Below are 46316 nucleotides of genomic sequence, written 5' to 3'. Positions count from 1 at the left end.
GCCTCGGATCGCGGCGTTGCGGCCGGTGCCGTCCTCGACCACCGCGACCATCAGCTCCTGCATCCGCAGCGCCGTGGGGGGGGGGGGGGGGGGGGCCGCCCCGCCCCCCCCCCCCCCCCCCCCCCCCCCCCCCGGCGAGGGTGAACGGACGACGGGCCGACGGGGGTGGCGGACCGTCGGGGCGGTGAGGTCAGGCCGAATCCCTGATCCACGCCGCCAGTTGCTCCGGAGTGGTCGACGGGTCCGCCACCAGAGTGGCGAGTTCGTCCTCCCGGAACGTGGCCGTGGTGACGGCCGGGCAGCGGTGGCACGCGTCCACACCCGTCTGCTGCCACCACTGGCACCGGTTGCGGAGGTGGCACCGTGGGACCGCACGGGTGTCCGCGCCGGCCGCGGGCAGGGCCAGGACGCGCTCCACCAGCGCACAGTCGTCGCCCCGCCGGTTGACGCAGGCGGAGACGCAGTGCGAGGCGAAGCGCAGGACCCGGGTCGGCTCGATCCCGTCCGGGAGGGTCGAGAGGACTTCCGGCGCCGGGACCGGGTCGGCGAGGTACACCACCCGGCCGTCGGCCGCCGAACGGACGCCGAGGACGACGGACTCGGGAGCCCCGGCCTCGCCGCTCGGACACCAGGTCGGCGCGGTGGCCGAGGTCTGCTCGCTACCCACGGTGCTCACCGTCCCGTCAGCCTTCGACCGCGTCGTACGAAGCGAGCACCTCACGGCCGACGGGGCCGCCGATGGTGCCCTGGAGCCCCAGGGCCTGCTCGTGCGCCACCGCCTGGGCGAGGTTCTCGTGCAGTTGCTCCACGGACGTGATCCGCGCGCTGCCGGACGAGGTGCCGCCGGCCGCGTTCGCCGCCCCGACCGCGGTGATCGCGATCCCCGCGGCCATCACGACCGCGGCGCCGCCGGCCGCCAGTTTGTTCTTCTTCATCTCCATCGAGCCCTTTCCTGGTCCGGGGCGGCGCGCTGTCCCGCCGCCGAGGCCCGAGACTAGGAGCGGATCGCGGACCGGAGGGGCAGTTCGCGGGGCAGTTCGCCGCCCGCCGGAGTTCGCTCCGCCGCCCGCCCCGCGGCCCGCCCGCCGGTCGTTCAGCGCGCGCGGACCGTCGCCGGGACCGGTCCAACCGGCTGGAGGGTGAGCCCCGGGAACACCTTCGCCGGTTCCGGCCCCGTGTCGAGGTGGAAGCGCTGACCCGGCACCGCCGGCACGAGCGCCGCCTCGGCCGGCGCGAACCGCGCCCCCGGACAGGGGGTCCTGAGAGGCGCGGGTCCCGAGGGGTCCGCGTAACCGCCCGGCCGGGCGTGCGTCGGCCGGCGCCCGCGTCAGGCCGCGTCGCGGGCGGCCCCGTGTGCGGTCAGCCAGTCGTGGGCCGCGTCCGCGCTGAACTGGGCCTGGCCGCCCGCGAAGAGCAGACCCGAGGCCGCGAAGGCCGGGTCGGACGCGGTGTCCGCCACGTACGGGACCGCCACGCAGGCCATGCCGGCCGCGCGGGCGGCCTCGGCGCCGGGCGCCGCGTCCTCGACCACCACGCAGTCGGCGGGAGAGGCGCCGAGCCGGCGGGCCGCCTCCAGGAACACGTCGGGGGCGGGCTTGCCGTGCGCCACTTCCTCGGCGGAGACAACCGTCGTCAGCAGCGCGTCCAATCCGGTACCCACCAGGACGGCGTCGATGGCCTCGCGGGAGGAGCCCGAGGCGACGGCCATCGGGACGCCCCGCGCGTGCAGCAGCTCCACGAACCGGCGCATCTCGGGGAAGGCCTCGGTCCGGGTGCGGGCCAGCTCCAGGTAGGCGGCGTTCTGCTCCGCGAGGAGCTGCTCGACGGGCGCCGGCAGGCCGTAGCGCTCCTTGAGGATCTCCAGCGTCTCCAGGGTGCCGATGCCGATGAAGCGGGAGTGCTGCTCCCACGTGAAATCGGGGACGCCGTGCCGCTCCAGGGTGAGGCGGCCCGATTCGTAGTAGTTCGGTTCGCTGTCCACGAGGGTGCCGTCGAGATCGAATATGACGGAAATCATCCGTTGCGCCCGTCCTGCCGGTCGTGTGCCTGTCCACACCATCCTGTCAGGGTTTGCGCGCTGTCCTGCCCACGGCTTCGACCAGGGGCAGCAGCCGGTGCGCGACCCGTTCGCGCAACGCCACCTCCGTCCGGGTGCGGACCACGCCCGGAAGCCGGATCAGCTGCTGGATCACGTCCTCCAGGTGCGCGTTGTCCCGGGCCGCGACGCGGGTCAGCAGGTCCCCGCCACCCGTGATGGAGAATGCCTCGATGATCTCGGGCACGGCGGCCAGGGCGTCGCCGACCTCGTCCAGATGCCCCTGGGTCACCTCGATGTGCACGAAGGCCAGTACGGGATGCCCGAGCGCGGCGGGGGAGAGCACCGGACCGGTTCCGGTGATCACCCCGGTCCGCTCCAGGCGGTCCATCCGGGCCTGGAGCGTTCCCCGCGCCACCCCGAGGATCCGGGCGTACTCCCGGACGCTGGTGCGCGGCTGCTCGATCAGCAGGCGCAGGATCCGGGTGTCGAGCTCGTCCACGGCCATGCCGCGACTGTACCAATGGCCTGGTTCATCCGGATTGCCCACGGCCCTTCCCGGCCGGTGGCCGGGGAAGGAAGCCGCTGGTCCGCGCCACGTACTCGGCGTATCCCGGTCGCCCCTCCATGTGCCGCTCCAGCAGGCGTTTGCCGCTGCCCGCGATCAGCAGGTACGACATCACCAGCGGGGCGACGACGGACACGGCGGCCGCCTGCACCGACCCGGCCGCGACCAGGAAGATGCCCCACCACACGCAGAAGTCCCCGAAGTAGTTCGGATGCCGGGTCCACGACCACAGGCCCCGGTCCATGATCTTCCCCCGATTCGCCGGATCCGCCTTGAACCGGGCCAGCTGGTGGTCGCCCACCGCCTCGAAGGCGACACCGGTCGCCCACAGCGCCGTCCCCACGACGGCGAGGGCGAGCGCGGGCCCACCCGTTCCGCCGGTCGCGTACGAACCCGCCTGCACCGGCAGCGAGATCAGCCAGACCAGCGCCGCCTGGAGCAGATAGACCTTGCGCAGCGCGTACAGGCTCCGGTTGCCCGGGGCCCTGGCCAGCATCCGCTCGTACCGCGGGTCCTCGCCGTGACCCCGGCCCCGCCACGCGATGTGCGTCGCCAGACGCAGGCCCCAGACCACGGTGAGCACCGTCAGGAGCAGACCGCGCCCGACGCCCCCGCCCGACATCCCGTACGTGGCGAGCGCGACGGCCGCGAAGGCCGCGCCCCACGCCACGTCGACCACCCGGTGCAGCCCCGTGCGGACGCCCACCGCGAAGGCCACGAGCATCACCGCGAGCGCCGCGCCCGCCGACACGGCCAGATTGACCCCGAAAGCGCCCCAGTTCATCGCGTCCCTCCCGCGCCGCCCACCGACATCCCCGCCTGCGGGACGTGCGGCGGCCGCGGCCGCACGGCCGCCCCGCGCAGCAACAGCCGGACCCCGTGGAAGCGGATGCCGACCGCGACGGCCGCCGTCGACCAGGGGTGACGCAGCACGGCGCGCAGCACGCCCCGAACGCCCGCCGGACGGCGACTGCCGCGCACGGTCGCCGTCAGGCCCGCCCCGTCCGCCCCGCCCGCCAGCCGCACGCTCAGCGCGAGCTCCGCTCCCGGCTCGGGCAAGCGCATCCGGTAGTCGCCGTCCATCCCGAGGAAGGGGGAGACGTAGAACTCCTTGGGGATCGCGGCCGTCTCCCGCGCCGCCTCCGGGCCGAGCAGGTAGCAGTGCCGCTCGCCGTACGTGTTGTGCACCTCCGCGACCACGTGCAGGAGCGCGCCGTCCGGGGCGCGGCACCAGTACACGGACAGCGGGTTGAAGACGAAGCCGAGCACCCGGGCGTGCGCCAGCATCGACACCCGTGCCCCCTGCGGCAGCACGACCCCGCGCGCGGCCAGGAAACGGTCCAGCCCCGCACGGATGCTGGGCTCCGAGCCGCCGAAGTGGTCACGGGCGTCGAAGCCGGCCAGCACGCGCACCGGCCACGGCAGCCGCGGCGGCTCCGCCGGGTCCACCAGCCACAGGTAGGTGCGGTGCCGCATTCCGTACGCCGGCCCGCCGGCCCGCACGTGCCGGATGTCCGCCTCGTACAGCGCGGCCCTCACCAGCCCACCCCCAGCGCGGCCGCCGCCTCGACGCCCGAGCGGCAGCCGTCCTCGTGGAACCCCCACCCGTGGTAGGCCCCGGCGAAGGCCGTCACCGGTCCGGACAGCCCGGGCAGCAGGCGCTGCGCCGCGACCGACTCCGGGGTGTAGACCGGATGCTCGTAGACCATCTCGGCCAGGACCAAATCCGGCCGCACCCGCTCGTCGGCCCCCAGCGTGACCACGTACGGCTCCGGCGCGTCCAGCCCCTGGAGGCGGTTCATGTCGTAGCTGACCTGCACCGGCACCTCCTCGTCCGGGCGGCACGCCGACAGCCGGTAGTTCCAGCAGGCCCGGGCGCCCGCCGTGCGCGGCAGCACCGACGCGTCGGTGTGCAGGACGGTCCGGTTGCGGGAGTAACCGAATGCGCCGAGCACCTCGCGCTCGGCGTCCGTCGGATCGGCCAGCATCCGCAGCGCCTGGTCGGCGTGGACGGCGACGACCACCGAGTCGTACCGGGTCCGCGTCCCGTCGGCGGTGGTGACCACCACCCCCTCCGGGGTCCGGGCGAGCTCCCGCACCGCGTCGGCCACCCGTACGGCGCCCGCGCCCAGCTCCTCCCGCACCCGCTCCACGTACCGCGCCGAACCGCCCTCGACCGTGCGCCAGCTCGGCGAGCCCCCCACCGACAGCAGCCCGTGGTGGGCCAGGAAGCGGAACAGGTAGCGGGCCGGGTAGCGCAGCGCGGTGCCCGGGGGACAGGACCACACCGAAGCCACGAGCGGAATCGCGAAGTGGCCGGTGAAGTACGGGCCGAAGCCGCCGCGCTCCAGGAACTCGCCCAGGGTGGGTTCACGGGCCCCCTCGGGCGCGGTCAGCAGCCGCCGGGCCTGCCGGTGGAAGACCGGGACCTGCGCCAGCATCCGCAGGTAGGCGGGCCGCAGCGAACCCCCCGGCCGGGCGAACAGCCCCCGTGGCCCGCGCGCTCCCGCGTACTCCAACCCGCAGCCCTCGCAGTGCACCGACAGGCTCATCGTCGTCGGCCGGGTGGCCACGCCCAGCTCGCGGAAGAGCCGCAGCAGGTACGGGTACGTCCGGTCGTTGTGCACGATGAAACCCGAGTCCACGGACCGGACCTGCCCGTCGGGGCCCTTCACCTCGTGGGTGTGGGCGTGCCCGCCCAACCGGTCGTCGGCCTCGTGGAGCGTCACCTCGTGGCGGCGGGCCAGTACGTACGCCGCAGTCAGCCCCGATACGCCCCCGCCGATCACGGCGGTGCGCGGTCGTCCTCGTTCGGTCATCCCGCTCCCTCCTTCGCCTTCGCCGGTACTTCGGAGCCGGAGGGGGCTCCGGATGTGTCCCGGGCGAAACATCCTGGATGTGCCCGTGCGCGGCGGCCCCCGGAGGTGCCCGGAGCCGGGCCCTCGGACGTGCCCGGAGCCGCCCTCGGACGTGCCCGCTGCGGCACCGCGCATCCGGCGGACCCGCTCCGCCCGAAACCCTTACGGAAGGCGCGGGCGCCGGGTGGGCCGACCGCCCGTCACGACGGGCGCGCCGGCCCGGGACCGGCGACGATGAACCGGCCACGACGGAGGGAAGACGACCATGACCGGATCGCACTGCCTGGTCACCGGGGCCACCGGCTACATCGGCGGCCGCCTGGTGCCCGAACTCCTCGACTCCGGCCACCGCGTCCGCTGCCTGGCCCGTTCCCCGGAACGACTGCGCGACCACCCCTGGGCGGGCCGCGCCGAGGTCGTGCGCGGCGACGTCACCGACGCCGGATCGATCGCGTCGGCCCTGCGGGGCATCGACGTCGCCTACTACCTCGTCCACGCCCTCGGTACCGGGCGTGACTTCGAGGACCGCGACCGCGACGCCGCCCGGATCTTCGCCGAACAGGCCCGCGCCGCCGGAGTCCGCCGCATCGTCTACCTCGGCGGGCTCACCCCCACCGGGATCCCGCCCCGCGACCTCTCCCCGCACCTGCGCTCCCGCGCCGAGGTCGGCGACATCCTCCTGGCCTCCGGGGTGCCCACCACCGTCCTGCGCGCCGCCGTGATCATCGGTTCCGGCTCGGCCTCCTTCGAGATGCTGCGCTACCTCACCGAACGACTGCCCGTCATGGTCACCCCCAGCTGGGTCGGCACCCGCGTCCAGCCCATCGCCGTCCGCGACGTCCTGCGCTACCTCGTCGGGAGCGCCGCGATGCCGCCCGAGGTCAGCCGGACCTTCGACATCGGCGGCCCCGACGTGGTGACGTACGAGGAGATGATGCGCCGCTACGCCACCGTCGCGGAGCTCCCCAAACGGCTCATCCTGCGCGTCCCGATGCTGACCCCGCGGCTGTCCAGCCACTGGATCGGCCTGGTCACCCCGGTACCGAGGGCGCTGGCCCGGCCGCTCGCCGAATCGCTGCGCCACGAGGTGGTCTGCGACGAGCACGACATCGCCGCGTACGTCCCCGACCCGCCCGGCACTCCCATCGGCTTCGACCTGGCCCTCGACCTGGCCCTCAAGAAGGTCCGGGAGGCCGACGTGACCACCCGCTGGTCCTCGGCGTCCCTGCCCGGCGCCCCCAGCGACCCGCTGCCCACCGACCCCGACTGGGCGGGCGGCAGCCTCTACACCGACCGGCGCGAGATCGCCGTCGAGGCCTCGCCCACCGCCCTGTGGAAGGTGGTGGAGGGCATCGGCGGGGACAACGGCTGGTACTCCTTCCCCCTGGCCTGGGCCGTACGGGGCTGGCTGGACCGGCTCGTCGGCGGCGTCGGCATCCGACGCGGCCGACGCGACGCGGCCCGGCTGCGGGTCGGCGACTCCCTCGACTTCTGGCGGGTCGAGGAGATCGAACCCGGCCGCCTGCTCCGCCTGCGCGCGGAGATGCGGCTGCCGGGCCTGGCCTGGCTGGAGATGTACGCGGACCCGGCTCCCGACAAGGAGACCGACCGGCGGACCGACGCGGAAACCGGCGCCGGCCGGCGCACGCTCTACCGCCAACGGGCCCTGTTCCACCCCCACGGCCTGCTCGGACACATGTACTGGTGGAGCGTCTCCCCCTTCCACTCGATCGTCTTCGGCGGCATGGCCCGCAACATCGCCCGCGCCGCCGAACGCCTCGACGAGGGCTGACCCGCCCGATCGGTGGCGGCCCGCCCCGTGCGCGGCCCGGGCCGCCACCGCGCCGGCGCGTCGCACCCCGTGCATCCGGGAAGCCCCCGGCCGCCGAAGAACCGCACGACAAGCCCCACCCCCAGCCCGACGCGGAGCCGAGACCCATGAACATCGCCGTGGTCCTCTACACCTCCGACCTGCGCCTGCACGACCACCCCCCGCTGCGGGCCGCCCTCTCCTCCTGCGACCGGGTCGTCCCCCTCTTCGTCCGCGACCGGGCCATCGAGGCCTCCGGCTTCCCCGCCCCCAACCGGCGGGCCTTCCTCGCCGACTGCCTCGCCGACCTCGACGCCGGACTGCGCGAACGCGGAGGCCGCCTGGTCATCCGCTCCGGGGACGCCGTGGCCGTGGTGTGCGCCCTCGTCCAGGAGGCCGACGCCGACGAAGTGCACATGGCGGCCGGTGTGAGCGCCTACGCCCACGCCCGCGAGGAGCGGCTGCGCACCGCCCTCGAAGCACAGGGCCGGCGGCTCTACGTCCACGACACGGTGGTCACCGCCGTCGCGCCCGGCGCCGTGCTCCCGGCCGGCTCCGACCACTTCGCCGTCTTCACCCCGTACCTGCGCCGCTGGTCGGACCTCCCGCTGCGGGCCCCCGCCCCCGCCCCGCGCGCCGTGCCCGTCCCGCCGGACATCGGATCCGAACCCCTGCCCGTCCGCGGCGACGTCACCGGCACCTCCCCGGGCCTCGCCCGCGGCGGCGAACGCGAGGCCCGCCGGCTGCTGACGCACTGGCTGCGCGCAGGCGTCACCCGCTACGAGGACGTCCACGACGACCTCGCGGGCGACGCCACCTCCCGCCTCTCCCCGCACCTGCACTTCGGCACCCTGTCGGCCGTCGAGGCCGTCCACCGCTCCCGCGCCGCCGAAGGCCCCGGCGCCGAGGCCTTCGTACGCCAGCTGTGCTGGCGCGACTTCCACCACCAGGTCCTCGCGGCCCGCCCCGCCGCCGCCACCGAGGACTACCGGCCCCGCCAGGACCGTTGGCGCACCGGGGCCGCCGCCGAGGAAGAGGTCCTGGCCTGGAAGGAGGGCCGGACCGGCTATCCCGTCGTCGACGCCGCGATGCGCCAGCTGTCCCACGAGGGCTGGATGCACAACAGGGGCCGGTTGCTGGCCGCGAGCTTCCTCGCCAAGACCCTGTACGTGGACTGGCGCACCGGAGCCCGCCATTTCCTGGAGCTGCTCGTCGACGGCGACCTCGCCAACAACCAGCTCAACTGGCAGTGGGTGGCGGGCACGGGCACCGACACCCGGCCCAACCGGGTCCTCAACCCCGTCCGCCAGGGCCTGCGTTACGACCCCGAAGGTCGCTACGTGCACCGCTGGGTGCCCGAACTCGCCGGCCTGGCCGCCCCCCGCGTCCACGAACCGTGGCGGCTGGCCGGCCCGGAAAGGGCCCGGTACGACTACCCGGAGCCGGTGGTGGAGCTCGCCGACGGCCTCGACCGCTTCCGGCGCGGACGGGACGGGGAGTGAGGGCGCCCCGCGCCGGCCCCGCGTCGTATCGTGAGCCGGTGGACCCCCTGCCCCCGCCCCCGGGACCCCCGCAGGACCTTCCCGCCGCGGCCCTCAGCACCGGCGCCGTAGCCCGCCGCCTCGGGGTCTCCCCGACCACGCTCCGCTCCTGGGAGCGCCGCTACGCCATCGGTCCCGCCCGGCGGGAGGACGGTCGCCACCGCCGCTGGACCCCCGAGGACATCGCCCGCCTCGACCTGATGTGCCGCCTCACCGCGCGGGGCGTGCCTCCGTCCGAGGCGGCCCGGGCCGCGCTCGGCGGAGCCCCCGACGCCTCCGCCGGGACCCGGACCGCGGCCGCCACCCCGGGCGGGCGCGGCGCCCTCCCCCTCGGGGAGGTGCGGCCGGAGGGCCGGGGGCTCGCGCGGGCCGCCGTACGGCTGGACGCGCCGGCCGTGGCCGAACTGTTGGACGCCGCCCTGGCGGAGCACGGGCTCGTCACCGCCTGGGAGGACATCATCGCCCCGACCCTGCACGCCGTCGGCCGCAAGTGGGCCTCGGCGGGGGAGCGTTACATCGAGGTCGAGCACCTGCTGTCCTGGCACGTCTCCGCCGCGCTGCACCGGATCAGGCCCGCCCCCGGACGGCCGGGGGCCGCACCGGTGCTGCTCGCGTGCACCCCCGGAGAACTGCACAGCCTGCCGATCGAGGCCCTCGCCGCCGCCCTCGGCGAACGGGGCGTGCCGGTACGGATGTTCGGCGCGGCCCTGCCCGCCGAGGCCCTGCACGACGCGGTGCGGCGTACGGGCCCCCGCGCCGCCGTGCTCTGGGCGCAGTCCCGGACCACCGCCGACCGGGGCCTGGCCCAATCGGTGGCCGGCATCGAATGGGGGCTGCGCGGCGCGCGCGGCCGCTCGACGCTGCTCCTCGCGGGACCGGGATGGGGCGGTACGCCGACCCCGCGGGGCGAGCGGCTGTTCGGGCTGCGGTCGGGCCTGGACGTCATCTCGGCGCTGGCAGCGGGCCCGGCTCCAGCGACCGGCGCAGCAGGTGCAGAGCCCGCCGCATGTGGCTCTTGACCGTGCCCAGCGGAAGCCCCGTGCGGGCGGCGATCTGGGTCTGGCTCAGGTCGGCGTAGAAGGCGAGGCACAGTACGCGCCGCTGCGCCGAGGGCAGTCGGGCCAGCTCGCTCAGGATCAGGACCCGGTCCAACACCTGCTCCGGCTCGGGCCGCCCGGGGTCACCGGGGTACGGGGCCTGCTCGTGGACCGTGACCGTGGCGGCCGCAACCGCCCGGGCCCGCCGGGTCCGCGCCTCCAGCGCGTCGGCGATCTTGTGGCGGGTGATGCCGGTGAGCCAGGCCCCGAGGCCGCCGGGCCCGGGACGGTATCCGCCCCGGCCGCGCCAGGCGGCGAGGAAGACCTGCTGGGTCACGTCCTCGGCCTCGCGCTCGTCGCCGAGCGAACGCCGGGCGAGGGAGTGCACCAGGGGCCGCCAGCGCCGGTACACCTCCTCCATGCAGCGCTCGTCGCCCGCCGCGAATCCGGCGGCGACGGCGGTGTCGGGATCCGCGGTCCGGTCCGCGGTCCGGTCCGCGGTCCTGTCCCCGTCCCCTGCCGGGGACAGGGTGGCGAGGGCCCCCGCGGGGCCGGCGATCCGGGTGCCGTCCCGCAGGCCGGGGTCCATCGGGTGGTGGTCGTCCATGGCCCGAGCCTCGCCAACCCGGCCGCCCCGACCAACTTGCATCGTTTCCGCATCGAATCGGGTGTCGGCTGCGGCGGCGGGGGCCTCAGCGCGTGCCGCCGGTGAGCAGCGAAGGCCGCGCAAGGTGCACCGAGGCCACCACGAACACCACCACGGCGGCGGGCAGGAGCAGCCAGTTCACGGTGCAACCGGCCCGCAACAGCAGGGCTCCCGTCAAGCCGCCCGTGAACATCGCGGCGACCGCCCAGGCCCGCCGCGCCCAAGACCCGGTGCCGTACCCGAGGGCCATGTCGTGGCCGAGGGCGGAGCCGGCGAGGAGGGAGGTCATCGACCGGGTCACCAGGGTCGTCGGCAACCCGGGGACGTTGACCCGCATGCTGGTGACCGTACGCAGCCCCATGGCCACCGCCAGGACGGCGGTGGCGGTGAGGTGCCGGGCGCCCGGATGCCCGTACTGCGGATCCAGGCCCCAGCCGATGCCCGCGGCGGCCAGGATCAGCGTGCCCTCGACCACCAGCCCGGTGACGAACCAGCGCTGCCCCCGGACCTCCACGGCCGCCTCCAGCCGCGCCCCGAACACCGCGCCGACCGCGAAGGACACCAGCGACAGCGCCGATGCCAGGGCCGGCAGGTTCCCCTCGTGCGCCAGCCCGAAGGCGAGGAACAGCACGTTGCCGGTCTGCATCGCCGTGAAGGCCGGGCCCAGGGCCAGCAGACTGGCCGCCTCGATCATGCCGGTCACCCAGGTCAGGACCATCATCAGGACGATCAGCGGAGCGGGTCGGACCGGTCGCGCACCCGTGTTCATGACTGCCGAGGGTGACACGCCGACCCCGGGGCGACCGTCACCGACATGCGGCCGTAAGGTCCGGCACATGAGTGATCTGTTGTTGGTGAGGCACGGGGAGACGGCCTGGAGCGCCGACGGACGGCACACGGGGCTGACGGACGTACCGCTGACGGCGCGCGGGGTCGAGGAGGCCATCTCGTTGGCCCCCTTCTTCCTCGGCGGCAAACCCGCCCTGGTCCTGACCAGCCCGCTGAGCCGAGCCGTGGCCACCGCCCAGCTCGCCGGACTGAGCGACGGCATTCCCGAGCCGGACCTCCACGAGTGGGACTACGGCGGCTACGAGGGCATCACCACCGTGGAGATCCAACGCACCCGACCCCACTGGTCGCTGTGGACCGACGGCGTCCCGGCGGGCGACGCCCACCACCCGGGCGAGAGCGCGGCCCAGGTCGGCGCCCGCGCGGACCGGGTACTGGCGCGGGCCGCCAAGGTCCTGCGGGAGGAACGCGGCGACGTCGTACTGGTGGCCCACGGCCACTTCCTGCGCGTCCTGACCGCCCGCTACCTCGGACTGCCCCCGACGGACGGCCGGCTCTTCCTGCTGCGCACGGGCACGGTCAGCACCCTGTCCACGGAACACGGCCTGCCGGTCATCGCCGGCTGGAACACCAGGGCCTGACGCCGCCCCCGCCGCGGGTCGGGACGGTTCCAGGGACGCCGGTCGGGACACCTCCCGGGACGACGTCGGTCAGGAGACCTCCCGCGACGCCGGTTCCGGCAGCGACAGCAGCAGCGCGTCCACGGCCGCCGGGAAGGCGTGCTCGGGCGGGGTGCCGTAGCCGAGCACGAGTCCGTCGCGCGGCGGCATGGCGCTGTCGGGATGCCGGTACGCCCGCAGCCCGTCCAGGGCCAGGCCCTGCCGGCGGGCCGCGCGCAGGGCCGCCTCCTCGGTGTCCGGCGGCAGTTCCAGGACGGCGTGCAGCCCGGCGGCGATCCCGCCGACCCGCACGTGCGGGGCCTCGGCCGCGAGGCGGGCCGCGAGCAGGTCGCGCCGGCGCCGGTAGACCTGCCGCATCCGCCGCAGGTGGCGGTCGTAGGCACCCGAGGCGATGAACTCGGCCAGGACGAGCTGGTCCGTCACGCCCGCCCACATCTCGCGGGGTCCCTTGACGGCCAGCACCTCGTCCACGAGCCGTCCGGGCAGCACCATCCAGCCCAGGCGCAGCGCGGGCGACAGGCTCTTGCTGACCGAGCCGATGTGGACGACCCGCTCGGGGTCGAGGCCCTGGACGGACCCGACCGGCCGGCGGTCGTAGCGGAACTCCCCGTCGTAGTCGTCCTCGACGACCAGCCCTCCGGTCGCCCGGGCCCAGTCCACCACCTCCGCGCGCCGGGCGGGGTGCAGCGGCCCCCCGGTCGGGAACTGGTGGGCGGGAGTGAGCAGGACGGCCTCCGCGCCGGTCCCGGACAGTTCGCCGACGCGGGCGCCGCCGCCGTCCACGGTGATCGGGAGCGTCGTCAGGCCCGCCCGCGCCAGTACCTCGCGGTGGAACGGGAGCCCGTACGACTCGACGGCCACGGGCCCGGTCAGCACCCGGCCCAGCAGCTCCAGCCCGTGCGCGAACCCCGAGCAGACGACGATCCGTTCGGGTGTGGTCCGAACGCCCCGCACCCGCGCGAGGTACTCCGTGAGCGTGCGGCGCAGTTCGGGCCGGCCGCGCGGGTCGCCGACCCCGAACGCGTCGTGCGGTGCGACGGCGAGCGCCCGCCGGGCGGCGCCGAGCCAAGCCGTACGGGGGAACGCGGACGCGTCGGGGGAGCTGGGCAGCAGGTCGTGGACGGTACGCGGGCGGGACGGGCGGGACGGACCGCCCGGCCCGTCCGGCCGCAGCGGGGCGGCCCGCCGGGCCACCCGGGTGCCGGAACCCTGACGGGCGGCCAACCAGCCCTCCTCGACGAGTTCGGCGTAGGCGCCGGCGACGGTGTTGCGGGCGATGCCCAGATCGGCGGCGAGGGCCCGGTACGGAGGCAGCCCGGTGCCGGGCGCGAGCCGGCCCGAACGGATCGCCTCGCGCAGGGCGTTCATGAGCCGGACCCGCACGCTGCCCCCGCCGGTCAGTTCGAGGTGCAGGTCACTGCCGGTGCCCGGCCCCGGCGCACCGGCCTCTCCGGCCGGACCCTCAGCGGAATTGACCCAAGATCTCTGCATGGAAATGAACCCTACTGGGGGCCGATTTCCCTTCTAGGTTCTTCACATGACAACTTTTCAGGTTCCTGAGCGCATGAACTTCACCGCCGTCGCCCCCAAGGTCTTCAAGGCGGTCCTGGCACTCGATTCCGCCGCCCGCCGGGGGCTGGACCCGGTCCTGCTGGAGCTCGTCCAGATCCGCGCCTCGCAGATCAACCGCTGCGCCTACTGCATCGACCACCACACCACCGACGCCCGCAAGGGCGGCGAGTCGGAGGCGCGGATCCACGCGCTCAGCGCCTGGCACGAGTCGAGCCTGTTCACCGTCGCCGAGCGGGCCGCGCTCGCCCTGACCGAGGAGATCACCCTCCTGCCCGGAGGCGTCTCCGACGCCGTCTACGAAGAGGCCGCCCGGCACTTCGACGAGGAACCGCTCGCCCAGCTGATCGCCCTGATCTGCACCGTGAACGTCTGGAACCGGATGAACGTCAGCACCCGCAAGACCCCCGGAACGGAGTAGGACGCCGGCCCGCGCGTCACGCACCCGGCCCCGGTCCGCCTCGCGCGCCGGGGCCGGGTGCGTGACGATGCGTGTATGGGTGATGGTGACGCCGGTGGACCGGGCGGGGCGATCCAGGACGCGGGTCCCGACGAGAGACTCAAGGCCAACGCGATCGGCTTCCTCGACGCGCTCGTCATCGGCCTGAACTCCACCTCGCCCGCGTACTCGCTGGCTGCCGTCATCGGCCCGATCGTGGCGCTGGTGGGGATCTACGCGCCGGGCGTGATGCTGGCGTCCTTCGTCCCGATGCTGCTGATCGCCGCCGCCTTCTACTACCTCAACAAGGTCGACCAGGACTGCGGGACCACCTTCTCCTGGGTGACCCGGGCCATGGGCCCCTGGGCGGGCTGGCTCGGCGGCTGGGCCATCGCCATGACCGGCGTCCTCGTCATCGGCTCGCTCGCCGACGTGGCCGTGCACTTCGGGCTGCTCGCCGCCGGCCTCGACAGCTGGGCGGCGAACGAGTTCATCCGCCAGTCCCTCGCCGTCCTGGTGATCCTGGTGATGACCGCGATCTGCGTGATCGGCACGGAGATGTCCGCCAAGCTGCAGAACGTGCTGATCCTCGCCCAGGTCTTCTTCCTCCTGGTCTTCGCGGTCGTCGCGCTCTACCGCGTCTACGCCGGCACCAGCAGCCTCGACGGCACCCGCCCCTCCCTCGCCTGGCTCAACCCCTTCGGAGCGGGCGGCGCCGCCCTGACCGGCGGCCTGCTGCTCGGCGTCTTCATCTACTGGGGCTGGGAGTCCGCCGTCAACCTCACCGAGGAGGTGGAGGACTCCGCGACCGCCCCCGGCAAGGCGGGCATCTGGTCGACCGTGGTGCTGCTCGTCACCTACCTGTCCGTCGGCTTCGCCGTCGTCGCCTACGCGGGCACGCGGTTCCTCGCGGAGAACGCCGGCGAGGAGGAGGCCGTCTTCGCGGTCCTCGCCCACGAGGTGCTCGGCGGCTGGGACTGGCTGGTGCTCCTCGCCGTGTCCACCTCCGCGCTCGCCTCCACCCAGACCACGATCATTCCCGCCTCCCGCACAGCGCTGTCCATGGCCCGCAGGCACGCACTGCCGCACCGGCTCGCCCACATCCACCACCGTTTCCGGACCCCGGACGTGAGCACCTGGTGGGTGGCCGGCATCGCCATCGGCTGGTACATCGTCGTCAACCGGATCAGCGAGAACGCGCTCCTGGACTCGTTGACCGCGCTCTCCCTGCTCATCGCCTTCTACTACGCCCTCACGGGCCTGGCCTGCGCCATCTACTACCGGCGCCACCTGCTGGAGAACCTGCACAACTTCGTGCTCATCGGCCTGGGCCCGCTGGTCGGCGCCGGGCTGCTGGCCTGGCTGCTGGTCGAATCCATCGGCGACATGTCCAATCCGGAGAACTCCGCCGGCGGAGTGTCCTGGTTCGGGCTCGGGCCGCCGCTGGTCATCGGGATCGCCATCGCCGTCGTCGGCGTCCTCGTCATGTGCTTCTGGCGGCTGCGGGACGGCACGTTCTGGCTGGAGCGGCGCGGCGTGGCCGACCCCGCCCTCGTCCACGCGGGCAAGCAGGACGCCCGCGAGTAGCCCGCCCGGCAGCGGCCCGCGCCGAGCGGCCCGCCCGGTCGCACGGAGCGCGCCCGGCCGCACCGCACCCCGCAGCCCCGTAAGGAAGGCAGGAGGGACCCCCGATGTCCGTGGTCCTCGGATACGACGAGTCGCCCGGTGCGGAACGAGCCCTGCACGTGGCCCTGGAAGTCGCCACCGCCTTCGGCGAGCCCCTGGTCCTCGTCTACGGCGCGAACGCCCCCGGCGCGACCGGCGAGGAGTACCGCGCGCACCGGGAAGCCGTCCGCCAGGCCGGCCGCAGCGCCCTCGCCCGGGCCGTCGAGGCCGCCGACGAGGCGGGCGTCCCCTCGACCGTGGAGATCGTCGACGACAAGCCGGCCCAGGCCCTGCTCGCGGCCGCCGAACGCCACCGGGCGCGGGTCATCATCGTCGGGAGCTGGGGCGACAGCCCCATGCGCGGCGCCCTGCTCGGCTCCACCCCGCACAAGCTCCTGCACCTCTCGCCGATCCCGGTGCTGTGCGTCCCGACGGAGGGCCTGCCCTGATGGCCGGCCGCGCGGGAGCGGGCCCGAAGCGCGGCCTGTTCTCCCCCCGGGACCGCGCGGTGATCGCCGCGGCGTCCATCTCCATGCTGCTCGTGCAGATGGACTGGTTCGCCCTGAACCTCATGCTCCCCGCCATCGGCCGGGACTTCGACACCCCTTCCACCGACCTCCAGTGGCTGGTCAGCGGCTACATGCTGACCCTGGGCGCCCTGATGATCACCGGCGGGCGCACCGCCGACCTGCTGGGCCGCCGTCGCGTCCTGGTCACCGGCCTGACCGGCTTCGCCGTCGTCTCCGTCGTGTGCGCCGCCGCCCAGAACACCGCCTGGCTCACCGCCGCCCGCGCGGTCCAGGGCTGCACCGCCGCGCTCGTCCTGCCCGTGTCCGTCGCCGTGGTCACCGCCTACTTCCGCGACGACCGCCAGGGCCGCGCCGTGGGCACCGTGCTCGCCTTCAGCGCCGTCGGCACCGCCCTCGGCCCGTTCGTCGGCGGCGTCTTCGCCGAACACCTCAGCTGGCGCGCCGTGTTCCTGCTGAACGTGCCGTTCGCCGCGGCCGCCGCCCTGCTCCTGCTGCGCCACGTCCCCGAGACCCGCGACGAGGACGCCCGCCACGGGCTGGACGTCCCGGGCGTGCTCACCCTCGCGGGCGGCCTCAGCGCGGTCATGATCGGGGTCGACCAGGGCGGGAACTGGGGCTGGGCCGCCCCGCCGACCCTCGCCTTCCTCACCGCCGGGTGCGCCCTGTTGGCGGTGTTCGCCGTCGTCGAGCGGCGCTCCCGCGAACCCCTGCTGGACCTGGCCCTCCTGCGCAACGGGCCCTTCGTCACCGTGACCCTCGCCGGCTCCCTGTCCAACATCGTGTACTGCCTGGTCGCCGTCTTCTCGGCGCTCTACCTCCAACAGGCGCGCGGGCTCTCGCCGCTCGACTCCGGGCTGATCTTCCTCGCCCTGTCCGTCGGGGCCGGTGCCGCCAGCTACTGGTCGGGGCACCTCGCCCTGCGCGTGCGCCCCGAGACGTTGATGGCCGGCGGCATGCTGCTCAGCGGGGTCAGCCTGTTCGTGCTGACCCGGGTCACCTCGCTCGTCGCCTACACCGCCGTCTTCGCCGTCGTCGGGATCGGCGTGGGCCTCGGCTGGGCCCTGACGAACGTGGCCACCCAGTCCTACGTCGAGGCCGGCCGGCTCGCCGCGGCGTCCGGCCTCGTCCTCACCTCACTGGTGCTGCTCGGGGCGGTCGCCGTCGCCGTGGCCTCCACCGTGCTGGAGGCCCTCAGCGGCTCCGCCGCCCGCGCCGCCGCGGACGGCCCCGCCATCGAGTCCGTCCTGCGCGCGGCCGCCCTGCTGTCGGTGCTCGGCGCCGCCGCGCTGGCCGTCGTCGTGCGCCGCAATCCCCGCGACCGGGCTAGCTCGAACCGGCCCCCCGGGAGAACTTCTCCCACTGTGCTGTGACGATCTCCCGCGGCACCCCGCCGAAGTCCTTCGTGTCGATGATGTCCGAGGAGAAGGACAGCGTCACCGGCCCGGAGCGCACCACGGTCAGGTACTGGTACAGGGAGATGGCCTCGTCCTTCACGTCCTGCGTCACGATCCGGTAGGCCAGCGCCTCGTCACCGATCGCGGGCGCCGCGACCGGCTCCACCCGCAGCACCTTCGCGTCGATCACCGCGCGTTCCTCCGTGTAGCCGCCGGCGCACCGCTTCCCCGCCTCGGCGAGCGACTTCAGGGCCGCGCCGGCGGCGTTCGCGTCCCGGTAGGACCGCAGGAGGATGTCCGTGTCGACCTCCAAGGGCTTGCCGGGGAGCCCAGCGGACGCGTACGCCTGGGCCGTGTGGCCCGCCGCGGCGAGCGTGGTCAGCGGCAGGCACACCGCCGGTTCGGCCTCGTAGATCTCGCTGAACGGCTCGTCGAGCAACGGCTCGTCGACCTCGTACGGCCCCGCCTTCGCGCCCGCCGCCAGGACGAGGGCCTTCAGCGCGGCGGCGTCCGGTCCGGGCGGACCGACCGGGGCGGCGCTCGGGCTCGCGTTCGCCGCCGTACCGGTGGGGGAGGCCGCCGCGGACGGCTTGCCGTCGCTCACCGACGCCGCGGATCCGCCGCCGCAGCCCGCCGTGGCCGCCAGCAGCGCCGCACCCGCCGCCCAGGCCGCCGCCGCCCGTGCCCCCCGGCCGTTCCGAGCGTCGCCTCTTCGGCCGTTCCCCACTCCGCGCATGCTTGTGCCGCCCCCGTGATCGTGTGTGAAGCCCCGATTGTGCAGCACGGTCACGACCGGTCCGCCGGCGGTACCCGTTCCGGCCGCGCCCGTCGCCCGGGCCGCTCCGCCGCTCCGGTCGCGCCGCCCGCCCCGGTCAGTCCCGGAAGATCCCGGCCAGGTACGCGGCCACTCCCTCGGCCGTCGGCGGCTCGATCCGGGCCCCGAGGTAGCCGTCGGGGCGCACCACGAACGCCGTCGGCCTCCGGACCCCGTAGAGCCGGCCGAACTCGCCCCGCCCGTCGCGGTAGACGGGCAGGGCGGCGGCCCCGGCGGGCGCGGTCCCGCCCTCGGTGAGGACCGCGTACGCCGCAAGCCGTCCCCGGGGCAGCCCGTCGATCAGCTCGGCGAGCTCGGGGACGCCGGGGTCCTGCGCGCCGTCGGCGTACAGCAGGAGCACGTGCTCGCGCTCCCGGAGCAGGTCGAACAGCCGCAGGGGTTGGGTGGCGACCTCCCCGAGGAGCCCGCCGCAGTCGGGCGCCCGGTCACCGGCCCGCAGCCCGTCGCCGTCCGCCGGGGCGGGCCCGGCGAGCGGGCCGTCGCGGTAGCCGACGAGGAGCTGGGCCTCGCGCATCATCAGCGTCGCGGGGTCCTCCGGGTCGGCCTGGACGCCCTCGGCGGCGTGCCGGACGGTACGGCCGACGACCTCCTCGCCGACCGGCCGGCGCTCGCCGTCGTAGCTGGCCGTCAGCGCGGGGTGGGCGCGGCCCCCGACGGCCGCGGCCAGCTTCCACACCAGGTTCCAGGCGTCCTGGATACCGGTGTTCATGCCCTGCGCCCCGGTCGGAGGATGGATGTGGGCGGCGTCCCCGGCGACGAAGACCCGCCCCTCGCCGTACCGGTCCACGATCCGGTGACTGATCCGGAACACCGACGACCAGCGCATGTTCGTGGCGGTCACCGGCCGCGGTGACAGCCGGTCCAGGACCGCCTGGATGTGGTGGAGCTCCGGGGCGCGACCACCCCCCAACCCGTGCGCCACCCCGTCCCCGCCCTGCGGCGCGGGCCCGGCGACGAGCTCGGGCGGCACGACCATGGACATGCGGTAGCGGCCCGGTCCGGGCAGCGGGATGCACACCAGCACGTCGTCGACGCGGCCCGCGGCGTCACGGTGCATCGACCGCACCCCGTACCCGTACGGCAGGTCCCAACCGACCTCCACGTCCGCGAGCATGTACTCCTCGGGGAAGGCCCCGCCCTCGAAGGCCAGCCCCAGCCCCTTGCGGACCGTGCTGTGCGCCCCGTCGCAGCCCACCATGTACCGGACGCGCAGTTCCTCGTCGCCGTCCGGGCCGGTCAGCCGGGCCGTCACCCCCTCGGCGTCCTGGGTGAAGGACACCAGCTCGGTCTCCCGCTCGATCCGGGTCCCGAAGCGCGCCAGGTGCTCCTCCAGGATCCGCTCCGTCTCGTACTGCGGGAGCGCCGCGAAGCCGTAGGGCACCTCGGGCGGCAGGAACAGGTCGATGCGCTCCCGCTCCTCCCCGTCGACCCAGATCAGCTGCCCCCGCATCGGGACGGCGACGTCGAGCACGTCACGCACCATCCCCATCCGGTCCCAGACCTCCAGGGTGCGCGGCTGGATGCCCACGGCCTTCGCGTACGGCAGCCGCGCCGGCAGCCGGTCCACGATGCGACAGTCCACCCCGCGTCTGCGCAGTTCCGCCGCCGCCGTGAGTCCCACCGGACCCGCGCCCACGACCAGTACGTCCGTCCCGTGAGGGTTCATCCCTCCATGGTCGGCGGAGGACCCTGCTCCGGCCACCGCGGGGACGACCGGGCCGACGGGGGTCCGATGGTCCGAACCCGGCCGAAGATCACGGCGCCGGACCGGGCCAATGGCCCACAGATCGCGGCCTCACTTGAGCCATTGCCCTTCCGGATGGTTATCTGTGGGGTATCCATGTACTTACGGCGCCACGCAGCGCCGGACGGCAACGAGGCCGGTCCGGACCGTGGCGCCTTCGCCGTGCCTCCACGCAGCCCACCACCCCCGGGCCGCGGGCGGACCGGCGTGCTCCATCGCAAGGGGGGCGGCACACCGCCGTGAAGAGGATGTTCGTGGCTCCGGACCCGGGGCGTACCAGACTCAGGAACTCGACCCGCGCCGTCGTCGGCGTGGCGCTCGCCGTCACCGTGGCCGAACTGGCCGGCCTCTCCCTGACCGCCTCCATCACGGGCGGGCTCGCGGCCCTGCTCGCCCTGTTCACCGTCCTCGACGCGAACGTGCGCGCCCAGCGCGTCACCACCGCCCTGCTGCCGGTGGCCGGTTTCCCGGTCCTGGCGCTCGCCACCACCCTCCACGGCGTACCGGCCGCCCGCGACGCGGCCTTCCTGGCCGTCGTCTTCGCCGGGGTGTACGCCCGCCGCTGGGGGCCCCGGGGCCACGCCCTCGGCATCTTCGGCTTCATGATGTTCTTCGTCACCCAGTTCCTGCACGCCGTGCCCGCGCAGCTGCCCGAACTCTTCGCCGCCGTCACGCTGGCGTTGCTGTCCGCGGGCGCCGTGCGGTTCCTGCTGTGGCCCATCGAACGCCGCACCCCACCCGCCGCCGCCCCGCCCGGACTGCCGGGCACCGGCCTGGCCCGTCCCACCACCCGGCAGGCCTTCCAGGCCACCGCCGCCTGCGCCTTCGCCCTGGCCATCGGCCAGGTGCTGTCCGAGGACCGCTGGTACTGGGCCGTCGGCACCGCCTGGTGGATCTTCGTCAACACCGCGTCTCGCGGTGAGACCCTCGTCCGCGGATTCCGTCGGGTGCTCGGCACCGTGATCGGCATCGCCGCCGGGCTGCTGATCGCCGTACCCCTGCACGGAGCACCCGCGCCCACCGCGGCCCTCGTCGCCGTCTGCGTCTTCGGCATCTTCTACACGGCGGCGCCCTCGTACTCCTGGATGATGTTCTTCGTCACCGTCATGGCCGGACTCCTGTACGGGCTCCTCGGCGTGCTGCACCCCGGTCTGCTGCTCCTGCGCTTCGAGGAGACCGCCGTCGGCGCCCTCGGCGCGGCCCTGGCCGTCGTCCTCATCCTTCCGGTGACCACCCACGGCGCCAACGACGCCTGGATCCAGCGCGCCCTGCACTGCGTACGGGCCGCCACCGGCGCGGCCCTGGACCGCCTCGCCGGGGACCCGGCCGCCGATCCCGCCCCGCACGCCGCCGAACTGGAGCTGCTGCTCGCCCGCGTGCGGATGGCGCTCGCGCCCCTCGTCCACCCGCTGAGCCCGCTGCGCGCCCGCAAGGCCCGTGCCCGGCAGGTCCTGGCCCTGCTCGACGACTGCGCCCGCGAGGTGCGCGGCCTCGTGGTGGTCGCCGCCGACCCGCAGGCCTCCCACGACGCCCGGCTGGCCACCGCCTGCTGGCGGGTCGAGGCGGCCGTCGAAGCGCTCACCGCCCCGTCGGGTTCCGCCGGTCCCGCCACGCCCGCCGAGCCGTCCCGGCCCGCCGGGGTCGAACCCGCCCTGGCCCACCTGCACGGGCTGGAGCAGGCCCTGACGGCCCTGGCCACCCCGCTGCGAAGCGACCCGAGGGCCCCGCTCGTCACCGCGTAGCGGTCGCCGGCCTCAGGGGCCGGCCGAGGGGGACGCCGGGCCGGTCGACTCCGTGCCCGGCAGCTTCTTCGAGGTGCCCCCGTCGCACTGGAGACCGACGGAGACCGATGTCGTCGGCTCGCCGGCGACCGGGGCGATCGACGCGGCGTGCGCGGTCCAGTTGGCCTTGCGGAGGCTGCGCCCGCCGGGCAGTGCGGGCGGAACGGTGCGCCAGCCCCGCGCCTTCGCCTTCTCGAACGCGTCCTGCGCGGCGGCGTCGGCGGTGTCCGTCGCGTGCTCGGCGGAAAGGTACTCGTGGCACTCGATCACGAGGTATTCCTGGGGCATCCGCCGCACCTGGATCCCGGCCTCGGCCAGGGCGGACGTCAGGTCGGCGACCGCCGCGTCCGCGGTCATCGGAGGGCCCGAGTACCTCTCCTCCAGGGGGCCGAGGTCCGCGAGCGGGTTCACACAGCCGCTCACCGCCGTCATCGACACCAACGCCAAGGCCACGGCGACCGCTGTCAGTCCCACCCGCATGTGCCACTTCCTCCCCGAGTACCGCAGAAGTCTCGCACGACAAGATCACTACCAGGATCACGGCCCGGATCACGACCGATCGTCCCCGGGGGCTCGGGCGGGACGCGGCCGTCTCGCGCACCCGCGGGGCCGGGGCCAGGCTGGTAGGGGGCGCTCGGACGCGGACGGAGGACGGCCGGTGGACACGGGAGCGAGCGAACCGGCCCGGGCCGCGGCCGGTGGATTCCTGGACAACCCGGTGGTCGGGATGTCCCCCTGGATCGTCTTCGCGCTCCTGGTGGGCCCCGGCCGGTTCGAGATCGCGGTCGCGCTCGCCCTCGGCGTCGCCCTCGTGCTGGTGATCGGTGGCCGGATCGTCCGCCGGGGCAGCTCCTGGAAACTCCTCGAACTCGCCGACGTGATCTTCTTCGCGGTCCTCTCGGTTGTCGGCCTGATGGCGGACGACGGCACCCGCCGCTGGCTGGAGACGTACGCCGGTGAGGTGTCCAACATCGCGCTCGTCGTCGTCGCCTTCGGCTCGATGGCGCTGCGGAACCCCTTCACCCTCCAGTACGCCCGCGAACAGGTCGACCGGGCGCACTGGAACGCCCCGGAGTTCCTGCGCGCCAACTACGTGATCACCGGCGTGTGGGGGCTGGCCTTCCTGGTGTCCGCGCTCGCCGGCGCCTACGGCGATCTGGTGCTGCGCAACCCGAACAACCTCTGGACGGGCTGGATCATCCAGATCGCCGCCATCGTCGCGGCGGTCCGGTTCACGGTCTGGTACCCGAAGGTGGTGCGCGCCCGCGCGCGGGGCCGCGAGCGCGGCCCGCTGTCCCCGGCCGCCCTGTTGTTGCCGGTCGCCGGGGTGCTCGTACCGGCCGGCATCGCCGTCCTGATCTTCGACGGCGACCTCTGGTGGTTGGGCGTCGCCCTGATCGTCGTCGGCGGCGCCCTCACACGGGCCCTGCACCGGAAGGCCTCCGAAGCTCCCACCGATGACGTTCCGGCCTGAGGCGCACGCGGGCGGGCCCGGAGCCCGCGACTCCCGGGCTCGGGCGGATGATACGCCCGTACGGTCCGCCTCCGCAGGCACACGCTCGAAGATCACTCGGAGGGGTGTTCCGGGTGTTCCCGGGCCACTTCGTTGACCTGCCGCGTGTACAAACGGTGAGGGTTGATTGCGCGTTCATCCGGCACGTACACAGTGGATCTGGTCGTACAGGGGGTTACCGCCGGAATGGAAATACTGCAGCGGCAGTCGAGCACCGCCCAGGTCTGGGAGGAAGCCGAGGAGTTCATCCGGCTCTTCCACCGGGAGAATCCGCAGACCGGTGATCCGCGCGTCCGGCTCGCCGCGGTACGGGCCGAGCTGGCGGAGACCGGCACCTACCGGCACACCGCGCAAGAGCTGGTCCACGGTGCCCGCGTGGCCTGGCGCAACAGCAACCGCTGCATAGGCAGGCTCTACTGGAACTCGCTGCGGGTGCGCGACCGGCGGGGGCTGACCGACTCCAAGGAGATCGCCGACGAGTGCTTCGAGCACCTGCGGGAGGCGACCAACCGGGGCCGGGTCCGGCCCACCATCACCGTCTTCGCCCCGGACGCCCCCGACCGGCCGGGCCCGCTGATCTGGAGCGAGCAACTGGTGCGGTACGCCGGGTACGGGGACCACCCGTCCGTCACCGTCGGCGACGCCCGCAACGGCCCCCTCACCGAAGCCCTGTTGGAGCTCGGCTGGGCCGGCGGCCCGGGCACCCCCTTCGACCTGCTGCCGCTGGTGGTGCAGGGCGTCGACGACAAGCCCCGCTGGTTCGACACCCCCGCGGACGCCGTGCTGGAGGTGCCGATCCGCCACCCCGACGAGCGCGACGACTGGTCCGACTGGGGACTGCGCTGGCACGCCGTACCGGCCATCTCCAACATGTGCCTGGAGATCGGCGGCATCCACTACCCGGCCGCCCCCTTCAACGGCTGGTACATGGGTACCGAGATCGGCGCCCGCAACCTCGCCGACACCGACCGGTACAACCTGCTCCCGGCCGTTGCCCGCCGGCTCGGCCTGGACACCTCCACCGACCGCTCGCTGTGGAAGGACCGGGCCCTGGTGGAACTCAACCGCGCGGTACTGGACTCCTTCGACCGGGCCGGGGTCACCATCGCCGACCACCACTCGGAGTCGCGACGGTTCCTCTCCCACCTGGAACGGGAGGAACGCAAGGGGCGGGACGTGGGGGCCGACTGGTCCTGGATCGTCCCGCCGATCTCCGGCTCCGCCACCCCGGTGTTCCACCGCACGTTCGAGGACCGGCCCAGCACCACGGCCTACGTGCACCATTCCGGTGCGCACGACCGGGCCAAGGGGCGGGACTTGGTCTAGACCTTCTGTTACCGTCGGCTCCGAACGGATCCGGAGCGGCGGAGAGGGGCACCAGTGAACGGCGCGGACAGTACGGACCACGGCGGCGGGCACCGGGCCTACATCGGCTCGTTCACCTCGGGGGGCGGCCGCGGCATCACCGTCGCGGCCGTGGATCCGTCGACCGGAGCGCTGACCCCGCTCTCGGTCACCCGGTCCCTCCCGGACCCCTCGTACCTGACGGTCTCCCGGTCAACCGGCATCGTCTACGCGGTGAGCGAGGCCGAGCAGGGCGCGGCGGGCGCCTTCCGGCCCACCGCCGAAGGGCTCGTCCCGGCAGGGCCCGCGGTCGGCGTGGGCGGCTCCGGCCCCACCCACCTCGGCCTGGCCGGAGGTCGCCTGCTCACCGCCAACTACACCTCCGGCAGCGTCAGTAGCCTTCCCGTGGCCGCCGACGGCAGCCTCGCCGGACCGGCCTCGGTGCTCACGCACCGGGGTGCGGGACCCGACGGGGATCGGCAGGAGGCGCCCCACGCGCACCAGGTGCTGCCCGACCCGTCCGGCCGCTGGGTGCTCGGCGTGGACCTCGGCACCGATTCGGTGCGGGTCTGCGCGCTCGACGCGGCCGGCGGGGCGCTGCGCGTGCACTCCGAGACGCGTCTGCGCGCCGGAAGCGGGCCGCGGCACCTCGTCTTCCACCCGACCGAACCCGTGGTCCACGTCCTGCACGAACTGGAGCCGCAGCTGACCGTCTGCCGCTGGAACGCGGCGTCCGGGCGACTGGAACCGGTCTCCGAGGTTCCGGTCGCTTCCGGGGGTACCTCAGGGGCCGTGCGGGCCTATCCGTCGGCGGTCGTCGCCTCGCCGGACGGGCGCTTCTTGTGGGCGGCGGTGCGGGGCGCCGATGTCATAGTCACGTTCTCGCTGGCCGGCGGCGCGGAGAAGCCGCAGCTCACGGGCACCGTCGGGTGCGGCGGCAGCTGGCCGCGCGATCTCGCCGCGGACCCCTCGGGGCGTCACCTGTACGCGGCCAACGAGCGGTCCGGGGACGTCACCTGGTTCGACGTCGACCCGCTGGACGGGCAGCTCCGCCGGGCCGGCTCGGTCGCGGTCCCGGCCGCCACCTGCGTGGCCTTCGGCTGACACCGCGTGCCCGACGTACCCGGGCACGCGAAGGGCCCGCCCCCGGCATCCCGGGGGCGGGCCCTTCGCGGTTTCGGGCCTTACTGCGAGACGGCGCCCAGGGTGATCCCGAGCGCGGCGCTGTACTGGGTGACGGCGAGCTTGCCGAGCGCGGGGTAGGCGCCGAGCACCTCGGCGGCGGCGCAGTCCGCCTCCTTGCAGGCCGAGTCGAGCAGGCCCTCGGCCGCCTCGGGGCCGATCAGGTAGGGGGCCAGCGCGAGCTGCGCCGAACCGGAACCGCGCAGCTCGGCGGCCACGGTCGCCACCGAACCCTCCTGGTCCAGGGCGGCGGCCATGACCGGCACCGCGAGGCGGGCGGCCAGCAGCATCCCGGTGATCCCGGCGGCCTGGACGGCCTCCTCGCCGCCGGTGGTGGCCAGGATGATGCCGTCGGCGGCCGTGGCCACGGTGAACAGGCGCGCCCGGTCGGCGCGGGCGAGGCCGGCCTCGGAGAGGCGCACGTGCAGACCCTCGGCGAGCAGCGGGTGCGGGCCGAGCACGTCGGCCAGCTCGGCGGCGGCCGGCGAGTCCATCAGGGCCTGGCGCACCCGGCGCAGCAGACCGCCGTCGGGACCGGCCAGCAGGGGCACGACCACGGCGTCCGGGCCGGTGGGCGCGGGCACCTCGTGACCGGCGGCGCGGGCGAACTCCGCGCGCGCGGCACGCTCGTGCGCGACGGCGGTCAGTACGCCGGACAGCGAGGGGAACTCGGCGCCCGCGGCGTCCTCGCCGTCGGTGCCCTCCAGGTAACCGATCCGGGCGTCCAGGCCGGGCAGCTCGGAGCGGCCGATGCTGATGATCTCTTCCGCGAGGCCCCGCGAGGCGGCCGAGGGGGCACCGGGCACGGCGAGCACCAGCGCGGGTGCGCCCTCGGGCGCCACCGCGGGCTCGGGCCGGCGGTGCCGTCCGGTCTGGCGGGGTCGCGGCATTCGTACGGGCAGGCCATTTGCGGGCCCAGTGGGGGAGCTCATGGCGCCGCATGCTACTGGTTTATCGGAACGGGGTGTTCGGGCAGGGCCCGGGCGGGCGGCATCTGTCCGTATTTATCCGTTGAATGTCATATAAGGTTCAACTGACTGTGGGCAAGCGCCAGTCGACGGGCTGTGCTCCCTGACGGACCAACAGGTCATTGGTGCGGCTGAAGGGCCGCGAGCCGAAGAACCCGTTGGCCGCGGACATGGGGGAGGGGTGGACGGACTCCACCGCCGGCAGCTCGCCCAGCAGCGGCCGCAGGTTGCGGGCGTCGCGCCCCCACAGCACCGACACCAGGGGCTTGCCGCGCGCCGCGAGGGCCCGGATCGCCTGCTCGGTGACCGCCTCCCAGCCCTTGCCGCGATGCCCGCCCGTCTTGCGCGGGGCCGTGGTGAGGGCGCGGTTCAGCAGGAGCACGCCCTGCCGCGTCCACGGCGTCAGGTCGCCGTTGGCCGGGCGGGGCATGCCGAGGTCCGTGTGCAGCTCCCGGAAGATGTTGTCCAGGCTGGGCGGCACCGGCTGGACGTCGGGCGCCACCGAGAAGGACAGGCCCATCGCGTGCCCCGGGGTGGGGTACGGGTCCTGCCCGACGATGAGCACCCTGACCTCGTCGAAGGGCTGCTGGAACGCGCGCAGCACGTTCGCGCCGGACGGGAGGTAGGTTCTGCCCGCCGCGATCTCGGCGCGCAGGAAGTCGCCCATCGCGGCGACCTGCGCCGCCACCGGCTCCAGAGCCCGGGCCCAGCCCGGTTCGACGATCTCGTTCAAAGGTCTCGCTGCCACGGTTGATCACTCTAGTGGCTCAACGCGGCAACGCCTCAACCGAGCACGGAGGCCCGCACGCACAGCACGTCCGGCAGGTGCTCGGCGAGCAACTGCCAGCTGTCGCCGTCGTCGTGACTGGCGTAGAGCTCGCCGTTGCGGTTGCCGAAGTAGATGCCCGCCGGGTCGGCGTCGTCCGTGCACAGGGCGTCGCGCAGCACCGTGCCGTAGTGGTCGCCGGCCGGCAGGCCCTTCGAGAGCGGCTCCCACGTGGCGCCCGCGTCCCGGGTGCGGAAGACCCGGCAGCGGTGCTCCGCCGGGACCCGGTCGGAGTCGGCGTTGAGCGGAAAGACGTAGGCGGTGTCGGGCAGGTGCGGGTGGGCGGCCACGGCGAAGCCGAAGTCGGAGGGCAGCCCGCCGCCGATGTCGGTCCACTCCGCGCCCGCGTCGTCACTCCGGTACACGCCCCAGTGGTTCTGGAGGTACAGCCGGTCCGTGTTCCCGGCGTCCTGGGCGATCTTGTGGACGCACTGGCCGAACTCGGGATCCGGGTCGGGCAGGAACACCGCCGAGACCCCGTGGTTGGACGGGGACCAGCTCGCCCCGCCGTCGCGGGTGCGGAACACCCCCGCGGTGGAGACGGCGACGGTCACCGCCAAGGGGTCGGCCGGGTCGGTGACCACGGTGTGCAGTCCCTCGCCGCCGCCCCCCGGCTCCCAGGCGGAGCGGCTCGGGTGCTCCCACAGGGGTCGCACCAGCTCGAACGACTCGCCGCGGTCGGTGGAGCGGAACAGGGCGGCCGGTTCGGTCCCCGCGTAGACCACGTCCGGGGCCTCCGGACCGGCCGGGTGCAGTTGCCAGACGCGCTCCAGGGACGCGCCCGTGTCCTGCGGGAACTTCACGGCGGCCGAGGCCGGTTCGCGCCAGTTCGCCCCGAGGTCGTCGGAGCTGAAGACGGAGGGGCCCCAGTGGGTGCTGTCGCCGCCGACCAACAGCCGGGGCGAGGGCCCCCGGCGGTCGATCGCGACCGCGGACACGGCCTGGGCGTTGAAATGGGGCCCGTCGAACTCCCAGGGGCCGGCGCCCGCGCGCCGTCCGATGAAGAGCCCCTTGCGGGTGCCCACGAGCAGTAGCACGTCGGTCATGGCCGACACCTCCGGACGTCCTTGTCCTTCACGACAGCTTTCCAGCCAGTCTGCACCCGCCCACCGACAGCGGCCGGGCGGCACGCGCGGCACTCCGACCCCGTTGTACGGGAACTCTCGTACTACGAGAGATTTCGTAGTACGGTAGTTCTCGTACTTAGCGCCGACCCCCGGTGCGCGTCCGGTGACATCTGGAGAGCCCCATGAGTGCTGCCCCCGCCGCTTTCACCGCCCTGTTCCAGCCCTACGCGCTGCGTTCGGTGACCGTCCCGAACCGCGTATGGATGGCCGCCATGTGCCAATACAGCGCCGAGCCCACCGGCCCGGGCGCGGGCGTCGCCACGGACTGGCACTTCGCGCACTACGCGGCCCGCGCCACCGGTGGCACCGGCCTGATCATCCAGGAGGCCACCGCCGTTTCCCCCGGTGGCCGGATCTCCCCCTACGACCTGGGCATCTGGAACGACACCCAGGTCGAGGCGCTCCGCCGGATCACCGCCTTCCTCAAGGCGCGGGGAACCGTCCCGGGCATCCAGATCGCACATGCCGGGCGGAAGGCGTCCACCGACCGTCCCTGGAAGGGCGGCCGGCCGGTCGGCCCGGAAGCCCACGGCTGGCAACCCGACGCCCCCAGCGCGGTCCCGTTCGCCGAGGACCACCCGGTGCCGCACGAGCTCACCCCCGACGAGATCCGTACGATCACCGGCGAGTTCGCGGCCGCCACCCGTCGCGCCCTCGCCGCGGGCTACCAGGTCGTCGAGATCCACGGCGCCCACGGCTACCTCATCGGGGAGTTCCTCTCCCCGCACAGCAACCGGCGCGCCGACTCCTACGGCGGCTCCTTCGAGAACCGCACCCGCTTCGCCCTCGAAGTCGTCGAGGCCGTCCGCGCCGAATGGCCCGAGGAACTCCCACTGTTCTTCCGCATCTCCGCCACCGACTGGCTGGAACGCGACGGTTGGACCGCCGACGACACCGTCCGGCTGGCCGGACTCCTCCAGGAGCGCGGCGTCGACCTGCTCGACGTGTCCACCGGCGGCCTCGCCCCCGGTGTGACGATCCCGCTCGGCCCCGGCTACCAGGTCCCGTTCGCCGCCCGCGTCAAGGCGGAGACGAGCCTGCCGGTCGCCGCGGTCGGCCTGATCACCGAACCGGAGCACGCCGAGAAGATCCTGGCCAACGGTGAGGCGGACGCCGTCCTGCTCGGCCGGGAACTGCTCCGCGACCCGCACTGGGCCCGCCGGGCCGCCGTCGAACTCGGCGCGGAGATCCCCACGCCGGAGGCCTACCACCGCGCCTGGTGAACCGGTGCGGCGCGGCGGCCCCCACGCGCCCCGCGCCGCACCCCGACCCGTCCTACGGCGGTTCTCGTACGATGGGCCCGCGGAGGGTCCGGCGCCCCCGACCGAACGAGCGGAGCAGGACATGACGGAACGTGACGCGGCCCGTGTCCTCGAACACCCCGAGCCGGCCGCGATCCGGCTGGAAGGCGTGCTGCACGCGCTCTCCGACCCGCTCCGGCTGTCCATCGTCCGGGACCTCGCGGCCTCGGACGCCGAACTGGCCTGCTCCCACTTCGACCTGCCGGTCACCAAGTCGACGACGACCCACCACTTCCGGGTCCTGCGCGAGAGCGGCGTCGTGCGCCAGACCTACCGCGGCACGGCCAAGATGAACGGCCTGCGCCGCGCGGAACTCCAGACCCTCTTCCCGGGCCTGTTGGACAGCGTCCTCGCGGCGGCCGACGCCGAGGCGTCCCGCCTGGCCGGGGCCGTGGTCTAGGGCCGGGCGTCCATGCGGTGGATGAGCCTGCCTTCGGGGCCGAAGACGTCGATGTAGTAGCCGTTCTTGAAGGACGCCCCCTCCTTGTTCATCAGGTGGGCGGTGACCGAGGTGTTCTGCCGGCGGAAGATCGCGTCCCCCTCATCCGCGTTGCGGGTCCGCACGACCACCCGTGGCACGCCTTCCGGTCCGTCCTGGACCTGGATCCCGTACACGTCCGGGTCCCCGCCGCCCGCCCGGTAGCGCTCGGCCAGGGCCGTCGCCTCCTGGGGAGCGGCCGTCGTGGTGGAGGTCGGGCCGGGCATGACCTGCCTGGGGGGTTCCTCCGCGCAGCCCACCAGCAGCGCGGCTCCCGCCGCCGCCGTCAGTGCCGCGTACGCACCCCGACGCAATGTGTGCCCCATCGCCAACTCCCCTGATCGGTAAGGAATCAGCGACCCTACGCGACGCCCGCCGCGCCCCGGAGGCCGGCCCAGTCGGGGATCTTCACCGAGCGGCGTCCCAGCGAGCGGCCGAGTTCCGCCTCGGCCGCCTCGATGGCCAGCCACCCCGGCCACTCCACCGGCCGCAGCCCCGCGGCGCGCAGCGCGTCGAGCGGGTCCCGGGGAAGATCGCGGCGCGCGAGTGCGCCCGCGTCCTGGAGCAGCGAGGACACCGTCTCCTTGGCGCACGGCCGGTTCGTGCCGATCACCCCGGTCGGCCCGCGCTTGATCCAGCCCGCCACGTACTCGCCGACCGAGGCCCGGCCCGCGCGCAGCACCCGACCCGCCGCGTGCGGCACGGTCCCCCGCGCCGCGTCGAACGGCAGCCCGGGCAGCGGCACGCCCAGGTACCCCACCGAACGCAGCACCAGCTCGGCCGGGAGGTCCTCGTACGCGCCCGTACCCGTGACGCCGCCCCGGCCGTCGGGGGCGGTCCGCTCGAAGCGCAGGGCCCGCACCCGGCCGTCCGCCCCGCCCAGCACCTCCACCGGCCGCAGGTAGAACCGCAGGGTGAGGCGGCGCGACTCCCCGGCACCCGAACCCGGTCCGGTCCAGCCGCGCAGCACCTCGACGTTGCGCCGGGCCACCGCGGGCAGGGCCGCCGCCGCACCGGGGTCCGCGTACGCCGGGTCCAGGGCCGCCTCCGCCGGATCGACCCGGATCCCGACCCCCGGGAGCGTGCCCAGTTCGCGGAGCTCCTTGGTGGTGAACCGGCCCTGGGAGGGGCCGCGCCGGGCCACCATCGACACCTCGCGGACCCCGCTGCCGGCCAGTGCGCCGAGCGCCGGCTGGGGCATGTCCGTCGGTGTCAGGTCCGCCGCGCCCCGGGCCAGGATCCGGGCCACGTCCACCGCGACGTTCCCGGCGCCGACGACCACGGCCGAGCGGACGCCGCTCAGGTCGAAGGGCCCGGCGTCCGGATGGCCGCTGTACCAGGACACGAAGGCCGTGGCGGAGTGCACGCCGGCGAGTTCCTCGCCCGGGATGCCGAGGAGCCGGTCGCGGGCGGCGCCCACGCAGTAGACGACGGCGTGGTAGAGCTCCAACAGCCGGGCCGTGGAGAGCGGCGGGGCGCCGACCTCCACGTTCCCGAGGAAGCGGATCCGGTCCTCCTCGAGGACGGTGCGCAGGCTTCCGGTCAGCGATTTGATCTTCTCGTGGTCGGGGGCCACCCCGTACCGCACGAGGCCGTACGGGGCCGGCAGCCGGTCCAGCACGTCGACCCGCACACCGGGCACCTCACGCTGCTGGACCAGTGCCTGGGCGGCGTAGACCCCGCTCGGGCCCGAACCGACGACGGCGACACGAAGCACGGCGGAGCTCCTCCCGCAGGTGCTTCCAGCATGACACCGGCCCCCGGACCCGTCAGCCCATCGCGCGCATCCGGTGGATCTCGGCGCTCTGGGTGGCCACCACCTCCGTCGCCATCTCCTCGACGGCCACGTTGTTGCCCCGGGAGAGCGCCTCGCCCGCCATCTTCAGGGCGCCCTCGTGGTGGGCGGTCATCAGGGTCAGGAAAAGCCGGTCGAAGTCGGCGCCCTTGGCGTCGCGCAGCTGCTCCAGCTGCTGGGGAGTCGCCATCCCGGGCATGGCGCCGTGGTCGTGGCCGCCCGCGTCGGGCGCGGGCGCCGGGTGGCGGGTGACCCACTTCTCCATCGCGCCGATCTCGGGTCCCTGTGCGGCCGCGATCCGCTCCGCGAGCCGCTTGACGCCTTCCCCGGAGGCCCGTTCCGGGGCCAGCGCGCTCATCACGAGGGCCTGGCGGTGGTGCTCGGTCATGTTCCGCACGTACGCGTGGTCGGCCGCGTTGGGGCTGTCGTCGGGCCGTTCCCGCGCGGCCTGTTCGGGGGTGAGGGTGCGGGCCTTCTCGCCCGGTCTGCCGGGCGCGACCACCACCGTCGCCCCGTCGCCCGCCGCGTCCGCGGCGCCGTCGTCCTCGCATCCGGTGAGCGTGAGGAGGAGTCCGGCGGTCAGTGCCGCCGCCAGGAATCGGCCGACCGATGCATTTGCCATGTCCATGGAAAAGACGATACTGCCGGGGTCCAGGTTCCGTTCCCACGAGGAACGGGACGTTCGGGCCCCCACGGGAGGCACAGTGACCTCGCTGCACACCGTCAGAGTGCGCCACCGGAGTCTGGGAGTGGCCTTGGCCGCCGCCGGACTCCTCACCACGCTCCTGGCGACCGCCGGACCGGCGGCCGCCACCCCCGACCCCGGGGACTTACGGCCGGGCGCGGGCTCCGGGCGGAGCGCCGCTTCCGCCCCGGACCGCGAACTCGCCCCCGGCGAGATACCCGGTCAGGACGAGATCGTCCACAGCCGCAACATCAAACCGCTGGCCAACATCCCCAGTGCCAACCCCAACGGCATCAACACCGACCTGGCCTTCGAGGGCCGGTACGCCTACGCGGGCAATTACGACGGCTTCACCGTCTACGACATCGGCAATCCCAAGTCCCCGAAGGTGGTCAGTCAGGTCCTGTGCCCGGGCGGCCAGAACGACATCTCGGTCTCCGGGGACCTGCTCTTCCTGTCGACGGACTCCTCGCGCAGCGACGACTCCTGCAACAGCGTCTCGCAACCGGCGACGGAGAAGTCCTCCTGGGAGGGCATCAAGATCTTCGACATCAAGGACAAGAAGAACCCGAAGTACATCAAGTCCGTCGAGACCGCCTGCGGCTCCCACACGCACACGCTGGTGCCGGGCGGCCGTGACCTCTACCTGTACGTCGCCTCCTACTCCCCGAACGAGGCCTTCCCGGACTGCAAGCCCCCGCACGACGGCATCTCCGTGGTGAAGGTGCCCAAGAAGGCCCCGACCAAGGCGGCCGTCGTCGGCTTCCCCGTCCTCTTCCCGGACGGCGGCAACCCGGGCGCACCCGCCAACCCCGGGGTCTCCAAGACCACGGGCTGCCACGACATCACGGTGCTGCCCTCCAAGAACCTGGCCGCCGGTGCCTGCATGGGCGACGGCATCCTCTTCGACATCACCAGGCCGGAACTGCCCAGGGTCATCGACCGGGTCCAGGACAACGTGAACTTCGCCTTCTGGCACTCGGCCACCTTCAACGAGCGGGCGAACAAGGTGGTGTTCACCGACGAGCTCGGTGGTGGGGGCGGCGCCACCTGCAACGAGGCGACCGGACCTAACCGGGGCGCCGACGGCATCTACGACATCACCGGCCGCGGCGACCAGCGCGAGCTCGTCTTCAAGAGCTACTTCAAGATCCCGCGCCACCAGGCCGACACCGAGAACTGCGTCGCCCACAACGGCTCGCTGATCCCGGTCGGCGGCGGCCGCGACATCATGGTCCAGGCCTGGTACCAGGGCGGCGTCTCGGTGTGGGACTTCACCGACTCCACCCGCCCCAAGGAGATCGGCTACTTCGAACGCGGCCCGCTGACCACCGACGCCCTCGGCCTCGGCGGCTCCTGGTCGGCGTACTACTACAACGGGCACATCTACTCGAACGACATCGTCAAGGGCCTCGACGTGCTGCGGCTCGACGACTGGCGCACCGACAGCGCCAAGTGGGTGCGGATGGACCGCCTCAACGTGCAGACCCAGCCCGACTACCGCTGACCACGGCGGCGCCGGTCGTCACCCGCGCCACCGTCACCCGAACGTCCCGCCGGGCGGTCCGCCGTCCGGCGGGACACCGAGCTCCCAGTCCAGTCCGTACCGCTGGAACAGCTCGGCGCGCAGCCGGGGCCCGGGCATCGGGGCCCCCGGCAGCAGCACCGCCACCACCGCCCCCATCAGCAGGGCCCGCAGCAGCGGGTAGTCCGTGTCCACGTCGGCCGAGCCGTACCGGGCGACGGTGTCCCGCAGCAGCTCCGCCAGGCGCTGCTGCTCCGGGCACTGGATGAACCCCTCGGCCGCGAGGATGCCCGCCATGTGCGTGCGCATCAGCCGGGGATGGTCCCGGGCCAGCCCGAGGACCGCGTCGATCGCCCGGGCGAGCCGCTCGCGGCCGTCCGCGCTCCGCGGCTCCCGCCCCAGCGCCGCTTCCAGGGTCAGGTGCATCAACCGGTGCACGGCGGACTGCAGGAGCTGCCGCTTCCCCGGGAAGTAGTACGACACCAGGCCGCGGGCCGCGCCGGCCCGGTCGGCGATGTCGCCGAGCGTCGTGGCCTCGAAGCCGCGCTCGGACACCAGCTCGACCGTGGCCTGCAGCAGCCGCTCCCGGGAACGTCTGCGCAATTCTTCATTGACCGATGCGCTGCGCGGGGACATGCTTACTCCTGCGTTGACTGGCTCCGGGCCAATATACTCAGCGCGCGGTGTCGTCTGTTCGGGGCGACGCGGGGGATCGCCCCGGGCAGGCACACCGGCACGCCGCGAGCGCCACCAGGGCAACCAGTGCCACGCCCAGGAGCCAGCCCGCGAGAACGTCCGAGAACCAGTGGACGCCGAGGTAGAGCCGGGTGAAGCCGACCCCGAGCACCGAGACCGCGGCCACCGTCCACGCGCCGTACAGCACCGGCCGCGCGACCTTCCGCGGCATCAGCCACAGCAGCAGCCCGCACACCACCGTGGCCGTCATCGCGTGCCCCGAGGGGTAGGCCGCGTACTGGGCGGAGTCGACGGGATCCGGCCACTGCGGGCGCTCCCGGCCGACGGCGGCCTTCAACCCCTGCTGCACGGCCGAGGCCACCAGTGTGGCCACGGCCACTCCCACGGCGCGGACGCGGTCCCCGCGCCACCACAGCCACCCGCATGCCGCCGCGGCCAGGGCCCGCATCGTCCAGGGGTCCCAGACCCAGTCGCTCAGTACCCGCATCGGACCGGTGACCGCGGAGTGGGAGACGGCGTACGGGTGGAGCGCCCCCGCGACCCGTTCGTCGTAGGCGATGAGCGGCTGCCACCGGATCACCACCAGGACGGTCAGCACGGCCGCGGCCAGCGCGCAGGCCGACCCCGCTTTCCCCAGCCGGTTGTTCCGCATGCCCCGATCCTCGCAGCAAGCGGAACGCCTCCCTCACCTCAGCGCGCTGAGTCCCGGTACGAAGGCGACCAGCAGCGGCACCGCCGGCACCAGCGTGGCCAGCGCCGTCAGGCGCAGCCGGCGGCCCGGGGAGAGCCGGGGCGAGGCCGACAGCAGCCGCCGCACGCGCTGCGGCACGTGCGCCTGCGCGGTGGGGGAGGGGCCGAAGACCCCGCGGTCCTCGTTCAGTCCGACCAGGGCCAGCGCGATCGTCAGGCGCCCGTAGCGCCGCGAGGCCACGTCGTCCGCGGCCAGCTCGACCAGCCGGTGCATCTCCGCCTCGAACGCGGCGAACACCGGCACCTGCGGGAACCCCCGGGACAGCGCCCGCGAGCAGTGCAGCAGCCAGTCGTGCCGGGCCGCCGCGTGCCCCTGCTCGTGCGCCAGTACGGCGTCCAGCTGGCTGCCCTTGAGTCGGCCCAGCGCCGCCGTGGTCACCACCAGCTGCGGCGCCGCCCCCGGCTGCCACCAGGCCTCCGGCCGCGGCCCCTCCAGCACGACGAGCCGCCCGGCCACCGGTTCCTCACCGGGCAGCAGCGGCGCGCGGACCAGCAGTTCGGCGTCCCGGGCACGCCGCCGGGCCCGGGCCCGCAGCACCTCCCGCGTCAGCATCGCGCCGGTCCACAGGCCCCCGCAGGCCAGCGCCAGGGCGGTTCCGGTGGCCCACGGGCCGCCCGCCGCCCCCAGTGAGTAGGCGTCGACCACCCCGTGGGGCGCCGCCGCGAAGAGCCGACCCCGCACGGCCTGCCAGGCGGCGGCCGCGCTCAGCAACATCGACAGGGCCAGGCACAGGAGCGTCGCGCCGACCACGCACTGCCACGCCCACAGCGCGACGACGGGTTCGCGATCGGGCCACTGGGCCCGAGCCAGGAGACGGGGTGCGAGCACCGCGGTCAGAGCGCCGAGCAGGAGGAGAACGGCGGGGACCATCATGGCCGCCACCCTAAGAGGGCACCCCTGCCCACCGGTACGGTCCTGGGGTATTGGTGACGCAGGACACGTCCCGCGACACGGCCGCCTCGGGCCGTTGTCGGCGCCGCGCGACGAGGCCGTCACATCGTCAGCAGCATCGCCAACATCCCCGTTCCCATGGCGAGTCGGCACGCGGGGATGAGGTCCCCGGGACCCGCCACCACCCCGACGGACCGCCCGCCGCCCGCGGCCGCGCCGACGGGCCCGCCGCCGGCCGTCACCAGCCGGGCCCCGCCGAGCAGCACGTAGCCCGCGTAGTAGAGGAGCAGCGCGCCCGTCACCGCCGGCAGCCCGGCCCTACCGTGTTCGTGTCCGGCGGTCATCGACAGCGCCATGTAGGTCATCGCCAGCGAGCCGACCAGGTGGTGCGCGTGGTGGGCGCCGCCCCGCAGCATCCACAGGGCGTGCACCGCCGCACCACCGAACACGGCGAGGAGGATCCCGGGCCCCCACGCGCCGGTTCCCGAGGGCACGGCCATCGCCGCCATCCCGAACCCCATCACGGCCTCGCCCGCCGCCACCCCGCGCCCGGGGCGTCCCGCTCTGCGCGCCCGCAGCAGACAGTAGGCACCGCTCACCGCGCACAGCAGTACGAGCAGCCAGGCGGACATGGCGGAGGCGGGGGAGGAGAAGGGCATGGCGGGACCGTGCACGGCGGAACCTCCCGGTTCGTCGGCGTCACGGGAAGGAATGCCCGCGCGGCGCCGCGCTCACGCCGCCCCGCGTTACGCTCTCCATGCCGCACCAGGCATGTCATATGCCACCGCATCGAACGGAGCGCCCGATGTCCACCGCCCAGCCCGCCGCCCTCAGCTTCCGTGCCGCCGTGGAGGCGGACGTACCGGAACTGGTGGTACTCGTCGAATCCGCCTACCGCGGAGACGCCAGCCGGGCGGGCTGGACCACCGAGGCCGACTACCTGGACGGGCAGCGCACCGACCCGGAGGGGGTCCGCGCGGTCATCGAGAACAAGGACGGCGTGCTGCTCGTCGTCGAGCGCGCGGGCGTGATCGTCGCCTGCTGCCAGCTCGAACACCGCGGGGAATACGCCTACTTCGGCATGTTCGCCGTCCGCCCCGGCCTCCAGGGCGGCGGCCTCGGCAAGGAGATCCTGGCCGAGGCGGAACGCCGCGCCCGCGAGATGTGGGGGGCCCAGGAGATGCGGATGACGGTGATCAACGTACGGGAGGAGCTCATCGCCTACTACGTGCGCCGCGGGTACGCGCGCACCGGCGAACTGAGCCCCTTCCCCTACGGCGACGCGCGCTTCGGCGAGCCGCGCCGCGACGACCTGGCCTTCGAGCTGCTCGTCAAGTCGCTCTGAGGCGAGTCGCCCCGGCCCGGTGGGGCCCGGGGCGGTAGGCCCTCGGGCGGTACGCCGCGGGCAACCCGCCCCGTGGGCCCGGCCGTTCGGTCAGGCCGTGAAACGGCCGGTGCTGCGGATCTCCGGGAGGCCGGTGACGGCGCCGTCCAGCTGCAGCGCCCGCGCCAGCCGCAGCCGGTCCAGCGTGTCGACCGTCCAGCCCGTCACCCGCAGTCCGGCCGCGTGCGCCGCCTCGACGGTCTCCAGGGTGACGCGCCGGATGTCGAGGTCGAGCGTCCGCGCCCCCGCGGCCAGGGCCCGATCGACGACGTCCGCCCCGTGCCGCTCCGCGTGCAGCACCGTCCGCACGCCCGGCGCGAGATGGGCCACGGTGGTGAGCACCGCGCCGTCGCGCGAGGCCACCTCCACCCGCGAGGTCAGGTCCCGGCGCACCAGGAGCTCCGCGAGCGCGGCCCCGGTCCGCTGGTCGTGCACCGAAATCCGCAGCGGTACCCCCACGGCGTCCAGCACCTCCTCCGGGAGGGGCGGGCGCTCGCCCTGACCGGCGTCCAGGGCGCGCAGCTCGGCGAGGGTCAGGTCGGCGACGGCGCCCGAGCCGTCGGTGGTGCGGTCCACTTCCGCGTCGTGCAGGACGACGAGGGCGCCGTCCTTGCTGAGGCGCAGGTCCAGCGCGATGACGTCCATCCCGCAGCGTTCCGCGCGGACGAACGACCGCAGGGTGTTCTCCGGTTCGACACCCATGACCCCGCGATGACCGATGGTGAGGAAAGTCAAGGTTCTCTCGCTTCCGTCGACGGCGGCTCCCGCGCGGTCGCGGTCCCGACCGGCCGCGCGCGGTGAGGACGCATGCTAATGCGCCCCGCCCGCGAAGGGACCGGGCGTGCGGGGGCCCGGATCGGCCGTCCGGCCGCTTCCCGCCAGGGCCGTGCGCGCCGGGGCGGGCGCGTGCGGCCCCGCCGCGTCACCCGGGCGTGGGCGCGTCCCCACCGGCTTGACGGACCGCCGTGCGGGGGCGGCGGAGGTCACGCTTCCGCAGGTTGCCCCCGCCCCGGGGAGGGGTTCTCAAGGCCCGGCCGGACCCGGTGCTGCCGGTGCTTCCAGCGCTTCCCGTCCTCGCCGGGGCTCTTCCGCTTCCTTCGGGGCCGCCTCCGCGAGATCGGCGAGCAGGGCACCGGACAGCTCCAGTTCGGCCAGGTGCTGGCGTTCGCTCCAGCGCAGGACCAGCGTGGGGAAGGCCCACTCCGCCACGTCCGCCGCGTGCTCCATGGCCTCCCGTACGGCGGCCAGTTCGGCCCGGGTCCGTTCCATGTGGTCCGTCACCATCGCGCGCAGCCGCTCGGGCTCCGCGAGGTGCCCCAGCCAGATCCGCAGCAGCAGTCCGTGCTTGAGCACCGGCGGGCCCGCCTGCGCGGTGTCGCCCGCCCATCCTGTCAGGGCCTCGCGGCCCGCGTCGGTGATCGCGTAGCGGCGCTTGGCGCGCGCCTCCTCGGGTCCCGAGCGCACGGAGACCGCGTACCCCAGGTCCTCCAGCCGCCGCAGTTCCGCGTAGATCTGGCTGATGGCGGGCGACCAGTAGAAGAAGCGGAGGGAGGAGTCCGCCCACTTCTTCAGCTCGTACCCGGTGCGCTCGCCGGGGAACGACAGCAGGCCGAGCACCGCCCACGCGGTGGGCGGGAGGTCTTGCTTCTTCGGTTCCTGACTACTAGTCATATTCCGAATCGAAGTGAGACCGGGCACGGGACGCAACCCTGGAGGCATCGTGAAATTCTCCGTGATCTTCGAAGCTCAGCTGGCCGACCCGACCGTGGAGCGGGAGCACCAGGTCATCCGCGACTGCGTCGAGCAGGCAGTACTGGCCGAACGCATGGGATTCGACCGGATCTGGGCCGTTGAGCACCACTCGCTGAAGTGGTACGCCCACATGAGCGCACCGGAGATCTTCTTGACGTGGGTAGCGGCCCGGACGCACACCATACGCATCGGGCACGGGGTCGTGTGCATGCCGTTCAACTTCAACCACCCGGTCCGGGTCGCCGAGCGCGCGGCCATGCTCGACCTGCTGTCCGGCGGCCGGCTCGACCTCGGGGCCGGCCGGGGCGGGACGGAGCAGGAGACCTCGCTGTGCGGCGTCGACCGGGAGCGGACCACCGCCGAGGTCGAGGAGGCGCTGCGGATCATCGGGCGGGCCTGGCAGGAGGAGGAGTTGGAGTACCACGGCGAGCTGCTCGACATCGCGCCGCACCCGATCCTGCCCCGCCCGGCGCAGACCCCCCATCCGCCGCTGTTCCTGGCGTGCAGCCGGGGGGAGACGCTGGTGCGGGCGGCCGAGCTGGGGATCGGGGCGCTGGTGATGGGCTTCGCGGGGCCGGAGTCGATCGCCGGGATGCGCGCCGTCTACGACGCGGCGATCGCGGGCCGGGACGGGAGCGCCTTCGTGTCCACCGTGGTCAACGACCACTTCTCGGTGCTCTGCCCGACGATCGTGCTGGAGGACCCGGAGGAGGCCCGTCGCGTCGGGATCCGCGGGCAGCGGTTCTTCGCGCAGTCCATCGGGCACTGGTACGGCGGCGCCGGCGTTCCGGACGAGGCGGTGGTGGCGGGTGCCGACGAGGAGGCCGGGATGCGCCGGGCCGCCGAGCAGGTCGTGGCGCGGCTGCACGAGCTGGACATCCCCGTCCGGCCCACGGCGACGGCGACTTTCAACCCCGACCACGCCTACGGCGGCGCGGACGACGCCATCGCCTACGTGGAACGACTGGAGGCCGCCGGCGCGGACGAGGTGATGTGCCTGATCCAGATGGGCACCGTGCCACAGGAGGCGTGCATGGAAACCATCCGACAGTGGGGTGAAAAGGTCATTCCGCACTTCGCCGGTCGCGGAGCGCGAACGGAGGGACACGCACCGCTGCGCGGACTCGGGTCGAAAGATGCGGAATAATGGCCTCCATGCTCGGTGACGGGAAGAATTCCGGCAGGGAAGGGGGTGACGCAGGATAATTTCCTGAGTTTCCTCTTGAGCGGGAGAGCCTCCCATGCCTACCCTGTGCCGACGTGAGGTTCTCCTGTGGAGGAAGTGACATGACGGAAACTCTTGTGCCGGGTGCCGGCGGTGCCGTGATAACCGCTGGCGCGCGGGTGGTCGACCACCCGGCGTGGCCCGAGCTCAAGGCCGCCGTGGAGGAGATCCGTCCGTGGCAGAGCGCGGACGGCTCCATCGACTTCGAGGCGGAGGGCGCGCACGCCCGCGCCACCGTCCTGGCCGCCGTCGAGCGCGTGATCACCGCCGTCGAGACGCTGTCGCCGCTGCTCCCGCACGCCACCGCGTACCACGAGGCCCTGGTGGCCGACCTGCGCAAGTGGGCCGCCGACGACTTCCGCGTACCGGACTTCCTCGACTCCCTGCTGGCCTTCCAGCCGGCCGCCGAGCGCGCCGACGGGCTCCAGCACCTCGTGGTCTTCCCGATGTACACGCAGAACGGCAACCCGGACCGCAACCTGGAGGCCGTCGCGCTCAGGATGGTGTGGCCCGAGTGGCTCGCCGAGCTGGAGCGCACGCGCTACGACAACCCGCTCTTCCTCGGCATCACCTTCGAGGACTTCACCCCGGGTTACGACACGAACTCCGCCGTCCTCTTCCCGGAGACCATCGCCGTGCGCGAGGCCCCCGAGCGCTTCACCTGGGGCGGCATCTTCTGCGACCGCGAGGCCGCGCGCTACCGCAAGGTGACCGCCGCCGCAGTGGACATCCTCGGCATCGAGCTTCCCGAGGACATCGCCGCCATGGTCGAGGACCAGGAGCGCTGCGAGAAGGCCTTCGTCCTGTGGGACATGGTCCACGACCGCACCCACAGCCACGGCGACCTGCCGTTCGACCCCTTCATGATCAAGCAGCGCCAGCCGTTCTGGATGTACGGCCTGGAAGAACTGCGCTGCGATCTCACCGCCTTCAAGGAGGCCGTGAAGCTGGAGTCCGAGGGCAACGAGCACGGCCGTGACGTGCAGTACGCCGTCCTCTTCGACCGGATGTTCCGCTTCCCGGTCTCCGGCGACCGCAACCGCAACTACGACGGACTCGGCGGCCAGCTGCTCTTCGCGTACCTCCACAAGCACGACGTCGTGCGCTGGACGGACAACAAGCTGAAGATCGACTGGATGCGCGCCCCGCAGGTCACCAACCAGCTCTGCGCCGAGATCGAGGACCTCTACCGGGCCGGCATCGACCGCCCGAAGCTCGTCCACTGGTTCAAGGCGTACGAGCTCGTCTCCACCTACCTGGCCCCGCACCCGGGATCCAAGTGGGCCAAGGGCGCCGACGCCCTCGACACGACGCAGCCGCCGCGCAAGCTCGTGGACGACGTGCTTCCGGACGAGTTTCCGCTCAGCATGTTCTACGAGGCCCTCGCCAAGAAGCTCAAGGGCGTGATCGCCTCCACGAAGGGCATCACCGCCCTGAACGCCGAGACGGCCGGCCGGGCCGCCGCATGAGCACCGCTCCGCAGGAGGCTGCACAGATGAACGGCTCCGTGAACGGCAACGGCAAGCTCCATGGAGCGGTGGTCGCGGTGGCGGGAGCCGGCGGCCCCGCCGGACGCGCCACGCTGCTCCGCCTCGCGGAGGCGGGCGCGATCGTCGTGGCGTCCGACGCCGATCCGGCGCGCCTCGCCGAGGCCGTCGACGCGGCCCGCTACGCCCACGGCGGCGCCACCATCACCGGTGACACCGTCGACCTGCTCGACCTCGAAGCCACCAAGGCGTGGGCCGAGGACACCGAGAAGGAGTTCGGCCGCCTCGACGGCGTCGTTCACCTGGTCGGCGGCTGGCGCGGCAGCAAGACGTTCACCGACGTGGACCTCGCGGACTGGGACTTCCTGGAGAAGCTCCTCATCCGCACCGTCCAGCACACCTCGCTCGCCTTCCACGACGGCCTGCTGCGCAGCGATCGCGGCCGATACGTGCTGATCAGCCAGTCCGGCGCGCACAAGCCGGTCGCCAACAACGCCGCGTACAACGCGGGCAAGGCGGCCGCCGAGGCCTGGACCCTGGCCATGGCGGACTCCTTCCGCAAGGCGGGGGGCGAGGACGGCCCGCACGCCGCGGCTGCGATCCTGGTCATCAAGGCACTGGTGCACGACGCGATGCGCGCGGAGCGCCCCAATGCGAAGTTCGCGGGCTTCACCGACGTCGCGGAGCTGGCCGAGGCCATCGCCGGCGTGTGGGAGCGGCCCGCCTCCGAGGTGAACGGACAGCGTCTGTGGCTCACTCCGCAACCGTGAGGACCGATGCGGTGAAGACCGACGCGCGGCGCCACCACGACCCCGCGGTACGCGGGTTCGCGAGCGACAACTACGCCGGGGTGCACCCGGAGGTCCTCGCGGCCCTCGCCCTCGCCAACGGCGGCCACCAGGTCTCGTACGGCGAGGACGAGTACACCGAGAACCTGCAGAAGATCTTCCGCAGCCACTTCGGGCCGTACGCCGAAACCTTCCCGGTCTTCAACGGCACGGGCGCCAACGTCGTCGCCCTCCAGGCCATGACCGACCGGTGGGGCGCCGTGATCTGCGCCAAGTCCGCCCACATCAACGTGGACGAGGGCGGCGCCCCCGAGCGCATGGCCGGCCTCAAGCTGCTCGCCGTTCCCACGCCGGACGGCAAGCTCACGCCCGAGCTGATCGACCAGGAGGCCTGGGGCTTCGACGACGAGCACCGGGCCATGCCGCAGGTCGTCTCGATCACCCAGAACACCGAACTCGGCACGGTCTACACGCCGGACGAGATCAAGGCGATCTGCGAGCACGCCCACGGCCTCGGCATGAAGGTGCACCTCGACGGCGCCCGCATAGCCAACGCCGCGGCCTCGCTCGACGTGCCGATGCGCACCTTCACGAACACGGTCGGCGTGGACGTGCTCTCGTACGGCGGCACCAAGAACGGCATGATGTTCGGCGAGGCCGTGGTCGTGCTGAACCCGGACGCCGTCCGGAAGATGAAGCACATCCGCAAGATGTCGATGCAGCTCGCGTCCAAGATGCGCTTCGTCTCCGTCCAACTGGAGGCGCTGCTCGCCAAGGACCTGTGGCTGCGCAACGCCCGCCACGGCAACGCCATGGCGCAGCGGCTCGCGGCCGGCGTGCGGGAGACCGACGGGGTGGAGATCCTCTACCCGGTGCAGGCGAACGCGGTGTTCGCCCGGCTTCCGCACGAGGTCACCCGACGGCTCCAGGAGCGCTACCGCTTCTACTTCTGGGACGAGGCCGCCGGCGACGTCCGCTGGATGTGTGGTTTCGACACCCAGGAAGAGGACGTGGACGGCTTCCTCCAGGCGCTGAAGGAAGAGCTGGCGCGCTGAATCCGGCCCACCGCTAAATCGATAGGCATGCGCGATAGCGCATAGGTATGCTCCTGGATCATGGAAATGATCCAGGAGCACGCCGACCTCGACGCCTATCTGGTCGCGGACGAGGTCGTAGACCACGACCACCCCTTCGTACTGGAGACCGCCGACGCCCTCTGGACGGCCACCGGGAACGACCGGGCCTACGCCGAAGTGGCCTTCGGGTTCGTCCGCGACACCGTCGGGCATTCCGCCGACACCGGTGACGAGCGCGTCACCTGGAGGGCCTCCGACACGCTGCGCACGCGCAACGGCATCTGCCTGGCCAAGTCCCACGCCCTCGCCGCGCTCCTGCGCGCCCGGGGCATTCCCGCGGCCCTTTGCTACCAGCGCCTCCTCGCCGACGACGGCGCCGCGCACATGATCCACGGCCTGATCGCCCTGCGACTGCCCGGCAGCTCCCGCTGGTCCCGGCTCGACGCCCGCGGCAACAGGCCCGGCGTCGACGCCCGCTTCGACCTGGACCGGGAGTGGCTCGCCTTCCCCGTGCGCCCGGAACTCGGCGAGAGCGACTACCCCGAGCTGTACGCCGCCCCGCACCCGGCCGCCCTCAGGGCGCTCCGGGAGTCCCCCGACCGGACGCGGCTGTGGCGGAACCTGCCGACATCTCTGTAACCGGCTCAGGTACGGGTCCACGGGCCCCCACCAGTAGGTGCAGGGTGGCGGCCGCCAGCTGGAGCGCCGCGATCCCGAGCAGCAGCGTCCAGGCCGGGGCGGCGGCCGTCAGCCCCACGAGGGCGGCGCCCGCCGAGGCCGCCGTCAGCTTCAGTCCCGCCCCCAGGGTGAAGACCTGTGCCCGCAGCCCGTCCGGCGCGTACCGCGAACGGATCCGCAGCGTCGCCGTCAGGAGCGGCCCGTCGCACACCCCGGCCACCGCGAACAGCGCGGCCGTCACGGGCACCGACGGGGTGAACGCGGCCGCCGCCAGGGCCGCCCCGGTCCCCGCCATCGCCCAGCGGGCCAGCCGGCCCGGTGCCACGGAGGTGATCCGGCCCAGGGTCAGCGAGCCGGTCAGTGCCCCCACCGCGAAGGCCGTCATCAGGACCCCGCCCGCGCCAGGGCTGCCGAGCTCCGCGGCCAGCAGCACCGAGCCGGTGGTCAGCGCCCCGACGCCGACGAAGGCCAGGGTCGTCGCCGAGGTGACCGCCCGCAGCTCCCGGACCCGCCACAGCGCGGCGAGGCCCGCCCCCAGCCCGGCCCGGGGGCCGTCCTGCGGCCGGGCCGCGCCGGGGTCCTCGTACGGGAGGGTCGCCGCCAGGAGCGCCGCCAGGGCGCCGGAGGCGGTCAGCAGGGCCATCGCGGGACCGGCCGAGGCCAGGGCCGTGATCGTGCCGACGGCGGCGGGCGCCGTGACCGCCGCGGCGTTGTACGTGGACGCGTCCCACCCGTACGCCCGGTCCCGCCCCGGCCCCTCCGGCACCAGGGAGGCGACGAGGCTGGACAGCCCGCCCGTCACCATCGGCCCGCAGGTCCCCCCGAGCACCGCCACGGCCAGCACCGCCGGCCAGGGGGCGCGCCCCAGTAGCACCGCCAGCGCGGCCGTCGCGACCGTGAACCCGGCCAGCGCGCCCGCGTGG

Annotated in this window: 47 protein-coding genes; 21 read left to right on the top strand and 26 right to left on the bottom strand. The window is 73.8% G+C overall.

Annotated features, from left to right (window positions below; translation table 11 throughout):
• Positions 1 to 190: 190 nt before the first annotated feature.
• The 7 genes from NOD94_RS20295 to NOD94_RS20265 all read right to left on the bottom strand — a co-directional run bounded on the left by NOD94_RS20295 (position 191) and on the right by NOD94_RS20265 (position 5422).
• Positions 191 to 676, bottom strand: coding sequence for a hypothetical protein (locus NOD94_RS20295; RefSeq protein ID WP_281207414.1), 486 nt, complete (start codon positions 674 to 676; stop codon positions 191 to 193).
• Between the two features lie 7 nt (positions 677 to 683).
• Complete coding sequence (locus tag NOD94_RS20290) at positions 684 to 941, bottom strand: hypothetical protein (RefSeq protein ID WP_281207413.1); 258 nt, start codon at positions 939 to 941, stop codon at positions 684 to 686.
• Positions 942 to 1327: 386 nt separating this feature from the next.
• A complete protein-coding gene (locus NOD94_RS20285) occupies positions 1328 to 2017 on the bottom strand; it encodes an HAD family phosphatase (RefSeq protein ID WP_281207412.1) in 690 nt (229 codons plus the stop codon).
• 46 nt (positions 2018 to 2063) lie between these two features.
• Positions 2064 to 2543, bottom strand: a complete 480-nt coding sequence (locus NOD94_RS20280; RefSeq protein WP_281207411.1) for an Lrp/AsnC family transcriptional regulator — start codon at positions 2541 to 2543, stop codon at positions 2064 to 2066.
• Positions 2544 to 2568: 25 nt separating this feature from the next.
• Entirely contained in the window at positions 2569 to 3387 is an 819-nt protein-coding gene (locus NOD94_RS20275) for a DUF1295 domain-containing protein (protein ID WP_281207410.1), read from the bottom strand.
• On the bottom strand, positions 3384 to 4130 hold the full coding sequence (locus NOD94_RS20270; RefSeq protein WP_281207417.1) for a DUF1365 domain-containing protein: 747 nt from the start codon (positions 4128 to 4130) through the stop codon (positions 3384 to 3386). Before NOD94_RS20270 ends, NOD94_RS20275 begins: the two co-directional genes overlap by 4 nt.
• 8 nt (positions 4131 to 4138) lie before the next feature.
• Positions 4139 to 5422, bottom strand: coding sequence for an FAD-dependent oxidoreductase (locus NOD94_RS20265; protein WP_281207409.1), 1284 nt, complete (start codon positions 5420 to 5422; stop codon positions 4139 to 4141).
• A 304-nt stretch (positions 5423 to 5726) separates the two neighbouring features.
• On the opposite strand from NOD94_RS20265, the gene NOD94_RS20260 reads away from it, so the two are divergent.
• From NOD94_RS20260 to NOD94_RS20250, 3 genes are all read left to right on the top strand, one after another.
• Positions 5727 to 7253, top strand: coding sequence for an SDR family oxidoreductase (locus tag NOD94_RS20260; protein WP_281207408.1), 1527 nt, complete (start codon positions 5727 to 5729; stop codon positions 7251 to 7253).
• Between the two features lie 146 nt (positions 7254 to 7399).
• Entirely contained in the window at positions 7400 to 8773 is a 1374-nt protein-coding gene (locus NOD94_RS20255) for a deoxyribodipyrimidine photo-lyase (protein ID WP_281207407.1), read from the top strand.
• A 38-nt stretch (positions 8774 to 8811) separates the two neighbouring features.
• Positions 8812 to 9831, top strand: a complete 1020-nt coding sequence (locus NOD94_RS20250; RefSeq protein WP_281207406.1) for a MerR family transcriptional regulator — start codon at positions 8812 to 8814, stop codon at positions 9829 to 9831.
• Here NOD94_RS20250 and NOD94_RS20245 read toward each other — a convergent pair.
• Positions 9755 to 10456, bottom strand: coding sequence for an RNA polymerase sigma factor (locus NOD94_RS20245; RefSeq protein WP_281207405.1), 702 nt, complete (start codon positions 10454 to 10456; stop codon positions 9755 to 9757). The two genes, NOD94_RS20250 and NOD94_RS20245, sit on opposite strands and share 77 nt — an antisense overlap.
• Before the next feature lie 85 nt (positions 10457 to 10541).
• Positions 10542 to 11264 (bottom strand): YoaK family protein, encoded by a 723-nt coding sequence (locus NOD94_RS20240; protein WP_281207404.1) that lies wholly within the window; start codon positions 11262 to 11264, stop codon positions 10542 to 10544.
• A gap of 67 nt (positions 11265 to 11331) precedes the next feature.
• Here NOD94_RS20240 and NOD94_RS20235 point away from each other — a divergent pair, with 67 nt between their 5' ends.
• Entirely contained in the window at positions 11332 to 11925 is a 594-nt protein-coding gene (locus NOD94_RS20235; RefSeq protein ID WP_281207403.1) for a histidine phosphatase family protein, read from the top strand.
• 69 nt (positions 11926 to 11994) lie between these two features.
• Here NOD94_RS20235 and NOD94_RS20230 read toward each other — a convergent pair whose 3' ends face one another.
• On the bottom strand, positions 11995 to 13332 hold the full coding sequence (locus NOD94_RS20230) for a PLP-dependent aminotransferase family protein (RefSeq protein WP_281207416.1): 1338 nt from the start codon (positions 13330 to 13332) through the stop codon (positions 11995 to 11997).
• A 169-nt stretch (positions 13333 to 13501) separates the two neighbouring features.
• Here NOD94_RS20230 and NOD94_RS20225 point away from each other — a divergent pair, with 169 nt between their 5' ends.
• From NOD94_RS20225 to NOD94_RS20210, 4 genes are all read left to right on the top strand, one after another.
• Positions 13502 to 13954: a carboxymuconolactone decarboxylase family protein gene (locus NOD94_RS20225; protein WP_281207401.1), complete on the top strand. Its 453-nt coding sequence runs from the start codon at positions 13502 to 13504 to the stop codon at positions 13952 to 13954.
• A 75-nt stretch (positions 13955 to 14029) separates the two neighbouring features.
• Positions 14030 to 15559 (top strand): APC family permease, encoded by a 1530-nt coding sequence (locus NOD94_RS20220; protein ID WP_281207400.1) that lies wholly within the window; start codon positions 14030 to 14032, stop codon positions 15557 to 15559.
• A gap of 104 nt (positions 15560 to 15663) precedes the next feature.
• Positions 15664 to 16086: a universal stress protein gene (locus tag NOD94_RS20215; RefSeq protein WP_281207399.1), complete on the top strand. Its 423-nt coding sequence runs from the start codon at positions 15664 to 15666 to the stop codon at positions 16084 to 16086.
• The gene (locus NOD94_RS20210) at positions 16086 to 17537 is read left to right on the top strand and encodes an MFS transporter (RefSeq protein ID WP_281207398.1); all 1452 of its coding nucleotides are present in this window, start codon (positions 16086 to 16088) and stop codon (positions 17535 to 17537) included. Before NOD94_RS20215 ends, NOD94_RS20210 begins: the two co-directional genes overlap by 1 nt.
• Here NOD94_RS20210 and NOD94_RS20205 read toward each other — a convergent pair.
• Together NOD94_RS20205 and NOD94_RS20200 are read right to left on the bottom strand one after the other, a co-directional pair.
• A complete protein-coding gene (locus NOD94_RS20205; protein ID WP_281207397.1) occupies positions 17491 to 18297 on the bottom strand; it encodes a hypothetical protein in 807 nt (268 codons plus the stop codon). The two genes, NOD94_RS20210 and NOD94_RS20205, sit on opposite strands and share 47 nt — an antisense overlap.
• Before the next feature lie 136 nt (positions 18298 to 18433).
• Positions 18434 to 20062 carry an FAD-dependent monooxygenase gene (locus tag NOD94_RS20200; protein ID WP_281207396.1) on the bottom strand — a complete coding sequence of 543 codons (1629 nt, stop codon included), beginning with the start codon at positions 20060 to 20062 and terminating at the stop codon, positions 18434 to 18436.
• A gap of 326 nt (positions 20063 to 20388) precedes the next feature.
• On the opposite strand from NOD94_RS20200, the gene NOD94_RS20195 reads away from it, so the two are divergent.
• Positions 20389 to 21882, top strand: coding sequence for an FUSC family protein (locus NOD94_RS20195; RefSeq protein WP_281207415.1), 1494 nt, complete (start codon positions 20389 to 20391; stop codon positions 21880 to 21882).
• Between the two features lie 12 nt (positions 21883 to 21894).
• Here the strand turns inward: NOD94_RS20195 and NOD94_RS20190 are convergent, their stop codons facing one another.
• The gene (locus NOD94_RS20190) at positions 21895 to 22401 is read right to left on the bottom strand and encodes a hypothetical protein (protein ID WP_281207395.1); all 507 of its coding nucleotides are present in this window, start codon (positions 22399 to 22401) and stop codon (positions 21895 to 21897) included.
• A 178-nt stretch (positions 22402 to 22579) separates the two neighbouring features.
• Here NOD94_RS20190 and NOD94_RS20185 point away from each other — a divergent pair, with 178 nt between their 5' ends.
• The 3 genes from NOD94_RS20185 to NOD94_RS20175 all read left to right on the top strand — a co-directional run bounded on the left by NOD94_RS20185 (position 22580) and on the right by NOD94_RS20175 (position 25882).
• Positions 22580 to 23395 carry a hypothetical protein gene (locus NOD94_RS20185; protein ID WP_281207394.1) on the top strand — a complete coding sequence of 272 codons (816 nt, stop codon included), beginning with the start codon at positions 22580 to 22582 and terminating at the stop codon, positions 23393 to 23395.
• A 225-nt stretch (positions 23396 to 23620) separates the two neighbouring features.
• The gene (locus NOD94_RS20180; protein ID WP_281207393.1) at positions 23621 to 24760 is read left to right on the top strand and encodes a nitric oxide synthase oxygenase; all 1140 of its coding nucleotides are present in this window, start codon (positions 23621 to 23623) and stop codon (positions 24758 to 24760) included.
• A 54-nt stretch (positions 24761 to 24814) separates the two neighbouring features.
• Entirely contained in the window at positions 24815 to 25882 is a 1068-nt protein-coding gene (locus NOD94_RS20175) for a lactonase family protein (RefSeq protein ID WP_281207392.1), read from the top strand.
• 80 nt (positions 25883 to 25962) lie between these two features.
• Here NOD94_RS20175 and NOD94_RS20170 read toward each other — a convergent pair whose 3' ends face one another.
• From NOD94_RS20170 to NOD94_RS20160, 3 genes are all read right to left on the bottom strand, one after another.
• Entirely contained in the window at positions 25963 to 26892 is a 930-nt protein-coding gene (locus NOD94_RS20170; RefSeq protein WP_281207391.1) for a hypothetical protein, read from the bottom strand.
• Positions 26893 to 26989: 97 nt separating this feature from the next.
• Positions 26990 to 27676 carry a uracil-DNA glycosylase gene (locus NOD94_RS20165; protein ID WP_281207390.1) on the bottom strand — a complete coding sequence of 229 codons (687 nt, stop codon included), beginning with the start codon at positions 27674 to 27676 and terminating at the stop codon, positions 26990 to 26992.
• 35 nt (positions 27677 to 27711) lie between these two features.
• The gene (locus NOD94_RS20160) at positions 27712 to 28800 is read right to left on the bottom strand and encodes an exo-alpha-sialidase (protein ID WP_281207389.1); all 1089 of its coding nucleotides are present in this window, start codon (positions 28798 to 28800) and stop codon (positions 27712 to 27714) included.
• A 203-nt stretch (positions 28801 to 29003) separates the two neighbouring features.
• Between NOD94_RS20160 and NOD94_RS20155 the strand changes: the two genes are divergently transcribed.
• Positions 29004 to 30104, top strand: a complete 1101-nt coding sequence (locus tag NOD94_RS20155; RefSeq protein WP_281207388.1) for an NADH:flavin oxidoreductase/NADH oxidase — start codon at positions 29004 to 29006, stop codon at positions 30102 to 30104.
• Positions 30105 to 30225: 121 nt separating this feature from the next.
• A complete protein-coding gene (locus NOD94_RS20150; protein WP_281207387.1) occupies positions 30226 to 30582 on the top strand; it encodes a helix-turn-helix transcriptional regulator in 357 nt (118 codons plus the stop codon).
• Here NOD94_RS20150 and NOD94_RS20145 read toward each other — a convergent pair.
• From NOD94_RS20145 to NOD94_RS20135, 3 genes are read right to left on the bottom strand one after another with little or no spacing between them, the layout of a single operon-like run.
• Entirely contained in the window at positions 30579 to 30986 is a 408-nt protein-coding gene (locus NOD94_RS20145; RefSeq protein WP_281207386.1) for a hypothetical protein, read from the bottom strand. The two genes, NOD94_RS20150 and NOD94_RS20145, sit on opposite strands and share 4 nt — an antisense overlap.
• Positions 30987 to 31021: 35 nt before the next feature.
• Positions 31022 to 32377, bottom strand: coding sequence for an FAD-dependent oxidoreductase (locus tag NOD94_RS20140; protein WP_281207385.1), 1356 nt, complete (start codon positions 32375 to 32377; stop codon positions 31022 to 31024).
• A gap of 52 nt (positions 32378 to 32429) precedes the next feature.
• On the bottom strand, positions 32430 to 33083 hold the full coding sequence (locus NOD94_RS20135; RefSeq protein WP_281207384.1) for a DUF305 domain-containing protein: 654 nt from the start codon (positions 33081 to 33083) through the stop codon (positions 32430 to 32432).
• Between the two features lie 76 nt (positions 33084 to 33159).
• Here NOD94_RS20135 and NOD94_RS20130 point away from each other — a divergent pair, with 76 nt between their 5' ends.
• On the top strand, positions 33160 to 34647 hold the full coding sequence (locus NOD94_RS20130; RefSeq protein ID WP_281207383.1) for a hypothetical protein: 1488 nt from the start codon (positions 33160 to 33162) through the stop codon (positions 34645 to 34647).
• A 33-nt stretch (positions 34648 to 34680) separates the two neighbouring features.
• Here NOD94_RS20130 and NOD94_RS20125 read toward each other — a convergent pair whose 3' ends face one another.
• The 4 genes from NOD94_RS20125 to NOD94_RS20110 form a co-directional block, all read right to left on the bottom strand.
• Positions 34681 to 35301: a TetR/AcrR family transcriptional regulator gene (locus NOD94_RS20125; protein ID WP_281207382.1), complete on the bottom strand. Its 621-nt coding sequence runs from the start codon at positions 35299 to 35301 to the stop codon at positions 34681 to 34683.
• A 37-nt stretch (positions 35302 to 35338) separates the two neighbouring features.
• Positions 35339 to 36013, bottom strand: coding sequence for a phosphatase PAP2 family protein (locus tag NOD94_RS20120; protein ID WP_281207381.1), 675 nt, complete (start codon positions 36011 to 36013; stop codon positions 35339 to 35341).
• Between the two features lie 33 nt (positions 36014 to 36046).
• Positions 36047 to 36985: a M56 family metallopeptidase gene (locus tag NOD94_RS20115; RefSeq protein ID WP_281207380.1), complete on the bottom strand. Its 939-nt coding sequence runs from the start codon at positions 36983 to 36985 to the stop codon at positions 36047 to 36049.
• A gap of 119 nt (positions 36986 to 37104) precedes the next feature.
• Positions 37105 to 37662, bottom strand: a complete 558-nt coding sequence (locus NOD94_RS20110; protein ID WP_281207379.1) for a DUF5134 domain-containing protein — start codon at positions 37660 to 37662, stop codon at positions 37105 to 37107.
• A gap of 146 nt (positions 37663 to 37808) precedes the next feature.
• On the opposite strand from NOD94_RS20110, the gene NOD94_RS20105 reads away from it, so the two are divergent.
• Positions 37809 to 38348 carry a GNAT family N-acetyltransferase gene (locus NOD94_RS20105; RefSeq protein WP_281207378.1) on the top strand — a complete coding sequence of 180 codons (540 nt, stop codon included), beginning with the start codon at positions 37809 to 37811 and terminating at the stop codon, positions 38346 to 38348.
• Between the two features lie 90 nt (positions 38349 to 38438).
• Here the strand turns inward: NOD94_RS20105 and NOD94_RS20100 are convergent, their stop codons facing one another.
• Together NOD94_RS20100 and NOD94_RS20095 are read right to left on the bottom strand one after the other, a co-directional pair.
• A complete protein-coding gene (locus NOD94_RS20100; RefSeq protein WP_281207377.1) occupies positions 38439 to 39122 on the bottom strand; it encodes a glycerophosphodiester phosphodiesterase family protein in 684 nt (227 codons plus the stop codon).
• 288 nt (positions 39123 to 39410) lie between these two features.
• Positions 39411 to 40058 carry a PadR family transcriptional regulator gene (locus NOD94_RS20095; protein ID WP_281207376.1) on the bottom strand — a complete coding sequence of 216 codons (648 nt, stop codon included), beginning with the start codon at positions 40056 to 40058 and terminating at the stop codon, positions 39411 to 39413.
• 49 nt (positions 40059 to 40107) lie between these two features.
• On the opposite strand from NOD94_RS20095, the gene NOD94_RS20090 reads away from it, so the two are divergent.
• The 5 genes from NOD94_RS20090 (at position 40108) to NOD94_RS20070 (ending at position 45354) form a co-directional block, all read left to right on the top strand.
• Positions 40108 to 41286, top strand: a complete 1179-nt coding sequence (locus tag NOD94_RS20090) for an LLM class flavin-dependent oxidoreductase (RefSeq protein ID WP_281207375.1) — start codon at positions 40108 to 40110, stop codon at positions 41284 to 41286.
• 140 nt (positions 41287 to 41426) lie between these two features.
• Positions 41427 to 42833 carry a DUF6421 family protein gene (locus NOD94_RS20085; protein ID WP_281207374.1) on the top strand — a complete coding sequence of 469 codons (1407 nt, stop codon included), beginning with the start codon at positions 41427 to 41429 and terminating at the stop codon, positions 42831 to 42833.
• Between the two features lie 26 nt (positions 42834 to 42859).
• Positions 42860 to 43621, top strand: coding sequence for an SDR family oxidoreductase (locus NOD94_RS20080; RefSeq protein WP_281207373.1), 762 nt, complete (start codon positions 42860 to 42862; stop codon positions 43619 to 43621).
• Between the two features lie 11 nt (positions 43622 to 43632).
• Positions 43633 to 44694: a low specificity L-threonine aldolase gene (locus NOD94_RS20075; protein ID WP_281207372.1), complete on the top strand. Its 1062-nt coding sequence runs from the start codon at positions 43633 to 43635 to the stop codon at positions 44692 to 44694.
• Positions 44695 to 44754: 60 nt separating this feature from the next.
• Complete coding sequence (locus NOD94_RS20070; RefSeq protein WP_281207371.1) at positions 44755 to 45354, top strand: transglutaminase family protein; 600 nt, start codon at positions 44755 to 44757, stop codon at positions 45352 to 45354.
• Here NOD94_RS20070 and NOD94_RS20065 read toward each other — a convergent pair.
• A partial coding sequence (locus NOD94_RS20065; RefSeq protein WP_281207370.1) for an MFS transporter occupies positions 45290 to 46316 on the bottom strand: 1027 nt, incomplete at its 5' end. The genes NOD94_RS20070 and NOD94_RS20065 overlap by 65 nt on opposite strands.

The organism is Streptomyces sp. Isolate_45 (assembly GCF_024721315.2).
Taxonomy (GTDB): Bacteria; Actinomycetota; Actinomycetes; order Streptomycetales; family Streptomycetaceae; genus Streptomyces.
Note: the sequence above shows the minus strand (reverse complement) of the source record. Positions and strands in the feature narration are given on the sequence as shown.

Excerpts from the sequence above, each read along its gene's own strand:
- NOD94_RS20290 (WP_281207413.1), bottom strand. The coding sequence starts at position 941 with ATGGAGATGAAGAAGAACAAACTGGCGGCCGGCGGCGCCGCGGTCGTG.
- NOD94_RS20285 (WP_281207412.1), bottom strand. The coding sequence starts at position 2,017 with ATGATTTCCGTCATATTCGATCTCGACGGCACCCTCGTGGACAGCGAA.
- NOD94_RS20280 (WP_281207411.1), bottom strand. The coding sequence starts at position 2,543 with ATGGCCGTGGACGAGCTCGACACCCGGATCCTGCGCCTGCTGATCGAG.
- NOD94_RS20275 (WP_281207410.1), bottom strand. The coding sequence starts at position 3,387 with ATGAACTGGGGCGCTTTCGGGGTCAATCTGGCCGTGTCGGCGGGCGCG.
- NOD94_RS20265 (WP_281207409.1), bottom strand. The coding sequence starts at position 5,422 with ATGACCGAACGAGGACGACCGCGCACCGCCGTGATCGGCGGGGGCGTA.
- NOD94_RS20260 (WP_281207408.1), top strand. The coding sequence starts at position 5,727 with ATGACCGGATCGCACTGCCTGGTCACCGGGGCCACCGGCTACATCGGC.
- NOD94_RS20255 (WP_281207407.1), top strand. The coding sequence starts at position 7,400 with ATGAACATCGCCGTGGTCCTCTACACCTCCGACCTGCGCCTGCACGAC.
- NOD94_RS20245 (WP_281207405.1), bottom strand. The coding sequence starts at position 10,456 with ATGGACGACCACCACCCGATGGACCCCGGCCTGCGGGACGGCACCCGG.
- NOD94_RS20240 (WP_281207404.1), bottom strand. The coding sequence starts at position 11,264 with ATGAACACGGGTGCGCGACCGGTCCGACCCGCTCCGCTGATCGTCCTG.
- NOD94_RS20235 (WP_281207403.1), top strand. The coding sequence starts at position 11,332 with ATGAGTGATCTGTTGTTGGTGAGGCACGGGGAGACGGCCTGGAGCGCC.
- NOD94_RS20230 (WP_281207416.1), bottom strand. The coding sequence starts at position 13,332 with ATGAACGCCCTGCGCGAGGCGATCCGTTCGGGCCGGCTCGCGCCCGGC.
- NOD94_RS20225 (WP_281207401.1), top strand. The coding sequence starts at position 13,502 with ATGACAACTTTTCAGGTTCCTGAGCGCATGAACTTCACCGCCGTCGCC.
- NOD94_RS20220 (WP_281207400.1), top strand. The coding sequence starts at position 14,030 with ATGGGTGATGGTGACGCCGGTGGACCGGGCGGGGCGATCCAGGACGCG.
- NOD94_RS20215 (WP_281207399.1), top strand. The coding sequence starts at position 15,664 with ATGTCCGTGGTCCTCGGATACGACGAGTCGCCCGGTGCGGAACGAGCC.
- NOD94_RS20210 (WP_281207398.1), top strand. The coding sequence starts at position 16,086 with ATGGCCGGCCGCGCGGGAGCGGGCCCGAAGCGCGGCCTGTTCTCCCCC.
- NOD94_RS20205 (WP_281207397.1), bottom strand. The coding sequence starts at position 18,297 with ATGCGCGGAGTGGGGAACGGCCGAAGAGGCGACGCTCGGAACGGCCGG.
- NOD94_RS20200 (WP_281207396.1), bottom strand. The coding sequence starts at position 20,062 with ATGAACCCTCACGGGACGGACGTACTGGTCGTGGGCGCGGGTCCGGTG.
- NOD94_RS20195 (WP_281207415.1), top strand. The coding sequence starts at position 20,389 with ATGTTCGTGGCTCCGGACCCGGGGCGTACCAGACTCAGGAACTCGACC.
- NOD94_RS20190 (WP_281207395.1), bottom strand. The coding sequence starts at position 22,401 with ATGCGGGTGGGACTGACAGCGGTCGCCGTGGCCTTGGCGTTGGTGTCG.
- NOD94_RS20180 (WP_281207393.1), top strand. The coding sequence starts at position 23,621 with ATGGAAATACTGCAGCGGCAGTCGAGCACCGCCCAGGTCTGGGAGGAA.
- NOD94_RS20170 (WP_281207391.1), bottom strand. The coding sequence starts at position 26,892 with ATGAGCTCCCCCACTGGGCCCGCAAATGGCCTGCCCGTACGAATGCCG.
- NOD94_RS20160 (WP_281207389.1), bottom strand. The coding sequence starts at position 28,800 with ATGACCGACGTGCTACTGCTCGTGGGCACCCGCAAGGGGCTCTTCATC.
- NOD94_RS20155 (WP_281207388.1), top strand. The coding sequence starts at position 29,004 with ATGAGTGCTGCCCCCGCCGCTTTCACCGCCCTGTTCCAGCCCTACGCG.
- NOD94_RS20150 (WP_281207387.1), top strand. The coding sequence starts at position 30,226 with ATGACGGAACGTGACGCGGCCCGTGTCCTCGAACACCCCGAGCCGGCC.
- NOD94_RS20145 (WP_281207386.1), bottom strand. The coding sequence starts at position 30,986 with ATGGGGCACACATTGCGTCGGGGTGCGTACGCGGCACTGACGGCGGCG.
- NOD94_RS20135 (WP_281207384.1), bottom strand. The coding sequence starts at position 33,083 with ATGGACATGGCAAATGCATCGGTCGGCCGATTCCTGGCGGCGGCACTG.
- NOD94_RS20125 (WP_281207382.1), bottom strand. The coding sequence starts at position 35,301 with ATGTCCCCGCGCAGCGCATCGGTCAATGAAGAATTGCGCAGACGTTCC.
- NOD94_RS20120 (WP_281207381.1), bottom strand. The coding sequence starts at position 36,013 with ATGCGGAACAACCGGCTGGGGAAAGCGGGGTCGGCCTGCGCGCTGGCC.
- NOD94_RS20115 (WP_281207380.1), bottom strand. The coding sequence starts at position 36,985 with ATGATGGTCCCCGCCGTTCTCCTCCTGCTCGGCGCTCTGACCGCGGTG.
- NOD94_RS20110 (WP_281207379.1), bottom strand. The coding sequence starts at position 37,662 with ATGCCCTTCTCCTCCCCCGCCTCCGCCATGTCCGCCTGGCTGCTCGTA.
- NOD94_RS20105 (WP_281207378.1), top strand. The coding sequence starts at position 37,809 with ATGTCCACCGCCCAGCCCGCCGCCCTCAGCTTCCGTGCCGCCGTGGAG.
- NOD94_RS20095 (WP_281207376.1), bottom strand. The coding sequence starts at position 40,058 with ATGACTAGTAGTCAGGAACCGAAGAAGCAAGACCTCCCGCCCACCGCG.
- NOD94_RS20085 (WP_281207374.1), top strand. The coding sequence starts at position 41,427 with ATGACGGAAACTCTTGTGCCGGGTGCCGGCGGTGCCGTGATAACCGCT.
- NOD94_RS20080 (WP_281207373.1), top strand. The coding sequence starts at position 42,860 with ATGAACGGCTCCGTGAACGGCAACGGCAAGCTCCATGGAGCGGTGGTC.
- NOD94_RS20070 (WP_281207371.1), top strand. The coding sequence starts at position 44,755 with ATGGAAATGATCCAGGAGCACGCCGACCTCGACGCCTATCTGGTCGCG.